The sequence below is a fragment of the Agathobaculum ammoniilyticum genome, from assembly GCF_025567315.1.
In the GTDB taxonomy this organism is placed as follows: Bacteria; Bacillota; Clostridia; order Oscillospirales; family Butyricicoccaceae; genus Agathobaculum; species Agathobaculum ammoniilyticum.
Genome location: NZ_JAOQJE010000003.1, coordinates 160437 through 218107, shown reverse-complemented (window position 1 = coordinate 218107; position 57671 = coordinate 160437). Strand labels below are relative to the sequence as shown.

Annotated in this window: 53 protein-coding genes and 1 pseudogene (1 of these 54 only partly in view); 47 read left to right on the top strand and 7 right to left on the bottom strand. The window is 58.0% G+C overall.

Annotated features, from left to right (window positions below):
- The 15 genes from OCV66_RS05105 to rnc all read left to right on the top strand — a co-directional run.
- Window positions 1-638, top strand: partial view of a PucR family transcriptional regulator gene (locus tag OCV66_RS05105; RefSeq protein ID WP_054326326.1) — the 3' portion only. It extends 454 nt beyond the left edge of the window; only the last 638 of its 1092 coding nucleotides appear in the window; its start codon lies off the left edge, out of view; the stop codon is at window positions 636-638.
- A 168-nt stretch (window positions 639-806) separates the two neighbouring features.
- Entirely contained in the window at window positions 807-1487 is a 681-nt protein-coding gene (gene ftsE, locus OCV66_RS05100) for a cell division ATP-binding protein FtsE (protein WP_054326105.1), read from the top strand.
- Window positions 1484-2368: a permease-like cell division protein FtsX gene (ftsX, locus tag OCV66_RS05095; protein ID WP_054326106.1), complete on the top strand. Its 885-nt coding sequence runs from the start codon at window positions 1484-1486 to the stop codon at window positions 2366-2368. The genes ftsE and ftsX overlap by 4 nt, the downstream gene beginning before the upstream one ends.
- A gap of 32 nt (window positions 2369-2400) precedes the next feature.
- Entirely contained in the window at window positions 2401-3579 is a 1179-nt protein-coding gene (locus OCV66_RS05090) for a murein hydrolase activator EnvC family protein (RefSeq protein WP_054326107.1), read from the top strand.
- A gap of 63 nt (window positions 3580-3642) precedes the next feature.
- A complete protein-coding gene (locus OCV66_RS05085) occupies window positions 3643-4809 on the top strand; it encodes a S41 family peptidase (protein ID WP_054326108.1) in 1167 nt (388 codons plus the stop codon).
- A gap of 132 nt (window positions 4810-4941) precedes the next feature.
- Complete coding sequence (gene greA, locus OCV66_RS05080) at window positions 4942-5415, top strand: transcription elongation factor GreA (protein ID WP_054326109.1); 474 nt, start codon at window positions 4942-4944, stop codon at window positions 5413-5415.
- Between the two features lie 40 nt (window positions 5416-5455).
- Entirely contained in the window at window positions 5456-6967 is a 1512-nt protein-coding gene (gene lysS, locus OCV66_RS05075; protein ID WP_054326327.1) for a lysine--tRNA ligase, read from the top strand.
- Between the two features lie 72 nt (window positions 6968-7039).
- Window positions 7040-8407, top strand: a complete 1368-nt coding sequence (locus OCV66_RS05070) for a TrkH family potassium uptake protein (RefSeq protein ID WP_243182395.1) — start codon at window positions 7040-7042, stop codon at window positions 8405-8407.
- A 71-nt stretch (window positions 8408-8478) separates the two neighbouring features.
- Entirely contained in the window at window positions 8479-9135 is a 657-nt protein-coding gene (locus OCV66_RS05065) for a potassium channel family protein (protein WP_054326110.1), read from the top strand.
- 2 nt (window positions 9136-9137) lie between these two features.
- A complete protein-coding gene (locus tag OCV66_RS05060) occupies window positions 9138-9899 on the top strand; it encodes a TrmH family RNA methyltransferase (RefSeq protein WP_054326111.1) in 762 nt (253 codons plus the stop codon).
- A gap of 13 nt (window positions 9900-9912) precedes the next feature.
- Window positions 9913-11130: a DNA-processing protein DprA gene (gene dprA, locus OCV66_RS05055; protein ID WP_107630716.1), complete on the top strand. Its 1218-nt coding sequence runs from the start codon at window positions 9913-9915 to the stop codon at window positions 11128-11130.
- Between the two features lie 126 nt (window positions 11131-11256).
- On the top strand, window positions 11257-13722 hold the full coding sequence (gene topA / locus OCV66_RS05050) for a type I DNA topoisomerase (protein WP_082396709.1): 2466 nt from the start codon (window positions 11257-11259) through the stop codon (window positions 13720-13722).
- Entirely contained in the window at window positions 13715-15019 is a 1305-nt protein-coding gene (trmFO, locus tag OCV66_RS05045) for a methylenetetrahydrofolate--tRNA-(uracil(54)-C(5))-methyltransferase (FADH(2)-oxidizing) TrmFO (RefSeq protein WP_107630715.1), read from the top strand. Before topA ends, trmFO begins: the two co-directional genes overlap by 8 nt.
- Window position 15020: 1 nt before the next feature.
- Complete coding sequence (gene plsX / locus OCV66_RS05040) at window positions 15021-16034, top strand: phosphate acyltransferase PlsX (RefSeq protein WP_054326114.1); 1014 nt, start codon at window positions 15021-15023, stop codon at window positions 16032-16034.
- 66 nt (window positions 16035-16100) lie between these two features.
- The gene (gene rnc / locus OCV66_RS05035; protein WP_054326115.1) at window positions 16101-16769 is read left to right on the top strand and encodes a ribonuclease III; all 669 of its coding nucleotides are present in this window, start codon (window positions 16101-16103) and stop codon (window positions 16767-16769) included.
- Between the two features lie 64 nt (window positions 16770-16833).
- Here the strand turns inward: rnc and OCV66_RS05030 are convergent, their stop codons facing one another.
- Entirely contained in the window at window positions 16834-16956 is a 123-nt protein-coding gene (locus OCV66_RS05030; protein WP_262563880.1) for a hypothetical protein, read from the bottom strand.
- Window positions 16957-17078: 122 nt separating this feature from the next.
- Between OCV66_RS05030 and OCV66_RS05025 the strand changes: the two genes are divergently transcribed.
- The gene (locus OCV66_RS05025) at window positions 17079-17405 is read left to right on the top strand and encodes a helix-turn-helix domain-containing protein (RefSeq protein WP_054326116.1); all 327 of its coding nucleotides are present in this window, start codon (window positions 17079-17081) and stop codon (window positions 17403-17405) included.
- Window positions 17406-17463: 58 nt separating this feature from the next.
- Here OCV66_RS05025 and OCV66_RS05020 read toward each other — a convergent pair whose 3' ends face one another.
- Window positions 17464-17883 carry a nuclear transport factor 2 family protein gene (locus OCV66_RS05020; protein ID WP_054326117.1) on the bottom strand — a complete coding sequence of 140 codons (420 nt, stop codon included), beginning with the start codon at window positions 17881-17883 and terminating at the stop codon, window positions 17464-17466.
- A 151-nt stretch (window positions 17884-18034) separates the two neighbouring features.
- Here OCV66_RS05020 and smc point away from each other — a divergent pair, with 151 nt between their 5' ends.
- The 12 genes from smc to rpsU all read left to right on the top strand — a co-directional run bounded on the left by smc (window position 18035) and on the right by rpsU (window position 30459).
- Entirely contained in the window at window positions 18035-21610 is a 3576-nt protein-coding gene (gene smc, locus OCV66_RS05015; protein ID WP_147573852.1) for a chromosome segregation protein SMC, read from the top strand.
- An 87-nt stretch (window positions 21611-21697) separates the two neighbouring features.
- The gene (locus OCV66_RS05010) at window positions 21698-21853 is read left to right on the top strand and encodes a hypothetical protein (protein ID WP_262563877.1); all 156 of its coding nucleotides are present in this window, start codon (window positions 21698-21700) and stop codon (window positions 21851-21853) included.
- Window positions 21854-21864: 11 nt separating this feature from the next.
- Window positions 21865-22791 carry a signal recognition particle-docking protein FtsY gene (gene ftsY / locus OCV66_RS05005; protein WP_054326121.1) on the top strand — a complete coding sequence of 309 codons (927 nt, stop codon included), beginning with the start codon at window positions 21865-21867 and terminating at the stop codon, window positions 22789-22791.
- Window positions 22791-23516, top strand: coding sequence for a ribonuclease PH (gene rph / locus OCV66_RS05000; RefSeq protein ID WP_054326122.1), 726 nt, complete (start codon window positions 22791-22793; stop codon window positions 23514-23516). The genes ftsY and rph overlap by 1 nt, the downstream gene beginning before the upstream one ends.
- Window positions 23516-24088, top strand: a complete 573-nt coding sequence (rdgB, locus tag OCV66_RS04995; RefSeq protein WP_107630713.1) for an RdgB/HAM1 family non-canonical purine NTP pyrophosphatase — start codon at window positions 23516-23518, stop codon at window positions 24086-24088. Before rph ends, rdgB begins: the two co-directional genes overlap by 1 nt.
- Before the next feature lie 24 nt (window positions 24089-24112).
- Entirely contained in the window at window positions 24113-24412 is a 300-nt protein-coding gene (locus OCV66_RS04990; RefSeq protein WP_054326123.1) for a YhbY family RNA-binding protein, read from the top strand.
- Entirely contained in the window at window positions 24409-25002 is a 594-nt protein-coding gene (gene nadD, locus OCV66_RS04985; RefSeq protein WP_107630712.1) for a nicotinate (nicotinamide) nucleotide adenylyltransferase, read from the top strand. The genes OCV66_RS04990 and nadD overlap by 4 nt, the downstream gene beginning before the upstream one ends.
- Before the next feature lie 44 nt (window positions 25003-25046).
- Window positions 25047-25625, top strand: coding sequence for a bis(5'-nucleosyl)-tetraphosphatase (symmetrical) YqeK (gene yqeK / locus OCV66_RS04980; protein WP_054326125.1), 579 nt, complete (start codon window positions 25047-25049; stop codon window positions 25623-25625).
- 27 nt (window positions 25626-25652) lie between these two features.
- Complete coding sequence (locus OCV66_RS04975) at window positions 25653-27272, top strand: LCP family protein (protein ID WP_054326126.1); 1620 nt, start codon at window positions 25653-25655, stop codon at window positions 27270-27272.
- A gap of 26 nt (window positions 27273-27298) precedes the next feature.
- Window positions 27299-27664: a ribosome silencing factor gene (rsfS, locus tag OCV66_RS04970; protein ID WP_054326127.1), complete on the top strand. Its 366-nt coding sequence runs from the start codon at window positions 27299-27301 to the stop codon at window positions 27662-27664.
- A gap of 82 nt (window positions 27665-27746) precedes the next feature.
- Window positions 27747-30155, top strand: coding sequence for a leucine--tRNA ligase (gene leuS / locus OCV66_RS04965; protein ID WP_054326128.1), 2409 nt, complete (start codon window positions 27747-27749; stop codon window positions 30153-30155).
- A 121-nt stretch (window positions 30156-30276) separates the two neighbouring features.
- Window positions 30277-30459 (top strand): 30S ribosomal protein S21, encoded by a 183-nt coding sequence (gene rpsU, locus OCV66_RS04960; RefSeq protein WP_031472056.1) that lies wholly within the window; start codon window positions 30277-30279, stop codon window positions 30457-30459.
- A gap of 367 nt (window positions 30460-30826) precedes the next feature.
- Here the strand turns inward: rpsU and OCV66_RS04955 are convergent.
- Window positions 30827-31460 (bottom strand): annotated as a pseudogene (locus OCV66_RS04955) (CatB-related O-acetyltransferase).
- Window positions 31461-31731: 271 nt separating this feature from the next.
- On the opposite strand from OCV66_RS04955, the gene OCV66_RS04950 reads away from it, so the two are divergent.
- From OCV66_RS04950 to OCV66_RS04900, 11 genes are all read left to right on the top strand, one after another.
- On the top strand, window positions 31732-33726 hold the full coding sequence (locus tag OCV66_RS04950) for a DNA gyrase/topoisomerase IV subunit B (RefSeq protein WP_107630709.1): 1995 nt from the start codon (window positions 31732-31734) through the stop codon (window positions 33724-33726).
- A gap of 24 nt (window positions 33727-33750) precedes the next feature.
- On the top strand, window positions 33751-33930 hold the full coding sequence (locus tag OCV66_RS04945) for a hypothetical protein (protein WP_054326129.1): 180 nt from the start codon (window positions 33751-33753) through the stop codon (window positions 33928-33930).
- Window position 33931: 1 nt separating this feature from the next.
- A complete protein-coding gene (locus tag OCV66_RS04940; RefSeq protein ID WP_147573851.1) occupies window positions 33932-34567 on the top strand; it encodes a hypothetical protein in 636 nt (211 codons plus the stop codon).
- Window positions 34551-36758, top strand: a complete 2208-nt coding sequence (locus tag OCV66_RS04935) for a DNA gyrase/topoisomerase IV subunit A (protein ID WP_107630707.1) — start codon at window positions 34551-34553, stop codon at window positions 36756-36758. The genes OCV66_RS04940 and OCV66_RS04935 overlap by 17 nt, the downstream gene beginning before the upstream one ends.
- A gap of 37 nt (window positions 36759-36795) precedes the next feature.
- On the top strand, window positions 36796-37383 hold the full coding sequence (locus tag OCV66_RS04930) for a sugar O-acetyltransferase (RefSeq protein WP_054326132.1): 588 nt from the start codon (window positions 36796-36798) through the stop codon (window positions 37381-37383).
- 66 nt (window positions 37384-37449) lie between these two features.
- Complete coding sequence (locus tag OCV66_RS04925) at window positions 37450-38640, top strand: pyridoxal phosphate-dependent aminotransferase (RefSeq protein ID WP_054326133.1); 1191 nt, start codon at window positions 37450-37452, stop codon at window positions 38638-38640.
- Between the two features lie 705 nt (window positions 38641-39345).
- Window positions 39346-40278: a DMT family transporter gene (locus tag OCV66_RS04920; protein ID WP_107630705.1), complete on the top strand. Its 933-nt coding sequence runs from the start codon at window positions 39346-39348 to the stop codon at window positions 40276-40278.
- A 21-nt stretch (window positions 40279-40299) separates the two neighbouring features.
- A complete protein-coding gene (locus OCV66_RS04915) occupies window positions 40300-41676 on the top strand; it encodes an MBOAT family O-acyltransferase (protein ID WP_107630704.1) in 1377 nt (458 codons plus the stop codon).
- Window positions 41677-41686: 10 nt separating this feature from the next.
- Window positions 41687-42766, top strand: coding sequence for an alginate O-acetyltransferase AlgX-related protein (locus OCV66_RS04910; protein ID WP_054326136.1), 1080 nt, complete (start codon window positions 41687-41689; stop codon window positions 42764-42766).
- Window positions 42767-42794: 28 nt separating this feature from the next.
- The gene (locus tag OCV66_RS04905) at window positions 42795-43370 is read left to right on the top strand and encodes a hypothetical protein (RefSeq protein WP_054326137.1); all 576 of its coding nucleotides are present in this window, start codon (window positions 42795-42797) and stop codon (window positions 43368-43370) included.
- Between the two features lie 121 nt (window positions 43371-43491).
- Window positions 43492-43989, top strand: a complete 498-nt coding sequence (locus OCV66_RS04900; protein ID WP_054326138.1) for a DUF6530 family protein — start codon at window positions 43492-43494, stop codon at window positions 43987-43989.
- A 26-nt stretch (window positions 43990-44015) separates the two neighbouring features.
- Here OCV66_RS04900 and OCV66_RS04895 read toward each other — a convergent pair whose 3' ends face one another.
- Window positions 44016-44582 (bottom strand): sugar O-acetyltransferase, encoded by a 567-nt coding sequence (locus tag OCV66_RS04895; protein ID WP_054326139.1) that lies wholly within the window; start codon window positions 44580-44582, stop codon window positions 44016-44018.
- Between the two features lie 25 nt (window positions 44583-44607).
- A complete protein-coding gene (locus OCV66_RS04890) occupies window positions 44608-44781 on the bottom strand; it encodes a DUF6472 family protein (protein ID WP_162838360.1) in 174 nt (57 codons plus the stop codon).
- Between the two features lie 127 nt (window positions 44782-44908).
- Here OCV66_RS04890 and OCV66_RS04885 point away from each other — a divergent pair, with 127 nt between their 5' ends.
- From OCV66_RS04885 to OCV66_RS04855, 7 genes are all read left to right on the top strand, one after another.
- Window positions 44909-45802, top strand: a complete 894-nt coding sequence (locus OCV66_RS04885; RefSeq protein ID WP_147573850.1) for a fumarylacetoacetate hydrolase family protein — start codon at window positions 44909-44911, stop codon at window positions 45800-45802.
- A 281-nt stretch (window positions 45803-46083) separates the two neighbouring features.
- Window positions 46084-47532: a tagaturonate epimerase family protein gene (locus OCV66_RS04880; protein WP_054326140.1), complete on the top strand. Its 1449-nt coding sequence runs from the start codon at window positions 46084-46086 to the stop codon at window positions 47530-47532.
- A gap of 4 nt (window positions 47533-47536) precedes the next feature.
- Window positions 47537-48559 carry a zinc-binding alcohol dehydrogenase family protein gene (locus OCV66_RS04875; protein WP_107630700.1) on the top strand — a complete coding sequence of 341 codons (1023 nt, stop codon included), beginning with the start codon at window positions 47537-47539 and terminating at the stop codon, window positions 48557-48559.
- A 38-nt stretch (window positions 48560-48597) separates the two neighbouring features.
- Entirely contained in the window at window positions 48598-49647 is a 1050-nt protein-coding gene (locus OCV66_RS04870) for a C4-dicarboxylate TRAP transporter substrate-binding protein (RefSeq protein ID WP_054326141.1), read from the top strand.
- A 55-nt stretch (window positions 49648-49702) separates the two neighbouring features.
- Complete coding sequence (locus OCV66_RS04865) at window positions 49703-50209, top strand: TRAP transporter small permease (protein WP_054326142.1); 507 nt, start codon at window positions 49703-49705, stop codon at window positions 50207-50209.
- Entirely contained in the window at window positions 50206-51501 is a 1296-nt protein-coding gene (locus tag OCV66_RS04860) for a TRAP transporter large permease (RefSeq protein ID WP_054326143.1), read from the top strand. Before OCV66_RS04865 ends, OCV66_RS04860 begins: the two co-directional genes overlap by 4 nt.
- Window positions 51502-51514: 13 nt before the next feature.
- Window positions 51515-52990: a tagaturonate reductase gene (locus tag OCV66_RS04855; protein ID WP_147573849.1), complete on the top strand. Its 1476-nt coding sequence runs from the start codon at window positions 51515-51517 to the stop codon at window positions 52988-52990.
- 71 nt (window positions 52991-53061) lie between these two features.
- Here the strand turns inward: OCV66_RS04855 and OCV66_RS04850 are convergent, their stop codons facing one another.
- Window positions 53062-54618, bottom strand: a complete 1557-nt coding sequence (locus tag OCV66_RS04850) for a response regulator (protein WP_107630698.1) — start codon at window positions 54616-54618, stop codon at window positions 53062-53064.
- Window positions 54619-54620: 2 nt separating this feature from the next.
- Window positions 54621-56372 (bottom strand): sensor histidine kinase, encoded by a 1752-nt coding sequence (locus tag OCV66_RS04845; RefSeq protein WP_159068047.1) that lies wholly within the window; start codon window positions 56370-56372, stop codon window positions 54621-54623.
- A 218-nt stretch (window positions 56373-56590) separates the two neighbouring features.
- Between OCV66_RS04845 and OCV66_RS04840 the strand changes: the two genes are divergently transcribed.
- Window positions 56591-57671, top strand: a 1081-nt coding sequence (locus OCV66_RS04840; RefSeq protein ID WP_262563859.1) for an ABC transporter substrate-binding protein, incomplete at its 3' end; no start/stop codon positions are given.

The following is a 57671-nucleotide window of genomic DNA, read 5'->3' as shown; positions in this document are numbered from 1 at the left end:
CCCCTGCGGATGTGGCGGCGATCGATGTCGTATCCGGCATGTTCCCGGATAAGCAGAAGGATTTTGTCCTGCATATATCTGAAAGCGATATCGTCGTCGTTAAGGAGGTCAAGTCGGGCAGCGAGGCCAGGGATCTGGCCAAGATCGCCGCAAGCATTGAGGAGACGCTCGCAAGCGAGCTTTCGGTCAAATGCCTGATCGGCATCGGCTCGGTTTCCTCGCAGATGAAGGACATTGCGAAATCCTTTAAGGAAGCCCAGACCGCGATCGAGGTCGGTGGCGTTTTTGATACGGAAAAGAGCATTATCAGCTTTGAAAATCTGGGGATTGGTCGCCTGATTTATCAGCTGCCGATCACGTTGTGCGAGATGTTCCTGTCCGAAGTGTTCAAAAAAGGATCGATCGACTCGCTCGACCAGGAAACGCTGTTTACCATCCAGAAGTTCTTTGAAAATAACCTCAATGTGTCGGAAACCTCCCGCAAGCTGTTTGTACACCGCAATACACTGGTGTACCGTCTGGAAAAGATCAAAAAGCTGACCGGACTCGATCTGCGGGAATTTGACCACGCGATTGTGTTCAAGGTTGCGCTGATGGTGCGCAAATATCTGGCAAGCCGTGAGGAAAACAGCCGCTGAAGGCAAAAGTTCACAAAAATTTCACGAAAAAAACCGGATCGTGTTCCGGATTGGCAGTTGTTGTCGTCTTGCGCGATCGGGGAATATCTGTTATAATAGGCAAAGGTGTATGAAGCGCATGCACCTTTGTCTTTTTTTGCAAATGCAAGGCTCCGGGGAGGACTGCCAGTGATACGGATGAACGATGTCACCATGGTGTACGATAACGGCACCCGTGCGGTGAACAAAGCAAACCTGCGCATCGACGAGGGCGAATTCGTCTTTTTGGTCGGCGCGTCCGGTTCCGGCAAAACGACGATGATCAAGCTCCTGACCGCGGAGGTGCGGCCGACCGAGGGGCGGGTGCTGGTCAATAACTACAATATCGGTGAAATGAAAAAACGCCAGATCCCATACCTGCGCCGCACGCTCGGCGTGGTGTTCCAGGATTTCCGGCTGATTAACAGCAAAACGGTGTATGAGAACGTCGCGTTCGCCATGCGCACAATCGGCGCAAAAGGGAAAGCAATCAAGGAACGCGTGCCGTATGTGCTTGATCTGGTTGGTTTGTCGGAAAAAGCGCATGAAAAACCCCTGAACCTTTCGGGCGGCGAGCAGCAGCGCGTCGCGATCGCGCGCGCGCTTGTCAATAACCCGCGGCTGATTATTGCGGACGAGCCGACCGGCAACCTCGATCCGGCGCGTTCGCTCGAGCTGATGACGCTGTTTGAAAAAATCAACGAATTGGGAACCACCGTCCTGATTGTCACCCATGAGAAGGGCTTGGTGGATGAATTTGAAAAGCGTGTCGTCGTCATTGATAAGGGCGAGGTCATCAGCGACCAGACAGGTGGGTACTATCAGTTATGAGAAGTTTTGGTTACTACTGGAAGGAAGGCTTCCGCAATATTTTCAAGCACGGGTTTATGTCGATCGCGGCCGTGATCATCATGATCGCCTGTCTGCTTTTGACAGGAACCGTCACGCTGATCGCATATAATATTAACCTGAGCATTATTGACCTGCAGCAGTCGAATGAGATCGTGGTATTCATCGACGATAGCCTGACCACGCGCGAAGCGAGGGCGCTCGCCACGGAATTCGAGCGGATCGACAATATTGCGACGGTCGATTTTGAGGACCGCGATGAGGCGCTGGAAATCTACCGCCAGCAGCTTGGCGAGGATGCCGATATCCTGGCGGACTTTGATTCCAGCAACAATCCGCTGCGCAACAGCTATATCTTTACCCTGAAAGATCCGACGCAGGCGGAGCAGACCATCGAGGAGATCCAGCAGGTCGAGGGGACCGACCGCATCCGTGCAGATGAGGAGGTTATCTCCAAGCTGATCCAGGTGCAGCGGGTGTTCAATATCATTTCGCTGGCCATGGTCGTGGCGCTGACGCTGATCTCTATTTTCATTATCGCCAATACGGTCAAGCTGGCCATGTTCGCGCGCAGGGAGGAAATATCCATCCAGAAAATGGTGGGCGCGACAAACTGGTTTATCCGCTGGCCGTTCGTGATTGAGGGCATGGTACTCGGCCTGCTGTCCGGCGGGCTGGCGTTTTTCGCCGAGTGGGGCCTGTATAACGAAATGGCGCGGGTCGTCGGTGATGTGATCCCCTATTTCCAGGTTGCTGCGTTTGACAGCGTCCGCATGCTGGTGCTGGGGATATATCTTGGCGCGGGCGTGCTGTTCGGCATCGGTGGCTCGGTAACGAGCATCCGCAAGTTTATGAATGTGTAACCCCTGGTAAACAGCAAAGGAGCAGAAACATTATGATGAAGAAAAGGACCGTGCGGATCATTTCATGCGTAATCGCCGGTATCCTGGTGGTTGCGATGCTGGTTTCCATGCTGGCCTCCAGCCTGACGTTCGCAGCCGCGGCGGAGGATGCGGATTCTCTTCGGGATAAGCTGTCGACCTTGGAGGATGAAAAGGCGGCGGTGAAAGAGCGGATCGCCGAACTGACCCGCGAGGCGAACGATGTGCAGGCTACGCGGGACGCGCTGCAGAGCGAGATCGACTTGACAAAGGAAGAGATCACCACCGTGGAGGCGTATATCGACCGCCTGCAGGAGCAGATCGATGTCAAGACCTCAGAGCTGGAAGTGGCGGAGGATGCGCTTTCCGAAAAGGAAGCGCAGTTTGCCAAGAGCGTGCGCACGACCTATGAGCTGGGCGACACGAGCTATCTGGAGGTGCTGCTCAATTCCTCCAGCTTTTCCGATATGCTCACGCGCATTGAAATGATCACCGACGTGATGGACTACAATAAAAAGGTGGTCGCGGAGTATACGGCGGCGAAGGAGGATATCGAGCAGAAGCGTGACGACCTGCAGAATACGCAGGATTCTCAGAAGGAATACCAGAAGAACCTGAGCTATAAGGTGGACGAGTTGGCGGCGAGCGAAGCCGAACAGGCCGCCCTGCAGGAGAGCCTGGAGGCCTACAAGGCAGAGAGCGAAGAGGAATACGACCGCATTGCAAGCGAGATGCAGGATGTCAGCAATCAGATCGCCGAGTTGTCCCGCCAGTCCGCTGCAAACGGCTCGGTTCCGATGGGCGACGGCACGCTGATCTGGCCGACCCCGAGCTGCACCACGACCAATTCCGCTTACGGCTACCGTGTCCATCCGATCTATGGAACGGTCAAGTTCCACGCGGGCGAGGATATCCCCGCGGGCTACGGCGCACAGATCCTGGCCGCGGCGTCCGGCACGGTCGTCACCGCGGGCTGGGTTTCCGGTTACGGTAACTATACGGTTATCGACCACGGCGGCGGACTGATGACCGCCTATGGACACCAGAGCTCGTTCGCGGTGTCGGTGGGCGATGTGGTCACACAGGGCCAGGTGATCGGCTATGTCGGTTCGACCGGTAACTCGACCGGTCCGCACCTGCATTTTGAGGTTTATGTCAACGGTTCTACCGTCGACCCGAAGAGCTACTTTTAACAGTCATACATAAGGGGAGAGGGCGGCGCGTCCTCTCCCTTTTTTGGAGGGAAGCTGCGGAATATGAAAAAACTGCGGGAAACACAGATCACATTGGGAACGGCGCTGGCGCTCTGCCTGATGGCTTGCGCCGCGGGTATCGCGTGCTGCTATGCGGCGTTCGGCTGGCGTACGCAGGCGGTGCAGAACAAGCTGCGCGAGATCGACGCGATCGCCGCTGAGCACTATGTCGGCGCGTTTGACGCGGAGACAGTCGCGGACTATGCGGCGGTGGGCTACATCACCGGCCTGGGTGATCAGTGGTCGGGCTACATTCCGGCCGACCAGTATGAAAGCTACCAGATGAATACGGAGGGCAAGGGCTGCGGCATCGGCGTGTCCGTGGTGACGTCGGGGCAGGGCATCCGCATCAGCCTGGTATATGATGCGTCGCCCGCGCAGCAGGTCGGCATCCGCAAAGGCGATTGGATCGTTGGCGCGGAGGGACTGACCGTCAAGGCGGATGGCGCGGATGCCGTGATCGGAGCGATCCAGGGCGAGGAGGGGACCGAGGTCACCGTGACCGTGCGGTCGGGCGAAGACGGACGGACGCGCGACGAAACCATGACCCGTGCGGTCGTGGTGCAGAAAATGGCGTGGGGAGAGATGCTTGCGGACCGGATCGGCTATATCCGCATCGAGAATTTCCATGTCGGCGCGGCGGAGCAGTTCCAAAACGCGCTGGACGAGTTGATCGCGGACGGGGCGCGTGCGCTGGTGCTGGATGTGCGCCACAACGGGGGCGGCCGCGTCAAGGAAATGAGCGAAATGCTCGATCCGCTGCTGCCGGAGGGTACAATCATGACGCTACGGACCAAGGATGGACATGAAACCGTATACTCATCAGACGCGGAGATGACCGACCTGCCGGTCGCGGTGCTGGTGGATGAGCAGTCGATCTCGGCGGCGGAATTTTTCGCGGCGGCGTTGCAGGAATACGGGCGCGGCCCGCTGGTCGGCGCGCACACGACCGGAAAGGGGCGGGCGCAGCAGACGTTCCGCCTATCCGACGGCTCGGCTGTCAATCTGTCGGTCGAGCAGTATTATACGCCGGAAGGCAACAGCTTGGCCGGCGTGGGGGTCGCGCCGGACGTTTCGGTGGGCCTGAAGGAGGCGCAGCAGGCGGACTTCTATTTTTTGATACCGGAAAATGACCCGCAGCTTCAAAAAGCCTGTGAACTGCTTACATAAAGCGGTGCGGATGCGAGAAAAATAGGCAAAAATCTTCGGGCTCGCTTGACAGCGCGCCCATCCTTACCTATAATAAGGAGTACTGTACGGCCGCTTCGCGCCGATTATCAAGATTAAGAAGGGTTTGCAAACATGGCAAAAGAAATCAAGCTGACACAGGAAAGTCTGGATTCTTATAAAGAAGAGCTGGAATATCTGAAAACGACCCGCGCCGACGAGGTGGCGGAGCAATTGAAAGAAGCGCGTTCTTTTGGCGACCTCTCGGAGAACGCGGAGTATGATGAGGCGAAGAACGAGCAGGGCAAGCTCTATTCGCGCATCGCCGAGCTGGAAGAGATCATCAAAATGGCGGTCGTCGTTTCCGGCGACACCTACGCGGCGGACGAGGTATCGCCCGGTTGCCGCTTTGTGGTGAAAGACCTCGAACTGGACGAGGAGGAGGAATACCACTTTGTCGGCTCGCAGGAGGCCGACCCGATGGAGGGCAAGATATCGGATGAATCCCCGTTCGGCAAGGCCATGCTGGGTAAAAAGGTCGGCGCAGTGGTCGAGGTTGAAGCGCCGATCGGCATGGTAAAATATCAGATCATGGATATTAAGAAGTGATCCGGCAGGATCAAAATAGAAAAGTAAGGTGAAAAAAGACATGGCAGAACAGCATCAGGCACAGGAGCAGCACGAGCAGACTGCAGAGGAGCTGCATGAGCTGAAGCGCATCCGCCGCGAAAAGCTGGCGGAGCTGCAGGCCGCGGACGCGGACCCGTATCAGCAGGTGCGCTTTGAACGCGACCATCATACCAATGAGATCCACGCGCGTTTCGAGGAGCTGGAGGGCAAAACCGTGCGCCTTGCCGGCCGCATGATGAGCAAGCGCATCATGGGCAAGGCATCGTTCTCCGACCTGTCCGACCGGTATGGCCGCCTGCAGCTCTACATCAAGCGGGATAACGTGGGCGATGAGGTCTACAAGGGCTATAAAAAGTTCGATATCGGCGATATCATCGGCGTGGAGGGCGAGGTGTTCCGCACCCAGAAGGGCGAGATTTCGGTTGCTGTGCATGAGCTGACGCTGCTCTCCAAAAACTTGGCGCCGCTGCCTGAAAAGTGGCACGGCCTCAAGGATACCGATATGCGCTACCGCCAGCGCTATGTTGACCTGATCGTCAATCCGGAGGTGCGCGATACCTTTGAAAAGCGCTCGGCTATTGTGCGCGAGATCCGCAATTTTATGGACTCCCGCGGCTTTATGGAGGTCGAGACGCCCTGCCTGAACACCATCCCGGGCGGTGCGGCGGCGCGTCCGTTCGTCACGCACCATAATGCGCTCGATATCGATATGTATATGCGCATCGCGACGGAGTTGCACCTCAAGCGCCTGATTGTGGGCGGCTTTGAGCAGGTATACGAGATCGGCCGCATCTTCCGCAACGAGGGGATGGACACCAAGCACAATCCGGAGTTCACCACCATCGAACTGTATCAGGCGTTTACCGATTACCACGGAATGATGGACATTACCGAGGATATGGTTGTCCATGTGTGCGAAAAGGTGCTGGGTACGACCAAGGTCACTTATCAGGGGACGGAGATCGATTTCGCTAAAGGCTGGAAACGCATGACCATGGCCGACGCGGTCAAGGAATACGCCGGCTTGGACTTTATGGCGATGGACGCGGAAGAAGCCCTTGCCGCGGTCAAGGCTAAGGGCGTGGAGACAGAAAAGGGCAAGGAAAGCTGGGGCGACCTGCTTGCGCTGTGCTACGACGAATTTGTCGAAGCCAACCTCACCCAGCCGACCTTTATTATGGATTACCCAGTCGAGGTTTCGCCGCTGGCCAAGAGGAAGGCCGCCGACCCGCGCCTGACCGAGCGCTTCGAGTGCTTTGTCGTCGGCAGGGAGCTGTGCAACGCGTTCTCCGAGCTGAACGACCCGATCGACCAGCGCGAGCGCTTCGAGCGCCAGGCCGCGCTGCGCGCCGCGGGCGACGACGAGGCCAATATGATGGATGATGATTTCGTCAATGCTTTGGAATACGGCATGCCTCCGACGGGCGGCATGGGCATGGGCATCGACCGCTTGGTTATGCTGCTCACCGACTCCGCTTCCATCCGCGACGTGCTTCTGTTCCCCACGATGAAGCCCATCGGCATGGAGTAAAAAAACGCTTTGCAAAGCCTGGACGGAACCGTTCAGGCTTTCGGTATATTGGTATCTAAAGGGGATTCGGGAATGAACCGCCTGCATTTGCATAACCGCCGTATGCGCCGCATGCGACCGACAACGGTCATGGCGCTGGGCTTTCTTGCCATTATCCTGACGGGGGCCGTGCTGCTCGCCCTGCCGGTCTCGGCTCGCAGCGGGGAGGCCACGCCGTTTTTGGACGCACTGTTCACGGCCACCTCCGCCACTTGCGTGACCGGCCTGATACGGGTCGGCACAGCGACGCATTGGTCCAGCTTTGGTCAGGCGGTCATCCTGCTGCTGATCCAGATCGGCGGCCTGGGATTTATGACGCTGGCCTCCATCGCGTCGTTTCTGACGCACCGCACCATTACGCTGCGCGAGCGCATGGTGATGAGCGCGGGCCTGAACCTGACGGACAACGCAGGCATCGTCCGGCTGACGCGGCGCGTGCTGTACGGGACCTTTGCGTTTGAGGCGGCGGGCGCTGTCATTCTGTCCTGCCGCTTTATTCCCCAGTTCGGCTTTTTTAAAGGGATTTCGATGGGCGTTTTCCATTCGGTGTCCGCGTTCTGCAACGCTGGCTTTGACCTGCTGGGAACGCCGGACGCGCCGTTTTTATCGCTGGTCGATTATGTGGGGGATCCGCTGGTCAACCTGACGATTATGGCGCTGATCGTGATCGGCGGCCTGGGTTTTTTTGTCTGGGGCGATATCTGGGATAAGCGCAGCTTCCGGCATTTCCGCCTGCATACCAAGCTGGTGCTGGTGACAACGGCGGCGCTGCTGCTGCTGGGCTTCGGGCTGACGCTGCTGTTTGAATGGAACAACCCGCGGACGCTGGGCGCGCTTTCCGGACCGGAAAAGGTGCTCGCCGCGGCGTTCCAATCGGTCACGCTGCGCACGGCGGGGTATAATACGATCGACCAGGCCGCGCTCGGCGGGCCGGCACAGGCGGTTTCCTGCCTGCTCATGCTGATCGGCGGTTCGCCGGGCTCCACAGCGGGCGGCATTAAGACGGTCGCAGCGGCAGTGCTGCTGCTTTCCGCAGCTTCCGCGCTGCGCGGGCGGATCACGGTGTCGGCGTTCGGGCGCACGATTACACCGCGTAGCATTATGAACGCGGTCACCATGCTGATTGTCGGCGTGGTAGTCAGTCTGAGCGGCGCCTGTGCGATCGCCTATATCGAAGACGCGCCGCTGCATCAGTGCTTGTTTGAGGCGGTGTCCGCGTTTGGTACGGTCGGCCTGACCATGGGGCTGACGCCGTCGCTGCACACGCCCTCCTGCCTGATTTTGATTGTGCTGATGTATTTGGGACGCGTAGGTGTGCTTACGCTCGGTGTGAGTGTGCTGATGCGGCACAGGGAGCCGCCCAAGCTGCAGTATCCGGAGGGCAATGTGATGGTGGGATAAAGCCAGGGCTTTATGGAATTGACGCCGCGCAGTGCGCGGTGGGAAGATAACGATGGATAAGGGGCTTTGTGATGAAATCTTTTTTGGTAATTGGGCTTGGCCGCTTTGGCGCGTCGGTCGCGCAGGAATTGTCAGCACTCGGGCAGGAGGTGCTTGCACTTGATATTGACGCGGAAAACGTCCAGTATATTTCGGATCAGGTCACGCAGGCCATACAGGGTGATGCACAGGACGAAGCGGTGTTGCGCTCGGTGGGAGCGCGCAATTTTGACTGCTGCGTGGTCGCCGTGGGCGCGGATATGGAAGCCAGCATTCTGATCACGGTGATGCTCAAGGAACTGGGTGCGCAGTATATCGTCGCCAAGGCGATAGCGCCTATCCATGCGCGCGTACTTGAGCGCGTCGGCGCGGACCGCGTGGTGCTGCCCGAGATCGAAATGGGGCAGAGGCTGGCGCAGCGCCTCGCGCGCACCAATGTTGTGGACTATATCGGCGTCTCGGATGATTTCTCCATTTTGGAGATACACACCCCCAAAAGCTGGATCGGGCATTCGCTCGGCGAGTTGAATGTGCGGGCGCGGTATCTGATTAACGTGCTGGCGATCCGGCACGGCGAGGGTGGCAGTGTGAACGTATCGCCTGCGGCCGGTCAGATCATAGGGCCGGACGATGTCCTGATCGTGATTGGAACGAATGACAATGTCAACAAGGTGGTGGAAATGAATTGACCGTGATTCAGAGCCGCCAGAACGCCGCGCTCCGCCATCTGGCGCGGCTGGGACGGGAAAAGAAGTACCGCAGGAGCACGGGGGAAATGCTGTGCGAAGGAGAGAAAATGCTTCGGGAAGCACTGGCCTCCGGCACGCGGGTGAAAACCCTTCTGGCGCGGGAGGGCTGGCAGGACGCCCTGCTTGACCATGCGGCGGAACAGGGGGCCGTGCTGTACTGCGCGGCGGACGCCCTGTTCGGGCTGGCAAGCGATGTGGAAACGCCGCAGAACGTGGTGTTTTCATGCCGCCAACCGCAGTGGGAGGCGCGCGACCTACAGGGGAAGCGGCAGGTGCTGCTGCTGGACGGGCTGCAGGACCCGGGCAACCTTGGCACGATCTTACGAACCGCCGAAGCGTTCGCGCTCGGCGCCGTCGTGTTGTGCGAGGGCTGTGCCGATCCCTTTTCCCCCAAGGTCGTGCGCTCGACGATGGGCGCGGTGTTCCGCCTGCCGTGCGTGCAGCTGCCGCTCGCGGATGCGGTGGAGCAGCTGAGGGAAGCGGGGCTTGCAGTCTATGCGACTGCGCTGCATGCGGACAGCATGCCGCTGGACACCGTGCCGCTGGAACGGGCGGCGGTCATCATCGGCAGCGAGGGCAGGGGCGTTTCGCAGAGCGCGCTTAACCTGTCCGACAAACGGGTGATTATTCCGATGGCGGGCCGCGCCGAGTCGCTCAATGCGGGCGTGGCGGCGGCTATCGTGATTTATGAAATGACAAAATGAGGAGGCGTGCAGTATGCCGTCACGTCTGAGTTATGTATGGCTTTCCTTGCGGCGAGGACTGGGTTCGCGCGCAGCTGCGGAAGCCCTGCGTGCGTTCGGGTCGCCGGACGCGCTGTATGCCGCGGATCGGAAAATGCTGGCAACCGCGCCCTGCGGGCTGTGCAAGGCGCAGGTCGACGCATTATGCGATAAGGACACCGCGGAAGCGGAACGGATCATCGGGGAATGCGCGGAACGGGGGATCCAGATTATCACGGCCGGCGACAGCGCCTATCCTGACCGGCTGCGCGCGATCGCGGACCCGCCCATGGTGCTGTATGTGCGTGGCAGATGGCCGGATTTTGACGTTACGCCCGGCATCGCCGTGGTCGGCACGCGGGAAGCGACCGCGTATGGCTTGCAGACTGCGGAAAGCATCGGCACGGCGCTGGCGCGCGCAGGATTTATCACGGTCAGTGGGATGGCGCTGGGAAACGATGGAGCGGCGCACCGCGGCGCGCTCCGCGCAGGCGGGCTGACGGTCGCTGTGTTGGCGGGCGGCGTGGATGTGTGTTACCCGCCCCGACACAGGGGGCTGATGGGGGATATCCTGTTGTCCGGCGCGGTCGTCAGCGAATATCCGCCCGGCACCGAGCCGAAAGGCGCGCATTACCATGACCGCAACCGCATCATCAGCGGCCTTTCGGTCGCGTCGGTGATCGTGGAGGCGGCGGATTACCGCTCGGGCGCACTGATTACGGCACGGCACGCGCTCGATCAGGGGCGCGACGTATACGCGGTACCCGGCGCTTTGGACGCGCCGCAGTCCAAGGCGTGTAATGAGCTGATCGAGAAAGGCGAAGCCGCATTGCTGCGCAGCCCGCAGGCGCTGGTCCGCGCCTATAACGGACTGCTGCGCGTACCTCCGGCGGCACGCCGTGCCGAGCAGACGCCCCGGCGGCAGGCCGACATGCGTCCAGCGGCGCCAGGGCGGGAGGCTGGATCGGGCGGCAATAAACAGGAGCCGCCGGCAAAGACCGGTCAGAAGCAGGCGCCGACAGCCCTGCCGGAAACGCTGCGCGGCGAAGAGCGCCGCATCGCGGAGCTGGTGCAGCAGGGTGTATCAACGCCGGAGGAGCTGATCGAACGCTGCGGCCTGCCTGCGCCGCGCGTGATGGCGCTGGTCACCATGCTGGAGGTGGACGGCGTTCTGCGCCGCGAAAAGGGCAGGCTGGTAATGGGCGGCAGGTGAAAGCCGCCGTATTGCCCAAGGATCGCATCAAACGCGCCGTCAGGCGCGCAGAAATAGCCGCCTTGCGAGCGGCCTTGGAAAACCGGATGCCGGCCGGCTTTCCAAAACCATGCTTTGGAGGTTTTTATGTCAAAATTAGTCATCGTGGAGTCCCCAGCCAAGGCCAAGACCATTGGCAAATACCTCGGTTCGGATTATGTGGTCAAGGCGTCGATGGGGCATCTGCGCGATTTGCCGAAAAAGAAAATGAGTGTCGATTTTGAGCACGATTTCAAGCCGGAATATGTGCCGATCGAGGGAAAGGATAAAATTATCAAGGAAATCCGCAGCGAGATCCGCAAAAGCGATTTCGTGTACCTTGCGACTGACCCGGACCGCGAGGGCGAGGCGATTTCCTGGCATATCAAGGAGCTGTTCAAGCTTAAGGAGAAGGATTCCAAGCGCGTGACCTTCAATGAGATCACCAAGCCTGCGGTCAAGTATGGGATCGAGCACCCGCGCGATATCGACATCGACCTGGTCAACGCCCAGCAGGCACGCCGCATCCTGGATCGCATCGTGGGCTACGAGCTGTCGCCCTTCCTGTGGCGCAAGGTCAAGCGCGGCCTGTCCGCAGGGCGCGTGCAGAGCGTGGCCACCCGTCTGGTGGTAGACCGCGAGAATGAGATCCGCGCGTTCGTACCCGAGGAATACTGGACTATCGAGGCGCTGCTGCAGACCGCGGACGGCGGCCGCTTCACCGCGCGTTACTACGGCGACCAGACCGGCAAGGCCGAGCTGAAAAACGAGTCCGAAGCGCAGGCGGTCGTGGACGCGGTATCCGGCAAGCCCTTTACTGTGAGCGAGATCAAGCGCGGCAAGAAAAAGCGTACGCCCGCGCCGCCGTTCATCACTTCCACCTTACAGCAGGAGGCCAGCCGCAAGCTCAACATGACCCCGCGCCGCACCATGAGCATCGCACAGGAACTGTACGAGGGTATCGAACTGGGCGAGTTCGGACTGACCGGTTTGATCACTTATATGCGTACTGACTCGCTGCGCTTAGCCGACGAGGCCACCGCTGCCGCCGCCGGCTTTATCCGCGGCCGCTATGGGGACGAGTACTACCCCGGCAAGCCGCGCGTGTTCAAGACCAAGGGGAACGCGCAGGATGCGCACGAAGCCATCCGCCCGTCCGACGTCAAGCTCCTGCCGGACGAGATTCGCCAGTACCTCTCGCCCGACCAGTATAAGCTGTACAAGCTCATCTGGTCGCGTTTTGTCGCTTGCCAGATGGCGGACGCGATTTTGGACACGGTTTCAGCGGATATTGTGTGCGAGGGTCAGGTGTTCCGCGCCTCCGGCCACACGGTAGCCTTCCCCGGCTTTACCGCGGTTTACGAAGAGGGCACGGACGACGAGAAGAAGGGCGAGGCGGGCAAGCCCCTGCCGCGCTTTGCGGAGGGCGATACCCTCTCGGTCGAAAAACTCGACCCGTCGCAGCACTTCACCCAGCCGCCCGCACGCTATACCGAGGCCTCGCTCATCCGTGCGATGGAGGAGCGAGGCATCGGCCGCCCGTCCACCTATGCGCCGACTATCTCCACCATCCTCGACCGCGACTATGTGACCAAGGAGAACAAGGCGCTGCGCCCTACGCCGCTCGGCGAGGGCGTAACCGGCCTGTTGGTGGACGAGTTCAAGTCGGTCGCGGATTATGAGTTTACCGCCAATATGGAGGAGCAGCTCGACGAAGTAGAGGCGGGAAAGCTCAACTATATCCAGCTCCTGCACAATTTCTATGACGACTTTGAAAAGGCGCTGGGGCAGGCCGAGATCGATCTGGAGGGCCAACGCATCAAGATCAAGGACGAGGTCACGGATGTGATCTGCGAAAAGTGCGGCCGCAATATGGTTATCAAGTCCGGCCGTTTCGGCAAGTTCCTGGCCTGCCCGGGCTTCCCAGAGTGTACCAATACCAAGCCCATCACCGAGGACACCGGCGCGGCCTGCCCGGTGTGCGGGGCCAAGGTGGTCAAAAAGAAATCCGCGCGCGGCTATGTGTATTACAGTTGCGAAAAATATCCGGAGTGCCAGTTCATGACCTGGGATAAGCCGCTGGGAAGCAAATGCCCGAACTGCGACTCCTCGCTGTTCCGCCACACCGACCGCGACTCCAAGGAGGTCACGGACGTGTGTCTGCGCGAGGGCTGCGGTTATACCGAGCTGGTTAAGGAGGGCCTGCCGCCCGAGGAGGCGGAAAAGAACCGCCAGCGCCGCGAAGCGCGCGCCGCGAAAGCAGCCGAACGCGCGGCGGCCAAGGCAGCGGCGGAAGCCGCGGGCGAGGGCGGAGAGACATCGAAAAAAGCCGCGCCAGCCCAAAAGCCCGCCGCGGCGAAAAAGCCTGCGGCAAAAAAGCAGGTGCCGTGGATGACCAAGACCACGAACCGCTTCAAAAAGCTGAAGGACGAGGATGTGCAGGCGCTGACCAAGGCCCAGCAGGCGCAGTACGCCAAGGCACTGGAGAAATACGAGGCAGAAAAAGCCGCAGAGAAAGCGGCAAAGGCAAAGGCCCGTAAGTCTATCAAGGCAAAGGAGGCCGCCGGTGAGTGAGTTTGTAACGGTGATCGGCGCGGGGCTGGCGGGTTGCGAAGCGGCCTGGCAGCTTGCGCAGCGCGGCGTTAACGTGCGCCTGCATGAGATGAAGCCAGAAAAACGCTCGGAGGCGCATCACGCGGACGATTTCGCCGAGCTGGTTTGCTCGAATTCGCTGCGGTCAGACGAACTGACCAACGCCGCAGGCCTGCTCAAGGAGGAGCTGCGGCGGCTGGACAGCCTGATCCTCGCCTGCGCGGACGCGCACCGCGTGGAAGCGGGCGGCGCGCTCGCAGTTGACCGCGAGGCGTTCGCCCGCGCGGTGACCGGGAAGATCAAGTCCCATCCGAACATTGCGATTATATCCGGCGAAGTGACCGAGATACCGGAGGGCAGAGTAATCGTCGCCTCCGGCCCGCTGACCTCGGACGCGCTGTTTGAGGCCATCCACCGCAAGGTGGGCGGGGACTTCCTGCACTTTTTCGACGCGGCCGCGCCCATTGTGACCGCGGAGAGCATCGACATGGATTCCGCTTACGCGGCCTCGCGCTACGGCAAGGGTACGGCGGACTATATCAACTGCCCGCTGAACCGCGAGGAGTACGACGCGTTCTGGAACGCACTGACCACGGCCGAGGAAGCGCCGGTTCACGGGTTTGAGGATTCCAAGGTGTTCGAGGGCTGTATGCCCATCGAGGTCAACGCCCGCCGCGGGTATGATACGCTGCGCTTCGGCATCCTGAAGCCCATCGGCCTGCCCGACCCCAGGACGGGCAGGGATCCGTATGCGGTGCTTCAGCTTCGGCGCGACAACGCGCAGGGTACGCTGTACAACCTGGTCGGCTGCCAGACCCACCTCAAATGGGGCGAGCAAAAGCGCGTGTTCTCCATGATCCCAGCGCTCCAAAACGCCGAATTCATGCGCTACGGCGTGATGCACCGCAACACGTTCCTGGATTCGCCGCGCCTGCTGGACGCGACCTACGCGCTGAGGGCAGATCCGCGCATCCGCTTTGCCGGGCAGATGACCGGCGTGGAGGGCTATATCGAGTCCACTGCCTCGGGATGGGCGGCGGGGGTGGCCGCCGCATGCGAAACACAGGGCAGGCCCATGCCTGCGCTGGACCGGCAGACTGCGGTCGGTGCGCTGGCATGCTACATCTCGGATCATACGGTAACAAAATTCCAGCCCATGAACATCAATTTCGGCATCATTGAGCCGCTGGGTTATAAAATCAAGGGCAAGCGGGAAAAAAACCTGAAGATTTCCGAGCGGGCGCTTGCAAAAATCGACAGTCTGAAAGGGGAGCTTTGACATGAAAATCATCGTGGATGCAATGGGCGGCGACAACGCGCCGGAGTCCGCCGTTTGGGGCGGTGCGCTGGCTGCGCGGGAATATGGCGAGGAAGTGCTGCTGGTCGGCCGGTCGGAAACGGTCGAGGCGGTCCTGAAGGAGAAGGGGCTGCAGGATACGCAGGGCGTGACCATCATGCCTGCCTCCGACTTGGTGGATATGCACGACGATCCGGCGACTGTGCTGCGCAAAAAGCCGGATTCCTCGATGGCGGTGGCGTTCAAGCTGCTCAAAGCGGGTGAGGGCGACGCGCTTGTTTCCGCGGGCAACACGGGAGCCCTGCTCACGGGTGCGACCCTGTTCGGCGGCCGGATCAAGGGCATCCGGCGCGGCGCGCTCGCGCCCGTCATGCCCTGCAAGGGAGGCCAGGTCATGCTGTGCGACGCGGGCGCGAACACCGAATGCACGGCTGAGATGCTGCTGCAGTTCGCGTTTCTCGGCTCGCTGTATGCGGAGAAGATAGGTGGGGTCAACCGCCCGCGCGTCGGCCTAGTGAACAACGGCACGGAGGACACCAAGGGCGATCCGCTGCGTAAGGAGGCGTACACCCTGCTCAAAAAGGCGGGCGACGAGGGCCGGCTCAACTTTGTCGGCAACGTGGAGGGAAGCATGGTGCCGCTCGGCGCGTGCGACGTGGCGGTGTGCGACGGGTATTCGGGCAACGTGATGCTTAAGACCATCGAGGGCGTGGCCAAGTTTATGGCGGGCGAGATCAAAACCGTGTTCATGCGCAATTTGGCGACCAAGCTGGGCTATTTGGCCTGTAAAAAGGGTATGGACGATTTCCGCGAGCTGTTCAATCAGGACAAGGTCGGCGGCGCGCCGTTCCTGGGGATCGCCAAGCCGGTTATCAAGGCGCACGGCTCCTCCAATGAGATCGCGGTGATGAACGCCGTTCGGCAGGCGATCGCCTATACAAAATCGGGTATGATCGACGCGGTTTCGGAAAACATAGCATATATGACCGTCGAATGAGCGGCTGTACGCTGCCTGCCGGCTTGCCGGCCGGAGGGGACGGTTTGGAAAGCGAGGTGAAAGAAATTGGAGCTGAATTATAAGTTTAAGGATGTAACGCTGTTCCAAACAGCGATGACACATACCTCCTATGCGAACGAGCATAGGGGCAGTCATCTCCACCATAACGAGCGGCTGGAGTTTCTTGGCGATTCCGTACTGGGCTTCGTTACAGCGGACTACCTGTTCACGCATTATCCGGATCTGCCGGAGGGTGAACTGACCAAGCTGCGCGCGGCGGTCGTATGCGAGGGCGCCTTGTGCGAGATCGCGAGGGAACTCGGTATTCCGGAACAGATCAGGCTGGGTCATGGGGAAGAAACGGGCGGCGGCCGCGGGCGGCCGTCCATTCTGGCGGATGCGACCGAGGCGCTGCTGGGCGCCATTTTCCTGGATGGCGGTATCGAGCCCGCGCGCGCGTTCGTGCTGCGCTTTATCCCGAAAAAGGTGGAGCTCGCGCTGGCAGGTGGCGCGTTCAAGGATTATAAGACCATCCTGCAGGAGATCGTGCAGAAGAACAAGCAGGAAACGCTGGAATACCGCTTGGCCGGTCAGTCCGGACCGGATCACGATAAGCGCTTTACGATGGAACTGCTGCTCAATTCCAATGTGTTCGCGTCCGGCACTGGACGGAGCAAAAAGGAGGCCGAGCAGATGGCGGCTAAAAAAGCCCTGGAAATGATGGGGGAAGCGTGACGGCCGCCGATGCAAGGGAATAGAGAATAAAAGCGCTCCGATTACTCGGGGCGCTTTTGCGGTTTTATTCCGGCTTTTTTCTCGTTCCGCTGATCAGACGGGTCACGGCCGCTATTACCGCCGCGAGCGCGCGGAGGTCCTGTTCGGCGGTTCCAGCCCGGGGTTTTTCTGCGCTGCTGTCTTTCATGGGGCATCTCCTTGCACAGAGGCAATTCAAAGAAAAATAGATAACATAAAAAGATATCTTATAGCATATTCTAACATAAAGGCATCTGTTTTACAATAACAAAAAAGAGGTGCTGAAAAATAATGCAGAAACAGCAGTTGATCGACATGGGCCACCGCCTGCGCCAGCGCAGGACCGAGCTGGGGCTGACGAGGGAGAAAATGGCGGAGTTGGCGGATATTGGGATGGGCTATTACGGCCAACTTGAGGTTGGCACGTCGCAAATGTCACTGGATACGCTGATTAAGCTGTCGCGCGCTATGCACCTGCCGATGGAGTACATCGTGCTGGGTGAGGGCGAGCCGCGTGGGGATGCGTCGGCGGTGCAGGATATGCTTGACCGCTGCTCCGCGCGCGAGCTTAGGCTGGCGGAAGAGGTGCTCAAGCTTTTTTTAATGAAACAAAACTGATCTCGGAAAGGGCAGATGCCTTGTTCCGAGATCAGTTTTTTGCTTGGACAGAATGGGGTTAAAACCAGCGCGCGCCTTCCTGCCGGAAGCGAGGCGCAGGGCCGTTCGCATATGGGTCATAGGTGTGTATATTGCAGCCAAACTCCTTGAGCGAAGCGATTTTGCCGTCCGCGGTCCAGCGGATGAGCGAAAAACCGTCGAATTCTTCCACCCGTCCGTCCAGCATCTGGTTTTTGAAGCGCCATTCGACTGCGGTATGGTTTTCCGCATGGAAAAACCGGAGGATATCCCAGACCAGCACCCGACCCCGCGTGTTCCATTCCTCGAACCAGTGCTTGACCTGTGCCGCGCTGTGATACTCCGGCCCCCAGCTTTCAGTGTATATGCAGTCCGGCGCAAAAATAGACGTAATGCCGCGATCTTCTGCCTGCAGCCACATATCAAACCACAGGCGGACCGTTTGCTCTCTTTCATTCATGTGCTTCGCCTCCTGCCTACCAGCATAGCATGGTGGAACGCGTCTGTCCAGTGTGGGCGATTTATGGCCAAGCTGTAAATTATCGCGCTGCGCATTGAAAAAAAAGCCGTGCGGTGGTAAAATAATACCATATATATCTTTGAGGTGCTACATGGTTCTGAAGAGCCTGGTTTTACAGGGCTTTAAGTCTTTTCCGGACAAAACCGAGATCAATTTTCTCGGCGGCGTAACGGCGATCGTCGGACCGAACGGTTCGGGGAAATCAAATATTTCGGATGCGATCCGCTGGGTGCTGGGCGAGCAGTCCTCACGTTCCCTGCGCGGCGCCAAGATGGAGGACGTTATTTTCGGCGGAACGGCTAGGCGCGGACCGGTCGGCTTTGCCGAGGTTTCGCTCATTCTGGATAATTCCGAGGGCGTGTTCCGGTCAGAATTCACCGAGATCATGGTCACCCGACGCTACTACCGTTCGGGGGAAAGCGAATATTTTCTGAACAAAAAGCACTGCCGCCTGCGCGATATCCATGAGTTGTTTATGGATACCGGACTGGGACGGGATGGTTATTCCATCATCGGGCAGGGCCGCATCGACGAGATCCTGTCGCTCAAGAGCGAGGATCGGCGCGAGATATTTGAGGAAGCTGCGGGCATCACCAAATTTCGCTACCGCAAGGAGGAGGCCGAGCGCAAGCTCTCCGCTACGGAGGATAACCTGACCCGTATCCGCGACCTGTACGACGAATTGGAGCGCCAGGTCGGACCGCTGGAAAAACAGGCGGAAAAGGCAAGGCAGTATTTACTGCTGCGTGACGAGCTGCGTGTGCTGGAGATTTCGCTCTGGCTGCTGTCGCTCGACCGCATCAAGGGGGATACCGCAAAGCTTGCGCAGGACGCAGAGGCTTGCGCTGCGCAGCTTGCGGAGGAAAAAAAAGAACAGGAAGCACTTTACACACGGTCAGAACGGCTTTCTGAGGAAATGCGCGGCATCGACCGCGCTTCCGACCGCCTGCGCCAGCAGCTCCGCGAGGCGGAGCAGCGCGCCGCCGAGCAGGCGAGCCGCGCGGCGGTGCTCAAAGCGAACATCCAGAACAATCGGGATAACATCGACCGCGCCGAGCGGGAGAGCGCCCAGCGTGCCGAGCAGGCCGCAGGGCTTGGCGCGCAGCTTGCCGAACGGCGCGCGCGTATCGAGCTGCTGGATGCCCAGCGGGAGGGTCTGGCCGCGCGTCTGGATGATTTGAAGCGGCAGGGAGACGAGCAGGCCGCCCAGCGGGAGCAGGCTGAACGCGCGCTGCACCGCGCGGAACAGGAGCGTGCGGCGCGGCAGGACGTGTTGCATGCGCTGGAGATCGACCGCACGGCGGCGGAAACTGGTCTAGCCGGCATGGACGGACGGCGCGGGACGATCGTGTCCGACATTGAAGCCGCGGGCAGGCGTCTGGAAGCGGAACAGGACGCGCATAACGAGCTGGAAGAGCGCATGCGTGGCTGCCTGGATACCCTTGCGGGGGCGAAAAATAAGGTGCAGGGCGTGGCGCTGAAAGCGGAAAGCCGCCGCAGAAAGGTGGAGGCCCTGAGGGAAACGCTGGAAAAGGCGGCGGCGGCGTTGACCGAGACGCAGGGCCGCGTGAAGATGCTGTCCGATATGCGGCGCGATTACGAAGGTTTTTCGCGCTCCGTCAAGGCGATCATGCAGCAGGTGGAGCGCGGCGCGATGCGCGGAGTGCATGGGCCGGTTTCCGCGCTGCTTTCGGCGGAGGAACAGTTCGTCACCGCGATCGATACGGCGCTTGGTTCGTCCGCGTCCTCCATTGTGGTGGATACGGCATCGGATGGCAAGCGGTGCATCGAATATCTGAAGCGAACGGACGGCGGGCGCGCAACCTTTCTGCCGCTTGACACGATCCGACCAAATTTGTTGCGGGAAAGCGGCTTGGAGGCGCAGAAAGGCTGCTTTGGAACCGCTGATCGTTTGGTTGTTTTTGATGAGTGCTATGCAGCCATTGCACAAAACCTGCTTGCGCGCACGGTGGTGTGCGAAAATATGGATACTGCTTTGGCGCTCGCCAGGACGTATGGCCACCGCTTCCGTATCGTGACACTGGACGGCCAGGTGATCCAGGCCGGCGGCGCGATGACGGGCGGCTCGGCCTCCCGCGGTACGGGCGCGCTTGCGCGCGCGAGCAGGCTGCGCGCCGCGCAGGAGCAGGCAAAGGCACTCGAAAAACAGAAGCAGGAGGCGGAACGCGCGTTCCATGCGGCAAAGGAAGAACTGGCGGCGCTGGATTACGACCTGAAGGCGATCGAGGCGGAGCGCGCCCGCGCCGCGCAGGAGGAAGCGGGGCTGCGCGCGTCGGTTTCCCAGCACGGGGCGTTGCTGGAAAGCCTGCAGACACAGTACGACGGGCTGGTGCTCGAACGGGATAACCTTGCCGCGGCAAGGCAGCGATATCAGGAAACGATTGCTCAATGTGGACAGAAGCAGGACGAGGCGCGGCAGGCGCTCGCGGACGCGGAGGAGGCGGTGGAGCAATGCCACGCCGCACAGGAAGCGCTGGACACGCAGGCGGCCAGCCATACGGCGCAGGCCGCGTCGGTGCAGACCGAGTTGGCGGAGAACCGCTCGGAGGCCGCAAGCGAAGCGCGCGCGCTGGCTGACTTGGAGCGGCTTAAGGCCGGGTTGGACGCAGGGGTTTCGGGCTCCGCGGAAACCATCGCCGGCTTTGAGGAGGAAATCGCCCGCCTGACCGAAGCGCTGTCCCGCGCGCAGGACGCGGAAGAGGAGAACCGTGCGGCGGCCACACAGCTGAACGGGCAGATCGCCGCGCAGATGCAGCAGCGCGAACGGGTCGAGGGCGAACGCGCGCAGGTCGACCGCGAGGCGCAGGGGAAAAATGAAGAAATACTGGGCCTTGAGCGGGAATCCGCGCGGTTGGAGAACCGTTCGGTGCAGCTGAAAAACGAGGAAGCGCAGATTTTGGATAAAATGTGGGAAAGCTATGAGCTGACGCCTACGCCCGCGCGGGAGGCTGCGCGCCCGCTGGAGGACGTACCCGCGGCGAAAGAGCAGGTGCAGTCCCTGCGGGGTAGGATGCGCGCGCTCGGCAATGTCAATCTGGACGCGGTGGAGGAATACCGGCAGGCGCTTGAGCGGTATACTTTTATGGGCGGGCAAAAGGACGACCTGGAAAAAGCGCAGAAAGAGCTTTACAAGGTCATTGAACAACTAACCGTCAATATGAAAGAAATTTTCGCTTCGGAATTCGCCAAGCTCAACGCTTATTTCGGGCAGACGTTCCGCGAGATATTCGGCGGCGGCCATGCGGAACTGCAGCTTGCGGATACCTCGGATATCCTGAACTGCGGGATCGATATCCGGGTTTCCCCGCCGGGCAAGGCGGTCAAGACGCTGACGCTGCTTTCGGGCGGCGAAAAAGCGTTCGTTGCGATCGCGCTGTATTTCGCGATCCTCAAGCTGCGCCCCACTCCGTTCTGCGTGCTGGACGAGATCGAGGCCGCGCTGGACGATGTGAACGTCGCGCGGTTCGCGCAGTATATCCGTCGACTGGCCGGCGCGACGCAGTTCATCGTGATTACGCACCGCCGAGGCACCATGGAAGAGGCTGATATGCTGTACGGCGTCACCATGCAGGAGCAGGGGGTTTCCAAGATGCTGATGCTCAACCTGGCGGAGGCGGAAAAGCATTTGGGCAAGACGCTGCAATGAGAGGGGATAGGATATATACTATACGATCTTTATCCACTTTTTGTGAAATAGGAGAATTTTTTATGGTTCGTATGGCCGTTTGCGTTCGTGTTCGGGCTGGGCAGCATCGTCTGGTACGCGCATCCTCAGCCGGAGGAAAGCGAGGCAGACAGCGAACGGCGGCGCAGCCGGTTTATTGCGGCAGAGATCGCGGCGGGCTTTGCGCTGCTGATGATGTTCTGTGTAGTGGAAAGTAACATTTAGGAGCTGAAGCAATGGGATTATTCGATAAAATCAAAAAAGGGCTGCAGAAGACGAGCGATGCGGTCAGCCGCTCGCTCGACGCGGTGTTCGCGGGGTTTGTCACGATAGATGACGACCTGCTGGAAGAACTGGAGGAAGCGCTCATCCTGTCCGACGTAGGCGCGGCAAACGCCGCCAAAATCGTGATGGAGGTAGAAAGGCGTGCGCAGAGGCAGAACGTCACCTCCGCGCTTGAACTGCGCTATGTCCTCAAGGACACGCTGCTCGATATGATGCTGGATAATCAGCCGCTGGACGTTTCAGGCAAGCCTGCGGTTGTGCTGGTGATCGGCGTCAACGGCGTGGGCAAGACCACGTCGATCGGCAAGCTGGCCGCCCGCTATGTGGGCGAGGGCAAAAAGGTCATGCTGGCCGCCGCGGATACGTTCCGCGCTGCCGCCGCCGACCAGCTTGAGATTTGGGCGAAGCGCGCGGGCGCGGACATCGTGCGCCACGGCGAGGGCGCGGATCCGGCCGCGGTCGTATTCGATTCGATCTCTGCGGCCAAGGCGCGCGGCAGCGATGTAATCATCATCGACACTGCGGGACGCCTGCACAACAAGGCTAACCTGATGAATGAGCTGGCCAAGATCGACCGTGTGATTGCGCGCGAGCTGCCGGACGCTTCGCGCGAAACACTGCTCGTGCTGGACGCGACTACCGGACAGAACGCCGTACATCAGGCGGAGGAATTCAATAAGGTTGCAGCGCTTACCGGCATTGTACTGACCAAGCTGGACGGGACGGCGAAGGGTGGCATCGTTATCGCGATCTCGGCCGGACTCGGCGTGCCGGTCAAGCTGGTCGGCGTGGGCGAAGGCTTGGACGATCTGGTCGATTTCGACCGTTCCGCATTTTTGGAGGCGGTCCTGCCGCCGCTTGAAGGAGGGATTTCCTGATGCAGAGACCGGACGGAAGAACAGCCGGCGCGTTGCGGCCGGTAAAGCTCATCACGGATTTCACCATGTACGCCGAAGGCTCGGTGCTGGTCGAGATGGGCAACACCCGCGTGATCTGCACCGCCTCGGTGGAGGATAAGGTGCCGCCGTTTCTGGAGGGCAAGGGCCTCGGCTGGGTAACGGCCGAATACGCCATGCTGCCGCGCGCAACCAACACGCGCAAGAAGCGCGATATCAAAAGCCTGAAGCTGGACGGGCGCTCAAGCGAGATCCAGCGGCTGATCGGCCGCTCGCTGCGCGCGGTGGTCGACCGCGAAGCGCTGGGCGAGCGCCAGATCACGATCGACTGCGACGTGATCCAGGCGGACGGCGGCACGCGCTGCGCGTCCATCACGGGCGGCTTTGTGGCGCTGTGGCTGGCCTGTAAGCGCCTGCTGGACGAGGGCGTGATCGATAAGATGCCGCTTACCGCGCAGGTCGCGGCGGTTTCGGTCGGCATTTTTGAGGATGAGGCCGTGCTGGACCTGAATTACGCGGAGGACAGCCACGCAATCGTGGACTGCAACGTCGTGATGACCTCGAAAGGCGAGTTTATCGAGGTGCAGGGTACGGGCGAGGGGCGCCCGTTCACGGACAGGGAGCTGAAAAAGCTGCTCGGTCTTGGAAAACGCGGCTGCGCGCGCCTGTGCCGGACGCAGAGCAAGGTCATGGGGGAGAGCCTGTGATGAAATTCGTGCTTGCATCCCACAACAAAAAGAAAATAGCGGAAATGGCGGCGATTCTGGGGGAGCTGGGCGTCGAGGTCGTCCCGCTGCCCGAGGATGCGCCCGAGCCGGCGGAGGATGGCGCCACGTTTGAGGAAAACGCGCGCATCAAGGCAGTGAGCGCGGCGGGCTTCACTGGTCTGCCTGCCATTGCGGACGACTCCGGCCTTTGCGTGGACGCGCTGGGCGGCGCGCCGGGCATCTACTCCGCGCGCTACTGCGAGGGGGCCGATCGGGCGCGCAACGACCTGCTGCTGCGCAATATGGAGGATCAGGATGACCGCTCCTGCCGTTTCGTGTGCGCGATCGCGTGCATCCTGCCGGATGGGGAAACGCTGACCGTGCGCGGCGAGTGCGAGGGGGAGCTGCTCCGTGAAAGCCATGGCGCGGGCGGATTTGGATATGACCCGCTGTTCTATGTGCCGGCCTGCGGCTGCACGTTCGGCGAACTGCCGCCGGAAACCAAAAATGAGATATCCCACCGCGGCCGCGCTCTGAGAAAGTTGAAAGAGGCGCTGCAAGGCCGCCTTTAACCGATCAAGACAGGAGAATCATCTATGCTGACTACCAAACAGCGCGCACAGCTGCGCGCGCTTGCCAATCCGCTTGCCGATACGTTAATCATCGGTAAGGAGGGTGTGACCGATGCGGTCGAGCGCCAGCTCGACCAACTGCTCGAAGCGCACGAGCTGGTCAAGGGTAAGGTGCTGGAAAGCGCCATGCTCACCCCGCGCACGGTGTCCGAAGCGCTGTGCGAGGCGGCCGGCGCCGAACCGGTGCAGTGCATCGGCTCGAAATTTATCCTCTACCGCCAGGCGCGGGACAAGGATAAGCGGAAGATCGTGTTGGTCAAATGAGAACGGGCATACTCGGCGGGACGTTCAACCCGCCGCACCTGGGGCATCTGCACGCCGCGCGCCTTGCCAGGGAAGCGCTGGGGCTGGATAAGGTGCTGTTCATCCCGACCAATATCCCGCCGCACAAAGCGCTGCCGGAGGACACCGCGACCGTGGCCGACCGCTGTGAAATGGTGCGCCTGCTGCTGGCGGATACCCCTTGGGCACGGTTGGACACGCTGGAGGTGGCGCGCGGCGGCGCGAGCTATACGGTCGATACGCTGCGCGCGCTGCATGCGCGGGGCGAGCGTGCGCTTTACTTGATTGTCGGCACGGATATGCTGCTGTCGTTCGACCGGATCTGGCGCGCGCCGGAGGAGATCGTACGCCTGTCCACGCTTGCCGTGTGCGCGCGGGACGGGGACGACTGGGACGCGCTGGCCGACAAGGCGGCGCGCCTGCGCCAAACCATGAACGCCAAAATCGAGATGGTCCGAGGGGAAAGCCTGACCATCTCTTCGACCGAACTGCGGCAGGGCGGCGCGCTGCGCCGCTATACCCCGCCCGCAGTCGCGGATTATATCGAGCGAAATCACCTGTATGGGTATTGACAAGATAGAAAAATCGATATAAAAAAGAAAGGCGGGTAAAAGTTATGTTGTGTAACGACGAAATGCGGAAGGGGATCCTGTCGAGGCTGCACGGATACCGGTATGAGCATACGCTCGGCTGCGAGCGGGCGGCCAGGCTGCTGGCGGAGCGCTTCGGCGGGGACGTGGAAAAAGCGGGTTTCGCAGCCATACTGCATGACATAACAAAACATCTTTCTCCGCAAGAACAGTTGAATTTATGTGCGAAATACGGTATAATACCCTGTAACGTCGAAAAAAGCGAGCCGAAAATGCTGCACGGGAAAACCGCTGCGGCGATCGCGCGCGTGGAATACGGCGCGCCGGAGGATGTGTGCGAGGCCATCGCCTGCCACACCACCGGAAAACACGGCATGACGCTGCTGGATAAAATCCTTTATCTGGCGGATTACATTGAGGAAACCCGCGATTTTCCCGGGGTCGAAAAAGCAAGGGAGCTTGCCAGGCTCAGCCTGGACCGCGCGCTGCTTTACTGCTACGACCAAACGCTGACCGAGCTGATCGCGCGGGGCAAGCTGATCCACAGCGATACCATCGGCGCCTACAACGATATGATCTACCATGGTATCCGCTGGCGGGAGTGACAGGAGTAAACTGGAGGCAGGAATCGTTTGAAACTTTTTGGAGGAAGCGGCGGCCACAGCGGTAAACCTAGCCGCGCGAAAAAGAAAAAGACGGCGCAGTATGCGGCGCCTATCGCGGACGAAAAGCCGCAGGCCGCCAAAACCGCGCCCAAACCGACGGGCAAAAAAGGCGGCAGGACAAAAAAGCCGCTCACCAAAGGGCAGAAGCGGAAGCGGGTCATCGTCACGGTGGCGGTGGTGCTTGCGCTGCTGGCCAGCGTGGCCGCGGCCGCAGCGATCCTTGTCCGTCCGCCGAAGGGCAATGACCCTACGATCAAGGACAAGGAGAACGGCGATAAGATCGACGTCAACAGCCTGCTCAATTCGGGCACGCGCATTGACGATGTGGTCACTTTTGTGGTCGGCGCGGTGGACGAGGACGAAACACGGACCGACGCGCTCATGGTCGTCACCATGGATACCAATAAAAAGACAATTAACGTCATGAATATCCCGCGCGACACCATGTGCAACAACAGTGCCACAGGCGCGAGCCGCAAGATCAACGCGGCCTATGCCATCGGCGGCATCGAGCAGACCAAGAAAGAGATCGAACGGCTGCTGGGCTTCCGGCCGGACTATTATGTGATTGTCAACTTTGACGGCATCGCGGCTATTGTGGACGCGATCGGCGGCGTTGAGTATGAGGTGCCGTTCCGCATGGAGTACGACGACCCCTCGCAAGACCTCCACATTGACCTGTATGCGGGCAACCAGACGCTGAACGGTGATCAGGTCGTGCAGTTCCTGCGCTGGCGCCATAATAACGACTACTCCGTACAATACCCCAACGGCGACGAGGGCCGTGTGGAAAACCAGCAGAAATTCCTCAAGGAGCTGGCCAACCAGGTCTTCCAGCTGAAAAATATCACCAAGATTCCGAGTATCGCGGATGCGGTGTTCCAGAACGTCAAAACTGACCTGACCGCGGGCAACCTGCTCTGGATGGGCATGCAGGCGCTCAAGATCAAAAACGACAGCATCCAGTTCTTCACCCTGCCCGGCTATGGGCAGATGAGTACGGCGGGAAGCTCGACCGCGTATTCGTTCTTTTTCCCGTATTATCAGGAGACGCTCGATCTGGTCAACCAGTATTTCAACCCATATGAAGAGGATATCACGGCGCTCGACATGGTAAGCGGTCCGGAAAGCTATTCGGGCGGCGGCTATGACGATACGGATCCGTATGAAAATTACGTCTGGGGCGACACCGCCTCCAGCGATGAGCCAAGCGACGATGCCTCCGGCGGCGATGTGTCGGCCGATCCTGAGGTCGGCGGCACGGAGGGAGACAACAGCGACGCCGGCGGCGGCACGACCACGGGACCGGATACCGGCGGCACAACGACTGACCCGAACGCTGGCGGTACCGGCGGCAGCACGACCGATCCGAACGGCGGCACGACGACCGACCCGAACACTGGCGGCTCCGGTGGCGGAAGCGGCGGCACAACCACTGATCCGAACGGCGGTACCGGCGACGGTACGACGACTAGCCCGAGCGGCGGTGCAAGCGGCGGCGGTACGACCGACCCGGGCGGCTCCTCCGGCGGGGGAGAATCCTCGGGCGGCGAAACGACGCCTCTGCCAGGCGATCCTGAGGCATAATTTATTGAGTAAAAGGAGTTTGCAAATTGACTGCACAACAGACGGTAAAGGCGATCTGCGAAGCCCTGATCGAGAAAAAAGGGCAGGATATCCAGGTGCTCCAGGTCGAGCGCCTGACCGAGCTGACCGAGTACTTTGTCATTTGCTCGGCAAGCTCTACCACACAGGTCAAGGCCTTGGCGGACAACGTGGAGTGGCACCTGAAATACGACCACGAGACCCTGGTCCACCATACGGAAGGCTATGAATCCGCGCAGTGGATGCTGCTGGATTACGGCTGCGTGGTCCTGCATGTGTTCATGCCGGAGGCGCGCAAGTTCTATAATCTGGAGAACCTGTGGAAGGACGGAACGCCGGTGCCGCTGGGCGACCTTGGCGTGGAAGAAAAGTAAAAACGGGATGCGGCGGGTGAAGAACGGTGTCCGCCGCGTTGCCGCGTCTAAAATAAACCATTCACTTTAGGGGGAGAATCCGTTGAAGTACGATCATAAACAAGTCGAAAAAAAGTGGCAGGACATCTGGGACGAGGCGCACTGCTTCGAGGCTGAGAACGGCAGCGACAAGGAGAAGTTTTACGCGCTCGTCGAGTTTCCGTACCCGTCGGGACAGGGGCTGCATGTAGGCCATCCGCGTTCCTATACCGCGCTGGATATCGTCGCGCGCAAAAAGCGCATGCAGGGATACAACGTCCTTTACCCGATGGGATGGGATGCGTTCGGCCTGCCGACCGAGAATTACGCGATCAAAAACCACGTTCATCCGGCTGAGGTGACCAAAAACAACATCGCCCGCTTTAAGGGACAGCTCAGGGCGCTCGGCTTGTCGTTCGACTGGTCGCGCGAGATTAATACCACCGACCCGAATTACTACAAGTGGACCCAGTGGATCTTTCTGCAGCTTTTCAAGAAGGGCCTAGCGTACAAGAAGGAAATGAGCGTCAACTGGTGTACCTCCTGCAAGTGCGTGCTGGCAAACGAGGAGGTCGTCAACGGCGTGTGCGAGCGCTGCGGCAGCGAGGTCGTCCACAAGACCAAGAGCCAGTGGATGCTTGCCATCACCAAGTATGCGCAGCGCCTGATCGACGATTTGGACGACGTGGACTTCATCGATCGCGTCAAGGTGCAGCAGAAAAACTGGATCGGCCGTTCGACCGGCGCGGAGGTCGATTTCAAGACCACCGAGGGTGATACGCTGACCGTTTACACCACCCGTCCGGACACCCTGTTCGGAGCGACCTATATGGTTATCTCGCCCGAGCATCCGGCGGTCGAAAAGTGGGCGGGCAAGCTGGCCAATATCGACGAGATCCATGCCTACCGCGAGGAGGCTGCCCGCAAGTCGGACTTCGAGCGAACCGAGCTGAACAAGGACAAGACCGGCGTTAAGCTCGACGGCGTGGCGGCGGTCAATCCGGTGAATGGCCGCGAGATCCCGATCTTCGTGTCGGATTACGTTCTGATGGGCTACGGCACGGGCGCGATCATGGCTGTGCCGGCGCATGACGACCGCGACTGGGAATTTGCCAAAAAGTTCGGCTGTGAGATCATCGAGGTGGTTTCCGGCGGCGAGAATGTGCAGAAGGCTGCTTTTACCGCCAAGGACGAAACCGGTATCCTGGTCAATTCGGAGTTCCTCAACGGAAAGACGGTCAAGGACGCCATTCCGGCGATGATCGCTTGGCTGGAGGAAAAGGGTATCGGCCGCGCCAAGGTGCAGTATAAGCTGCGCGACTGGGTGTTCTCCCGCCAGCGCTACTGGGGCGAGCCTATCCCGCTGGTACACTGTGACAAGTGCGGATGGGTGGCGATCCCGGAGGAGCAGCTGCCGCTTGAGCTGCCCAACGTACACACCTACGAGCCGACCGACAACGGCGAGTCCCCGCTCGCGCACATGACCGACTGGGTCAACACCACCTGCCCGTGCTGCGGCGGCCCCGCTAAGCGCGAGACCGACACCATGCCCCAGTGGGCGGGTTCGTCCTGGTACTTCCTGCGCTATATGGACCCGCACAACGACAAGGCGCTCGCGTCTAAGGAAGCGCTCGAATACTGGTCCCCAGTGGACTGGTACAACGGCGGCATGGAGCACACCACGCTCCACCTGTTGTACAGCCGCTTCTGGCACAAGTTCCTCTATGACATCGGTGTGGTGCCAACCAAGGAGCCATATGCCAAGCGTACCAGCCATGGCATGATCCTGGGCGAAAACGGCGAGAAGATGTCCAAGAGCCGCGGCAACGTCGTTAATCCGGACGAAATTGTAGAGACCTACGGCGCGGACACCATGCGCCTGTACGAAATGTTTATCGGCGACTTTGAGAAGGCCGCGCCGTGGAGCCCTAAGTCGATCAAGGGCTGCCGCCGTTTCCTCGAGCGCGTATGGGCGCTGGTGGAAAAGGTGCAGGAGGGCGATGCCTACTCCAAGCAGCACGAGGTACTCATGCACCGCACGATCAACAAGGTCGGTGACGACGCGGACAACCTCAAGGCCAATACCGCGATCGCGGCGCTGATGACCATGCTCAACGAATTCTACGACAAAGGCGTCAATAAGGCGGAGTATATGACGTTCCTGACCCTGCTCAACCCCTTTGCGCCGCATATCACCGAGGAATTGTGGCAGCAGATGGGCGGAAAGGGCCTGCTCTCCATTGCGCCGTGGCCGCAGTACGACGAGGCCAAGACGGTCGAGGACACGGTCGAGATGGCGGTGCAGGTCAACGGCAAGCTCAAGTGTACCATCAAACTGCCGGTCGACTGCGACAAGCAGGCGGCGATCGACGCCGCGCTGGCCGAGGAAAAGGTGCAGCACGCGGTCGAGGGTAAGCAGATGGTCAAGCAGATCGTCGTGCCGGGTAAAATCGTCAATCTGGTTGTCCGCTGAACTTTGCTGTTGACACGGACGGTAAAAACAGATATAATATTCTTACGGTTTTTTGTGCTCTGGCGCAGGAGACCGTGCAAAGTGTCCCTCCATAGGGGGACGCGCGGAGGGAGGGAAAACTGTGTCGGAGATCCGCATTAAGGAAAACGAGTCTATTGACAGCGCGCTGCGCCGTTTTAAGCGTTCGTGCGCCAAAGCGGGTACGCTTTCCGAGCTCCGCAAGCGTGAGCATTATGAAAGCCCGAGCGTCAAGCGCCGCAAGAAGTCTGAGGCCGCGCGCGCGAAGAAGAAAAAGTTCAGATAAGATCGGTTAAAGCGCGTTTTCGATCGAACAAAACGTTCCTGAGGGCTTCGGCTGAGGGACGTTCGCAGAAAGATGCCGCAGGAGGTATAACCTCCTGCGGCATCTTTCTGTCTGTAGCCGATGGGCGAAGTTTACAGTTCTTTCAAAGATTCTACAAACTTTAGACATATCGATCGGGTATTCTATTATCAGAGCAAGGGACCCCCCTTTTGACATATACTTCTTCATGGGAAGATAATAAAAATCTGTTCGGCCCTGTGGGACGGAATACCGCGCAGGCTCCCGGACAGTCCACAAACAAGAGGCGGTACCGCCCATTATTATAAAAACGCGCTTTGCAGAGGCAAAGCGCGTTTTTGGTGTGTGCTTATGATAGCGGCGGTTCAAGCCGCCCAGACTGTATAGCAGCGATATTGCGTGCTATGCAATCGCGCGGCCAGTCCCACCAACGGAGCGAAAACAGGGCAGACACCGTGCCGTCATCGAACCTTTGTCGAATGACCCTGGCGGGGACGCCTCCGACAATGGAATACGGGGGCACATCCCTTGTGACTACAGCGCGTGTACCGATTACCGCGCCGTCTCCAATCATAACGCCAGAGAGGAGTACCGTCTCATAGCCAATCCACACGTCGTTTCCGACAATGATACCACCCCCGGTTGTACCAAGCATCGGCTACATTGGACTTGTCCAGACCCCATTCCTCAAAAAACAGCGGGAAGGGATAGGTTGCGAGTGAGCGCATCGTATGGTTGGTGCTGGCGAGCAGAAAACGGGTTCCGCAGGAAATGGAGCAGTATTTGCCGATTATCAAACGGTCGTGGTTGATGGGATACTGGTACAGCACGTTGTTCCGCCTGAACAGGCGGGGGGCGTTTACAAAATCGTTATATATGGTATAGTCGCCGGCTATAATGCCAGGGCGGGTGGAGACGTTTTTTAGATAGACTATTTGATTGTCACCCGTGCGGGGATAAATGCGGGGTTCCGGAATAGTCACAAAATATCCTCCTGTTAAATGCGATTGAGCAGACTATTCCGGACAGGGCATTCCCGCGCAGTCTGATAGGAGATGGCCGCTGCTTTCGAAAAAACAAGACAGTGCAGGTATATGATTCGCGGGCGGGTTGTCGAAACAAACGGATTTTGTGTCTGATGCAGGCGGTGTGCATGGGTAGATGCAGAAAAGTGATTGAAAAAATCCTGAAAACAGCGTATACTATATTAGTTATGGAATTTAATGAGCCTTAATACAGGAGTTAGGAACGTATATGAGCAAAGCAAAACCGTCTTACGGTAATGAAAGCATTTCCTCGCTCAAGGGCGCGGACCGCGTCCGTAAGCGCCCAGGCGTGATTTTCGGGTCGGATGGTCTGGAGGGCTGTGAGCACGCGGTGTTCGAGATCCTCTCCAACTCGATTGACGAAGCGCGCGAGGGCTATGGCAGCGAGATCGTCACCACCCGATACGCGGATGGCTCGATCGAGGTCGCGGACCACGGCCGCGGCATTCCAGTGGAGTGGAATGAAAGCGAGCAACGGTATAACTGGGAGCTGGTGTTCTGCGAGCTGTACGCGGGCGGCAAATACAAGAACGACACTGGGGAGAACTACGAGTTTTCGCTCGGCCTTAACGGCCTGGGTACCTGCGCGACCCAGTACTCTTCGGAATATATGGATGTGACGGTCGTCCGCGACGGGTTCGAGTACACCCTGCATTTTGAAAAGGGCGAAAACAAAACCGGCACCAGAGAGGGCTTTGTCAAATCGCCCACGACCAGCAAAAAGACTGGCACCACCATCCGCTGGAAGCCCGACCTCGAGGTGTTCACGGATATCAACATTCCGGTGGAGTATTATCTGGATACGCTCAAGCGGCAGGCGGTGGTCAACAGCCATGTGAAATTTGTGCTGAAAAACCAGTCCGGCGGCAAGTTCGAAACCACCGAGTTTTTGTACCAGAACGGCATTGTGGATTATGTGACCGAGCTTGCGGGCGAGAACCCGCTGACCTCAGTGCAGTTCCTCGAAAGCGAGCGCCGCGGCCGTGACCGCGCGGACAAACCGGAATACAAGGTCAAGCTGTCGTGTGCGTTCTGCTTCTCGTCCGCGGTGTCGCAGATCGAGTATTACCACAACTCGTCCTGGCTGGAGCACGGCGGCGCGCCGGACAAGGCGGTACGCTCGGCGTTTGTCTCCGCAATCGATGCCTACCTTAAGCAGAACGGCAAATATAACAAATCCGAAAGCAAGGTCACGTTCCAGGACGTGATGGACAGCCTGGTGCTGGTGACCAACTGCTTTTCCACCCAGACCTCGTACGAGAACCAGACCAAAAAGGCCATTACCAACAAGTTCATCCAGGAGGCGATGACCGATTTCCTCAAGCAGGGGCTGGAAATCTACTTCATCGAGAACAAGGCCGAGGCGGACAAGATCGCCGAGCAGATTCTGATTAACAAGCGCAGCCGTGAGCAGGCGGAAAAGGCGCGCCTGAACATCAAAAAGAAGCTGTCCGGCAATATCGATCTCGCTAACCGCGTGCAGAAATTCGTGGACTGCCGCACCAAGGACGTGACGCGCCGCGAGCTGTACATCGTGGAGGGCGACTCTGCGCTCGGTTCGGTCAAGCAGGGGCGGGACAGTGAGTTCCAGGCCATCATGCCCGTGCGCGGCAAAATCTTAAACTGCCTGAAGGCGGATTACGACAAGATCTTCAAAAACGATATCATCACTGACCTTTTGAAGGTACTCGGCTGCGGCGTGGAGGTGCGCGGCAAGGCCAGCCGCGACCTGTCCGCGTTCGATCTGGACGCGCTGCGCTGGCGGCGCATCATCATCTGCACGGATGCGGATGTGGACGGCTTCCAGATCCGCACGCTGATCCTGACCATGCTGTACCGGCTGGTGCCGACGCTGATCGAGCAGGGGTATGTATATATTGCGGAGTCCCCGCTGTATGAGATCACGCACAGGGACAAGAGCTATTTCGCGTTCGACGAGAGCGAAAAGGCCGCGATCCTAAAAAAACTGGAGGGCAAAAAGGTGCTTATCCAGCGCTCCAAGGGTCTGGGCGAGAACGAGGCCGACATGATGTGGGAGACCACCATGAATCCCGAGACCCGCCGCCTGATCCGCATTACGCCGGACGAAGCACAGGCGACCAGCGAGATGTTCGACCTGCTGCTGGGCGATAACCTGTCTGGCCGCAAGGAGTATATCGCGGAGAACGGGGCGCAGTATTTGGAGCTGGCGGATATTTCGTAACAAAAGGGGAGCAGGGGGGTAGTGATGGGACGTTTTCCGCAGATGGATGGGCTGCGCGCGGCCGTGGCCATGGCTGTTGTAATGCTCCATACAACGGCGGGGGCGGCCGGATGGCCGGAGGTTTGCTGCAATCAGCTTGCGCGGTTTTCCGTGCCGCTTTTTCTGATGCTTTCCGGCCTCGAATATGCAAAAGTGTACGCGTAAGGTGGGCGAATGTATACGGGGAAGGGTACACTCGGCTTGGAAACGGCTGAAGCGGGTTCTGCCCGCGTACCTCGTCTGGTCGGCGGCTTATCTGCTGCTTGAAGCGGTTGCCGGCGTTTCCTATCTCGCCGACAGTATGATTCCTCCCGTGGACGGTGTTCTATGTGGGCGGGGCGCTGTTCCGGCGGCAGGTGGAGAGGGGGATGCCGCGGCTTTCCCTTTGTGTATGGCTGGGACGGCGAGCGCTGCCGCCGTACTGGGGACGGCAAAGCTGCAGCCCGTTGTGCGTGCGCTTTCGCTCCGGCCGGATATTACGGCATATGCCTTTACCTCTTTTCTGCTGCTGTGGGCGCTGTGCAGCCTGCCGCGGGATGTTCCGCGGCACGCCCGCGCAGTTAGCCGGTTATCCTTTGGACTTTATCTGTCGCATCTGCTGGTACTGCGCCTGTGGATAGAATGGACGACGCGTCGGCCAAAGGTGATGTACCTGCGGTTTGGGCAGCTTTGGCTGCTGGTGTTCGCCGGCGGGCTGCTGATTGCATCCGTGCTGGCCATTCTGCCGCACGGTAGTCTGCTGGGCGGCGCGCCGTGTAAAAATACGAAACAAACGGAGGGCCAGAATGGCGAAAAAACCTGAGATAAAACAATATAAGGAGCATCCCTCGGTGGACCAGCGCATCACGGACACGCTGCGCGAAAACTACATGCCGTACGCAATGAGTGTTATCGTCTCGCGAGCGATACCGGAAATCGACGGCTTCAAGCCCTCGCACCGCAAGCTGCTGTACACCATGTACAAGATGGGGCTGCTGAACGGCAACCGTACCAAGTCGGCCAATATCGTCGGCTCGACCATGAAGCTCAACCCGCACGGCGATGCGGCGATCTACGAGACCATGGTGCGCCTGACGCGCGGCAACGAGGCGCTGCTGACCCCGTTCGTGGACAGCAAGGGCAACTTCGGCAAGGTGTATTCGCGCGATATGGCCTACGCCGCGCCGCGTTATACCGAGGCTAAGCTGGATGCGTTCTGCGCTGAGCTGTTCCGCGATATTGATACGGACGCGGTCGATTTCATGGACAACTATGACGGCACGATGCAGGAGCCGACGCTGCTGCCGACCACCTTCCCCAATATCCTGGTATCGGCCAATACGGGCATCGCGGTCGGTATGGCTTCGAATTTCTGCGGTTTTAACTTGGGCGAGGTGTGCCGCACCACGATCGCGTATATCAAGGATCCCGCGCACGACCTGCTCTCCACCCTGCCCGCTCCCGATTTTTCGACCGGCGGCGAACTGATTTACGATGAAGCCGAGATGCGTGCGATTTACGAGACCGGCCGCGGCTCGTTCAAGGTGCGCGCCAGGTGGGCGCATAACAAAAAGGAGAACCTGATCGAGATCACCGAGATCCCCTATACGACGACCATTGAGGCGATTATCGACAAGATTGCCGAGCTGGTCAAGTCCGGCAAGGTGCGCGAGATTGCGGACGTGCGCGATGAGACCGACCTTTCCGGCTTAAAGATCGCCATTGACCTCAAGCGCGGCGCCGATCCGGACAAACTGATGGTGCGGCTGATGAAAATGACCCCGCTGATGGACAGCTTTTCCTGTAACTTTAATGTGCTGATCGGCGGCATGCCTCGCGTGCTGGGTGTGCGCGAACTGCTGGACGAGTGGACGGCCTGGCGTACCGAATGCGTTCGCCGCCGCGTGTTCTTCGACCTGAACAAGAAAAAGGACAAGCTGCACCTGCTGCACGGCCTGCAGAGGATCCTGCTCGACATCGACAAGGCGATCCAGATCATCCGCGAGACCGAGGAGGACGCCGAGGTTATTCCCAATCTGATGATCGGCTTCGGCATCGATCAGCTCCAGGCCGAGTTCATTGCAGATATCCGCCTGCGCAACATCAACAAGGAATATATCCTCAAACGAACGCAGGAGACCGAGGCGCTCGAAAAAGAAATCGCCAGGCTCGAGGAGATCGTAGGTTCCAATGCCAAGATCCGGAATATTATCGTCAAGGAACTGGAGCAGGTTATCAAGAAATATCCATCCGAGAGGAAGACCAGCCTTGTGACCGCAGGGGCGGTGCAGGAGTTCGATGCGGAGGACCATATCGAGGACTACCCCGTGCTACTGTTCCTGACGCGCGAAGGGTATTTCAAGAAGATCACGCCGCAGTCCTGGCGCATGTCGCAGGAGCATAAGCTCAAGGAGGGCGACGAGGTGGCCTGGCAGGCCGAGGCGACCAACAAAGCGGAGATTATCTTCTTCACCAATTTGCAGCAGGCGTATAAGGCGCGGCTGTATGACTTTGACGACTGCAAGGCCTCCGTGCTGGGCGATTATCTGGCCGCCAAGCTGGACATGGAGGACGGTGAAGCACCGGTGTATGCCCTGTTGCCGGGCGACTACAAGGGCAGCATGGTCGTCGTTTTCCAGAACGGCAAGGCCGCGCGCTTCTCGCTCGAGTCGTTCGAGACCAAGACCAACCGCCGCCGCCTGACAGGTGCGTATTCGGGCAAGTCACCCGCAGTGGCGTTCTTCCATCCGGTCGACGAGGAAACCGAAATCACCATGTTTTCCACCGCGAACCGTGCGCTGACGTTCCGCGCGGGCATGCTGGATATCAAGACCAGCCGCTCGACGCAGGGCGTGCAGGCGATGGTGCTGCGCGGCAAGCACACCATTACGCGCGCTTGTCGCATGGAGGATGCGGGCCTGACCGACAACGGCCGCTACCGCTGCCGCAGCATCCCGTCCATTGGCGCGCTGCTGACCGACGAGGATTTGCCGGAGCAGCAACTTAAGCTGTAAGTCTTTATCGTCCGAAAAACCGGACAGAGGGAGAGTTATGAATATTTTAGACGTGATGACCGCGAACGAAGGCTACTGCGCGCGGCATACCGATACGCCGCTTGCGCTGCAGGACCGCGCCAAGCTGCTGTGCTGGCAGTACAACCAGACTCGGCCGGACGAGGGGGAGCGCCGTGCGGCGCTGCTGCGCGAGCTGTTCGGAGACTGCCATCCGCTGACGTTTATCGAACCGTCGTTCCGCTGCGATTATGGCTTTAATATCCATACCCACGGTTTGACCGTCATCAACTATAATTGTGTTATTTTAGACACCTCGCCCGTACACATCGGCGAAAATGCGTTTATTGCCCCCGGGGTCTGCATCGCCTGCGCGGGGCATGCAGTGGACGCGGCGCAGCGTGCGGCCGGTATCGGCACCTCGCGCCCCATCACGATCGGGCCGGACGTGTGGATTGGCGCGAACGCCACGATCTGCGGTGGTGTGACGATTGGCGCGGGCAGCGTGATCGGCGCGGGCAGCGTAGTGACGCGCGATGTGCCGGCGGGCGTGATTGCGGCGGGCAGTCCATGCCGTGTGCTGCGGCCGGTCACCGAGGCGGATCGGGTGGAACCGCTTCGACTGTGAGCGACGCTTGCGTTTTGCTTTCGCACTGTGCTATAATAAACTTCACAAGAAAGGGGAGGTTTCCTGATGATCAATCAGAGCATGGCCGCGCTGGGAAACAACCGTTCGACCATCCGCGAGCTTTTTGAATATGGAAACAGCCGCGCCGCAGTCGTGGGGCGGGAAAACGTATTTGATTTTTCAATTGGCAACCCAAATGTACCCGCGCCCGACGCGGTGCGCCGGGCGATTCTGGAAGAGACGGCGGGTGATCCGGTCGCCTTGCATGGGTATACCTCCGCGCAGGGCGCGGCGGATGTGCGCAGGACGTTGGCCGACGACTTGAACCGCCGGTTTGGAACCGACTATACGGGTGACTGCCTGTATCTGACTGCGGGGGCGGCGGCGGCGCTGTCATGCGCGTTCCAGGCGATCGCTTGCCCAGGGGATGAGTTTATCGTGCTGGCGCCGTATTTTCCGGAATATAAAATGTTTATTGAAAGCGGTGCGGGGGCGAAATGTGTGGTCGTCCCGCCGGCTGTTCAGGATTTCCAGATCGATTTTGCCGCGCTTGCGCAGGCGTTGAATGCGCGTACCAAAGCGATCGTGATCAACTCGCCCAATAATCCGTCAGGCGCGGTGTATTCCGAGCAGACCATTCGGCGGCTGGCCGGCCTGCTGGCTGAAAAGGAGGAGCAATACGGACATCCGATCTATCTGGTGTCGGATGAGCCCTATCGGGAGATTATTTACGATGGGATCGAAGCGCCGTTCGTCCCACAGTACTATGAGAATACGATCGTCTGCTATTCCTACTCCAAGTCGCTCTCCCTGCCGGGCGAGCGCATCGGCTATGTGCTGGTTCCGCCGCAGGCGGCGGACAGCGCCGACCTGTATGCTGCTGTATGCGGCGCGGGACGCGCGCTGGGCTATGTGTGCGCGCCCAGTCTGTTCCAGCGTGTAGCGGCGCGCTGTGCGGGCCAGACAAGCGATATTACGGTCTACCAAACCAACCGCGATCTGCTTTATAACGGCCTTACGGAAATGGGCTACCGCTGTGTCAAGCCGCAGGGAGCGTTTTACCTGTTCCCGCAGACTCTGGAGCCGGATGACCGTGCGTTCTGTGAGCGGGCGAAGAAATATGATTTGCTGGTTGTGCCGGGGACGGATTTCGGCGCGCCGGGGCATATGCGTATCTCTTACTGCGTGCAGACCGAGACGATCCGCCGCGCGCTTCCGCTGTTCAAAAAACTGGCGGAAGAGTATGGGTGCAAATGAATTATGTAAATTCTACAATAAAGAATTATTTACATTGTGCAAAATGCGAATATAGATTGTGGAGTTCATACAAAAATATTGTTTGCATATTGTATAATATTCATAAAAACTGACGCTTGTTTTTTGTTGCTACTCCCTGTATGATAATAGCGGAGGCCGGAAGAGGGCCGCCGATATTGACAGGAGAGGAGTGATCCGCAGGATGAAATGCTTTTTTAACAATCTGGTAGCAGTCCGCACGATGGAACTGGATACCAACCGGATGAAGCCGGCTGCCCGTCAAGCGCGCCGCACTGCCAAGTAATCGCAATGAAAAATGGCAGCGCGACTGCCGGGGAGCTTGGAAATGAAAAGGAAAGACAGCAGGTAAAAGGCCTTCCGCATGGTTGACGGAAGGCCTTTTTTGCGCCGCTATCCGGAGCGTTTGCCGACAGGAAGAAACTCTGTGCGGAGACGGAAAAATTCCGTGCGTTCGCCGCGCGTTGCCGGTCGGATTTGCTTTTTGCCGCAGTCAGGGCAGGCGGCTTCCCGTTGACTGCCGTAGAACAGATAGTGGCAGTACTTGGTTTGACAGGCATAAATCATAGCACTCACCTCTCCTTGTGTATAGGATAGCAGCAAAGCTGTCCCATAAAACTCCCTTGCTTGCGGGAGCTTGAAAAAAATGCTATACTGTGCTTACGACAATGAGGAGGAAAGACAGAAATGACGGAACAAAAAGGTTCGCTGGTGCGTCAATTATACATGCCTGCGGTATTGTGTACCGCACTCTGGGGCAGCGCGGCGCCATGTATCAAGGCCGGCTATGGATTGTTCGGCATCCAGGCCGGTCAGTCGTTTTCCCAGCTCGTGTTTGCCGGCTGGCGGTTTGCGCTGGCGGGCCTGCTGGTCCTGCTGGTTGCAAAGTGCAAAAAGCACAGGATCATCCCACGCAGGGAGGAATGGCGGCCGATCCTGTGGATCAGCCTGTTCCAGAGCATGATCCAATACATATGCTACTATATCGGCCTGTCGATGACGACCGGACTGAAAGGTTCGGTGTTATCCGGTACGCAGACTTTTTTTGCGCTCATTTTCGCGCATCTGTTCCTGCGGAACGATAAGCTGAACCGGCAGAAGTCAATCGGCTGCCTGTGTGGTCTGGCGGGGGTGCTGGTGCTCGGCATGGGAGGCTTGAACGGCTTTAACCTGTCGGGGGACGGGCTGGTGCTGCTGTCCGCGGTTTCGTCGGGCGCGGGCGCGCTGGTGTCCCGCATTTTCACGCCCGGCCGCGACCCCATGCTGCTGACCGGCTGGCAGTTGTTCCTCGGCGGATTGGTGCTTTACGGTATCGGCGCTGCCGGCGGCGGCCGGCTGGGAACGGTCAGCCTGCCGGGCGTTTTGCTGCTGGGATATATGGTGGTGCTGTCCGCAGCCGCGTTTACGATCTGGACCGCCTTGCTGGGCAAATTCCCCATCGGCAAGGTCAGTCTGTTCGGGTTCCTGATTCCGGTGTTTGGCGCGCTGTTTTCGGCGGTTGTGCTGGCGGAGGATGTGTTTACACTGCGCAATCTCACGGCGCTGGCGCTGGTCAGCGGAGGCATTGCGATCGCAAACTATGTGCGGACGGATAAAACGGGTGCGGGGCAGGCAGAATAAAGAGAAAAAGGGATTTTCAACATGATTTTTAGCTCGGCGGTCTTTTTGTTCATCTTTCTGCCCGTTGTATTTTTGCTCGACCGTCTGTTCCGCGGCACAAAAGCGAAAAACGCGCTTCTGCTGGCCTCAAGCCTGATTTTCTATGCGTTCGGACAACTGAGATATCTGCCGCTGTTGCTGTTGTCGGTTGCGCTCAATTACGGCTGCGGCCTGCTCGCTGCGGGAAAACGGCCGCGGTTGGGCGTGTGGCTCGCGGCCGCCGGCGGGATCGGCATGCTGGCGGTGTTCAAGTACGCGGACTTTTTGATAGGGACCGGTAACCGCCTGCTGGGGCTGTCCCTCCCGCTGACGGGGATTGCGCTGCCGGTCGGAATTTCGTTTTTTACCTTCCAGGGGCTTTCTTATGTGATCGATGTGTATCGTGACCGGACTGCCGTCTCCCGATCCTTTGTGAAGGTGCTGCTCTATATTTCGTTTTTTCCGCAGCTGATCGCCGGTCCGATCGTCAAGTATCACGACATTGAAAAAGAGATCGACGAGCGCCGCACAACGACGGAAGAGGCCGCGCTCGGCATCCGGCGTTTTATTTGCGGTCTGGCCAAAAAGCTGCTGGTCGCCAACACTATGGGACGGATGGCGGACGCGGTGTTTGCCCTGCCGGCGGGGGAGATCGGCATGCTTGCTGCCTGGATGGGCGCGCTTTGTTATACGCTGCAGATTTATTTTGATTTTTCCGGCTACAGCGATATGGCGATTGGCATGGGCCGGATGTTCGGCTTTCACTTTCAGGAAAATTTTCAGTATCCATATGCCGCTACCACGGTCAAGGAATTCTGGCGCCGGTGGCACATCTCGTTGTCCACCTGGTTCCGCGACTATCTGTATATCCCGCTGGGCGGGAATCGGAAAGGGCGGGGACGCACTTGGGCCAACCGTTTCATCGTTTTTTTCGCGACAGGGCTGTGGCATGGCGCGAGCTGGAATTTCGTATTGTGGGGGCTGTGGCACGGCTGCTTTTCCGTGCTGGAGGACAGCGGTGCGCTGCCGGTCGGCCGGCTACGCGGCAGGTTCCTCGGGCGAGTGTATACCCTGCTGGTCGTGGTGCTGGGCTTTACTCTGTTCCGCGCGGATACATTGGGGCAGGCGGGCGCGATGCTTGCGGCCATGTTTACAGGAGCCGGACTGAACTGGACTGGGACCGCGACTGTATGCTCATTATTGGATCCGGCGTTTCTGTTGACCTTGGTTGTGGCGCTGTTCCTGTCGTTTCCGGCAGCAAAATGTATCAAAATGAAATGGGAAGCGCCGGCCTTTGTCGGGGCGATTGTATTGCTGGTGCTGTGCATGTTTGACCTTTCGGCGGGTACGTTCAACCCGTTCATCTATTTCCGTTTTTAAGGAGGCTGGCATGAAATACCGGATTTTTACAGCGGCGTTCGTGCTGCTCTGTCTGCTCCCAGCGGCCGGCATGCTGTTTTTGCCGCCGACCCAGGCGGCGGGGAATGAAAGGCTGGCGCCAGCGCCGCACCTGAAACAGGAGGATGGGAGCTGGAACACGGAGTTTCTGGGCGACGTGACCGATTATGTGGCCGATCACTTTGCCCTGCGTCAGGAGCTGGTGACCGCGAACGCGTTGCTGCGTACTAAACTACTGGCCAGCTCGCCGGCGGAGGATGTCATTTATGGCAGCGACGGCTGGCTGTATTATGCACAGACGCTGGACGATTACCAGAACCATGCGACGCTGAACGCGCAGGAGCTTGAGCAGATCGCGCGGACCGTTGCGGAGATGCAGGCGTTTTGTCAGGCGCGCGGCGCGCGGTTTTTGTTTACCATTGCGCCCAATAAGAATTCACTGTATCCTGCGCATATGCCTTCGCGCTATTTGGTGAGCGATTCCCAGGGAAATTATGAGCGGCTCCGGCCGCTTCTGGAAGAATACGGCGTACAGTACGCCGATTTGTTTACGTTTTTTGCAAAACAGGAGGAGGTCCTGTATTTGCGGACGGATTCCCACTGGAGCAATCGCGGCGCAGCGCTTGCGCATGATTTTTTGATGCAGTCGCTTGGCCTGCCATATACCTGCTTTGGACAGGCGGCGTACCGCATGGCAAACACCCATCGCGGCGACTTATATGATATGCTGTATCCCAAGGGGACAGCCCTGGAAGAGCAACAGCAGTATCAAACGACGTTTTCCTATGTCAATGAGCCGCGCACAGCGGAGGATATTTTGATACAGACGACGAGCGGGAACGCACAAAACGGGCGTCTGCTGCTGTGCCGCGATTCGTTTGGCAACGCGTTGCACCCATTCCTGGCCGAGGATTTTTCCGAAGCGGTCATCACGCGGCAGATGCCGTACCCGTTGACGCAAGTGCAGGCGGGCGACACGGTGATTGTGGAGATTGTGGAGCGCAATTTACCCAACCTGCTCAAATACCCGCCTGATTTGGGGAACAACCAGGCAGCGGATTCCGTCGAATGAAATAAAGAAACCGTAGGAGGACCCTTACATGAAACAGAGAATAACAGCGATGCTTCTGGCGCTCGCCCTGTGCGGCAGCTTGGCAGCCTGTGGCAATGCGGAAGATACCGGCCGCGCAGAACAGCAGGAAGAGAACCAGACAGTGGATACCATGAAGCCGGACGCCCAGCCGGAGACGGAGCAGCAGGAGGACGAGGACAAGCCCTCTACGGATGCGCCGCAGACAGAGGAAGTGCCGGAAAAGCAGCCGGCTGCGCCCGGTGGCGCTTCCTCTGGCGGCGGAAGCAATACGTCTAATCCGCCGGCGGCCAGCGGAAGCACGGGCGGAAGCACGCCGGCCACACCGCCGGCCTCGACCCCGTCCCCTGCGCCGCAACCCGAGCCGGAACCGGCGCCCGAACCCTCCAAACCGACCGCCGCGCAAGCATCGGGCTATGTAGGCTCGTCCGCTTCCGCAATGGAAAGCGCCCTCGGCTCGCCCAGTTCCAAGACCTATTCGCCGAGCTGCATGGGTGAGGGTGAAGACGGTATTTGGACCTATGACGGGTTCACGGTCTATACCTACCGCGAAAACGGTTCGGAAACCGTCGAGGCGGTACAGTAAAAGAGCAAGCCCCGTTCCGTGGTATCCCACGGAACGGGGCTTTTGTAAAATGGTTGACACGATGGAGCGTGTGGATTATAATATAGATACTAAATTACTGATTTACTAAAGAGGATGCGATATGAAAATACCAACGACACTGAAGCATAAGCCGGTCGTTACCGTGGAGAATTATGAAAATGTAGATGGGCGTGCGGCCTATCACAGCGACGCAAAAGGGCTGTCCCTTGGGCTGGCGCAGTGGAACGACCGCGGCCGTGTGGATATTTCGGCAAAGGTTTGGCGTTATACCGGGGAAAAATGGTCGCGCCAGTCCGAGGAACTCCCGTTGCACCGCGTACTCGATCTGGCCATCCTGATCTGCCGCGCGCGCGGCTATTTTGCGGATGCCTACCGCTTTCCCAAGCTGTATGATGAAGCCGCGCCGCAGATTGATCGGATTGGTGTGCAGGGCGATGCGATGACCGTTTCGGTCTGCACGGAAAATCCTATGATAGACGAGGATATCAGGCTGTTCTCAGAAGCCCTTTCGCGTGATGATGAAATGCTTGCGGAGCGGCTCCATCTTCTGAGCAATTTGCTGCAGGAAATGGGATATGGGCGGCGCAGTCGGGAATAAAAAGAGGGGAATGAAAGCGATGGCTTTCATTCCCCTCTTTCCTGCAGGCTGCGCACCGGACGGCAGGGGTTGCCAACGGCCAACACACCGGCAGGGATATCTCGATTAACGACGCTGCCCGCGCCGATCACCGTGTTATCGCCGACCGTCACGCCGGGGAGGACGCAGACGTTCCCTCCGATCCAGACGTTACTGCCGACTCGGATGGGCTTGGCATATTCAAGCTCCGCATTGCGCTGGGCAACATCAAAAGGATGCGCCGCGGTATAAAAGCCGCAGTTGGGGGCGATAAAGACATGCTCGCCAAAAACGACGGGCGCGGCGTCCAGGATCACAAGGTTGTGGTTGGCATAGAAGTGTTCCCCCACATGGATATGAAAGCCGTAATCACAGAAAAAGGATGGCTCGATCAGGACGTGCGTGCCGCAGGAGCCGAGCAAACCACGCAGCAGCGCGTCGCGTTGGTCGGCCGCAGAGGGCGGCAGGGAATTGTACTGGACGCATTGCTCCTTGGCAGCGTTCCGCGCGGCAAGAAGCGCTGCCTCGCTGGGGTCATACAAAGCGCCGGAAATCATTTTTTCCCGCTCAGTCATAGGGGGTTCCTCCTGTTTTTATAGGCTAATTCTGGTGGCGTACCAGTTCGTAGTCGTCTCCGGAACGGTAATAGGGACAGGCGCGCCCTTCGCGCATGACATGGTAGAATTCATCCTCGTCCAGATACGCTTCACAGACATATTCCTCCAGTTCATCGTCATACAGGTTGTACGCGCAGTCGTCGCAGCGTCCGGTCATAGCAGATCACCTCTTTTTTCTGTTAACAGAATATCATAAATGGGATAAAAGTTCAAATGGGTGCTTTTTATTTTGGGGACGATATGCTATGATGGAACAGGAAAACTATTTGGGAGCGTGAATCTCTATGAAGCTGTATACCTATCAAAAAGACAATGACGGCGTCGACCGCATCGGCGTGGGCTGCACCGGCTGGCCGGGGCTGCTTTGGCCGGTCGAAGCGTTCGGCCTGTCGTTTGCAGATATGAACGACCTGATCCGGCGCGCAACACCGGCGCAGCTTTCCCGCATGGCGGATGCGGAACAGGCGACCGAGGGGGCGGCGGTGCGGCTGGACAGCGTGCGGCTGCGCGCGCCGATACCGCATCCGGAGCAGGATGTACTGTGCTTGGGCATCAATTACGCGGACCACGCGGTCGAATCGGCGCGGTTCCATGAGGATGCTTTTCTGGTCAACCGCAAAAAAGCGGTCTATTTCAGCAAGCGCACTTATGAGGCGACCGGCTGCGGCGACCCAATCCCCTCCTATGAGGGATTGGTGGACAGTCTGGACTATGAGGCCGAGCTGGGCGTCATCATCGGCAGGGACTGCAAAAACGTTAGCGAGGCGGAGGCCGCACAGTATATCTTCGGCTATACGGTAGTGAACGACGTATCCGCGCGCAACCTACAGACCGCGCATAACCAGTGGTATTTCGGCAAGTCGCTGGATGGCTTCACACCGATGGGGCCGTGCATCCTGACCGCAGACGAGGTGGCGTTCCCGCCCGCGCTGGCGATCTCCTCGACCGTCAACGGTGAGAAGCGGCAGAACAGCAATACGGACCATCTGATCCACTCGGTCGCGGAGATCATCGCTGAGCTGACGCGCGGCATCACGCTGCGCGCGGGTACGATCATTGCCACCGGCACGCCGGCCGGCGTGGGTATGGGCTTCACGCCGCCGCAGTTTTTGAAGAAAGGCGACGTCGTCACCTGTGAGATCGAGGGCATCGGCGCGCTCACCAATACGGTGGAATAAAAACGGACATATACAAAGGGACCTTCCAAAGCGGGAAGGTCCCTTTTGCTTTGCGCCAAACGCCGGAAACCGCGGGGGAAATTTTGTGGAATGCGGACAGGCAATAGAAAAAGCGGAGTTTTTTAGCGGTTATGGCAAAGGAGAAACTGCTAAAAAAGCAAAATATTTTGCTAAGCCGAAACGGATAAGAACAAATTGATAGAAATACCGACAATACCCTGTGGTGAAAAGGCAGGGGTTACGGTTCAATATAGACAGAACAAAAAAGGAGGCGGATGCGAATGCATCGAATAGCGACCTTTGTCGAAAAGCTACCGGCGCACCCCAACGCGGAATATTATAAAGTCTACCCGCGTTCCGTGCGGCAATACCCGGGCGGTACGGCGTTCATGGCGGCGGACGAGCAGGGCTGTGATAAGCTGTATTCCTGCGGGGAAAAGGCTCCGTTCGAGGGGCTTCGGCGGGAAGCCGGAGGGACCGTTTTTTATGAATGTGAACTGAGCGCCCATAATGCCGCGGTGCTACGGGAGCTGTTCCCGTTCTGCGGGCCACAGAAAGTGCTTTCCCGAAAATGCACTTTCGGCACCGGCGACCGGCTGGGGCTGGCGACGCCCGGCCATATCGCGGCTGTCAGAAAATATGATGCCACGCCTGTTCTGGCACAGCAGTCCATGCGGGAGCTGTCGCTGACCGGCCGCACCTTCCGCGATGTAATCGATGATGTGACGTTTTATGTATTCCGAGAGGGCTATACCGGCGGCTACGGCGCGGACGGGGACCATCTGAAAACGATGGAAGAGATCGAAGCGGCGATCGGGAGCGGCTGCACGATGATTACCCTGGACCTGAGCGAGCATATACATCGTCCGGAGGAAAACCGCGGAGACGTGGATGACGCGGTAAAGGCGTACTATTTGGACCGTGCCTTTCCACTGGAGGGCGGTTATGAAATCCGCTTCAGCGAGCGGGAGCTGCGGGATGCAGTAACGATCTACGGGGAAGCGCTTGCCTTTGCGTCACAGGCCGCGCAGCGCTTTTTTAATCAGGAGGATGCGCCGGCGGAGCTTGAGATTTCGATCGATGAAACCATATTGCCGACAACACCGCAGCAGCATTTTTTCGTCGCTAATGAGCTTGTGAGAAAAGGCGTTCGTTTTGCCACCATCGCACCGCGCTTCACAGGGGAATTCCAAAAGGGAATCGACTATATGGGGGATCTGGCGCGGTTTGAAGAGGAGCTGAAGATCCATGTGGCGATCGCAAAAACCTACGGGTATAAGCTGTCTGTACATTCCGGAAGTGATAAATTCTCCATTTTCCCCTATGTGGGGCGCTGGACAGAGGGGAATTTCCATATCAAAACATCCGGCACCAGTTGGCTTGAGGCGATGAAGCTGACCGCGATGCAGGCGCCAGCGCTGTACCGCCAGATACATAAATATGCGCTGACGGTTTTTGAAAAAGCGCGCGCCTATTATCACGTCAGTGCGGACCCTGCGGCGCTGCCGGAGGTGGATCTTGTTCCGGAGGAACTGCTGCCCAAGCTGTTTGAGGAGGATAATTGTCGGCAGCTCATTCATATCACCTATGGCTATATCCTGCGGCATCCGGTATTTGGAAGCCTGCTTCGGCAGCTGTGGAAAAAGGAAACAGGCCGCTACACGGCCCTGATTGAACAGCATATGACACGCCATTTGGAATATCTGTCCGTGCCGTATACAGGGGAGTGATACCATGACAAATCAAAGCGTTCTGATGACCGCGCCGGGAGAAATCCAAATCGTTGAGGCGCCCATGCCGGTCAGGAAAGAAGGGGAAGCGCTGCTCGAGCTGCTCTACGGCGGCCTGTGCGGCAGCGATCTGGGCGCGTATCGGGGAACCTATGCCTATGCCAAATATCCAAACGTGCCAGGGCATGAGTTTTCCGCGAAGGTCGTGGAGATCGGAGAAAATGAGGCGGGGCTGCGGTCAGGCGATATCGTAACCGCAAATCCGTATTTCAACTGCGGGACGTGTTATTCCTGCAGGCGGGGACTGGTGAACTGCTGTGTGGATAATCAGACGATGGGCGTACAGCGCGCCGGCGCTTATTCGCGCTTTATCACGATGCCGGTCGAGCGGCTCTATCCGGTGGGGAAACTGGAGCCCAAGCTCGCAGCACTGGTGGAACCGTTTGCGATCGGATACCACGGCGTGCAGCAGGCGATGATACAGCCGGATGACCGCGTGCTGGTGGTAGGCGCCGGAACGATCGGCATTTTTACCATGCTGGCGGCAAAGCAGAAAGGCGCCAGGGTATACATCACCGATGTGGCTGAGGAAAAGCTGCGGATCGCGCAAAAAATGGGCGCGGATGGCGTTCTCCTGAACGACTCGCCGGAGCATTTTGCAGAGCAGGCGGCGCAGATCACACAGGGGGATGGTTTTGACGGCGCGCTCGAGGCGGTCGGCATGCCTGAAACGCTACAGCTCTGTCTGGACCATGCCGCGCACGGCGGGCATGTTGTGGTGATCGGTATTTCCAAACGGCACCTTGACCTGGATTCTAATATCATTCAGAAAAAAGAACTGATGATCCGCGGCTCGCGCAATGCACAAAAGCAGGATTTCCTGGATTTGATCGCATGGGTCACCGAGAATCAGCAGGCAGTCGCCCCCATGATTACCGACCTGTATCCGTTTACACAGGCGGCGGACGCGTTCCGCGAATTTGCGGCAGGGGCCGCCACCAAGCTCAAGGTAATGCTTCAGTTTTAATTTGTGGCAACACAAGAAAATAAAAAGGAGATGTAAGAATGAGGTACAAGAGAATTCTATCAATGGGTCTGGCAGCGGCGATGGCGGCGGGAATGCTGACAGGCTGCAGCAGCTCCGCGCAGGAAAACACCGGAAATGCGGCTTCCGGCGCGGGCGATAGCGCGGCGGAGCAGGTTGTGATCCAGTTGGGCTATGAGAACAATCCGGGCGAAGCGATCGACTTGGGGTGTAACGAATGGGCGCGGCTGGTAGAGGAGAAGAGTGGAGGCACCATGAAAATCGAGGTGTTCCCGTCCAGCCAGCTTGGCGCAAAGGTCGATTTGATCGACCAGATGCTGGCCGGAGCTCCGGTCATTACCCTGGCGGATGGTGCGTTCTATGCCGACCGCGGCGTGCCGGATTTCGGCATCCTTTTTGGGCCATATCTGTTCAGCGATTGGGAGGAGTGCTGGACGCTGACGGAGAGCGATCTCTATGCAGATCTGTGCAGTGACCTGGAGGAGCAGGGGCTAAAAATCCTTACCTCGAACTGGATTTACGGCGACCGTCACATTCTGTCCAAAAAGCCGATCCGCTCTCTGGCGGACCTGAAGGGCATGAAGATCCGTGTGCCGAGTAACGATATCCAGGTGGAGGGCATGCAGGTGCTGGGTGCGAACCCGACTCCCATGGCGCTGGGCGATGTGTATACCGCGCTGCAGCAGGGTACGATCGATGGCTTTGAACAGCCGATCACGGTTATCTATGCAGGCAAATATTACGAGGCCGCGAAGTATCTGACGCTGACCGAGCATGTGAAAAACAATACCACCTGGATTTGCGGCACGGACTTCTTCAATAGCCTGACCGCAGAGCAGCAGCAGATCCTGATCGAATGCGGAGAAGAGGCGGGCATTTACAACAATGAGCAGTATTTCCAGCAGGAGGAAGAAGCGCTGAATGCGCTGAAGGAAGCTGGCGTGGAGGTTATCGAGATAGATAAAGATGAGTTCCGCGAGGCAGCGCAATCGTTCTATCAGCTGGATAAGTTTACGTCCGTATGGTCGGACGGCCTGTATGACAGGGTTAAGGAGGCTATGGGAGCTTAACTTTTGCGGGGCCTAAGAATTCTTAGGCCCCTTCAATCTGAAAGGAGGAAAACAGATGAAAAACAAAGGCAGGCTGCTGGAGCGTCTTTTGAATCTGGATTTTGTCTTGAGCGGCGCGGCGTTTATCCTGCTGGTGCTGGTGACATTTGTCGGCGTTATCATGCGCTATCTGTTCAACAACCCGTTGACCTGGCAGGAGGAGATGCAGCTCAGCCTGATTATTTGGGTCGTGTTTTTCGGCGCCAGCGCGGCATTTCGTACAGGCGGCCATGTTGCTATCGAAATTATTGTGGACGCCATGCCCAAGCGGCTGCGGTTCGTCATTGAGGTACTGGGCTACCTTGTGACCTGTGTGGTTTTGATTTATCTGCTCAGGAGCAGCATTGATCTGGTCATGCAGATGGTGACAACCGGCCGCACCACCAACATACTGCGTATCCCGCAGCAATTTGTTTACGGCGCGTTTCCGGCGGGCTGTGTCCTGATGATTATCAACTATACCTATAGTATGTACCACTCCCACCTAAAGCGTAAGGATGCGGAAAAGGAGGAAGAAGTATGAGTATCAATCCTGTGGCAGCGGCCTCTATCATCATGCTGGTGCTGCTGTTCCTCAAGGTACCGGTATTCGCCTCGGTATTCGCCGCCGCGGCCGCTTATTTCTTTCTGATGCCGGATCTGCCGCAACAGATTGTTGTGCAGCGTATGCTAGCCGGTGCGGAGAGCATCCCGATGCTTGCGATCCCGTTTTTTGTGTGCGCGGGTACGTTTATGAACTATTCCGGCGTTACAGCGCGCGTCATGCAGTTCTGTGAGGTGCTGACGGGGCGGATGACGGGCGGCTTGGCGCAGGTAAACGTATTGCTGTCCACTCTGATGGGGGGGCTTTCGGGCTCCAACCTGGCGGACGCGGCGATGGAGGCCAAGATGTTGGTGCCGGAAATGGAAAAGCGCGGCTTTTCCAAGGAATTCTCGTCGGTCGTAACCGCGTGCTCGGCCATGATTACGCCGCTGATCCCGCCCGGCATTGCGATGATCGTTTACGGCTCGATCGCGAACGTTTCAATCGGCAACTTGTTTATCGCCGGTATCGGCCCCGGGCTGCTGCTGTGTGTGACGATGATGCTTCTGGTATCCATCATTTCCCACAAGCGAAACTACAAGCCGCTCCGCACAGAGCGGATGAAAGCGTCGGACTTCATGCGCGCGCTCAAAGAGGCGGCGCTGCCGCTCTGCTTGCCGATCATTATTATCGGCGGTATCCGCCTGGGTATTTTTACACCTACCGAGGCAGGCACCGTTGCGATCGTTTACTCGCTGCTGCTCGGCGTGATTTATCATGAGCTGACGATGGACAGCTTCATAAAAGGTATGAAAGAAACGATCATCACGACCTCCGGCATCATGCTGATCATCTGTGCGGCAAACGCATTTGCGTGGGTACTGACCCGAGAGCGTATTCCGCAGATGATTACGGAACTGATCGTCGGCCTGATCGACAACAAATACATCTTCCTGATCGCGGTAAATATTTTCCTGCTGATCGTCGGCATGTTTATCGAGGGAACCGCGGCGATGATCGTACTGGTCCCGCTGCTGGCGCCGATTGCGGCGGCCTACGGCATCCATGAGATCCAGTTCGCCATGACGGTTATCTTCAATATGGCAGTCGGCTGCATTACCCCGCCGATGGGTACGCTGATGTTCGTTACCTGCGGCATTACAAAATGCAAGATTAAAAATTTTATCATAGAGGCAAGACCATTTTATGTTCTGCTGCTGGTGTGCCTGATGCTGCTGACATTCGTCCCGATTTTCTCGGTCGGCGTCCTGCAGTTATTCGGACTGGCATAAGGGGGAATCGGTTTTGGAAACGCTATGCTATCAAACCCTGCCGGACCAGAACGCATTCATACTGCGGACTGGAACGGAACGCTTTTTACAGTTTGGCGAAGGGAATTTCCTGCGCGGCTTTGTAGATTATTTTATCGACTGCGCTAATGAGCGCATGGGGTTGGACAACAAGGTGATTGTTGTCCAACCGATCAAGAGCGGGCTGGCGGACGTGATCAACCGACAGGACGGCCTGTACCACCTTTATCTGCGGGGCGGCGAGCCGTCGGCGCCCCAAGTGCAGAGCCGGCTGGTCAGTTCAATCAGCCGGGCGATCGACCCCTACCGTGATTTTGAAGCGTTCCTTGCCTGCGCGGAGCAGCCGGAACTGCGTTTTATTGTTTCCAACACGACCGAAGCGGGGATATCCTGCCGTACGGAGGACCGGCTGGAGGACTGCCCGGCAGCTTCCTTCCCCGGCAAGCTGACGCAATTGCTGTGGAAGCGGTATCAATGCTTTGGCCAACAAAAGGGCAAGGGGTTCATTGTTCTTTCCTGCGAGCTGATCGACCACAACGGACAGGAACTGAAAAAATGCGTGCAAACTTATGCGGGGCGCTGGGGACTGCCGGAAGACTTCCTCAACTGGCTGGAGGAGGAAAATGTGTTCTGCGATACGCTGGTCGACCGCATCATAACCGGCTATCCGAAGGAGGATGCGGAGCGCCTGAATCAGGAAAACGGTGTGGAGGACCGCCTGCTGGATACCGGCGAGCCTTTCGCGTTCTGGGCGATCCAGGGTCCGGAATGGATGAAGCAGGAGCTTCCGTTTGAACAGGCCGGACTGCCGGTGGTGATCGTCCCCGATTCATCGTATTATAAAAAGCGCAAGGTGCGCATCCTGAACGGCGCGCAGACCGGCATCTCATTGGCGGCATACCTAATGGGCAGCGACATCAGCCTGGACTATATGGCCTGCCCGCTGTGCGTCCGCTTTGTCCGCCGGATGATATACGACGAAATCATCCCATATTTGCAGTTGGACGACGCGGATATGCGCGCCTTTGCCGATCAGGTGATGGTGCGCCTGAATAACCCCTTTATCCAGCATAGCCTGCTGGCAATCTCACTCAATTCGGTTTCCAAGTGGAAGGCAAGGGTTTGGCCGAGCCTGCTGGCCTATTGGGAGCAGAATGGGGAGCTGCCGGTCTGCACGGTGTTCTCTCTGGCCGCGCTGCTCGAATTTTACCATCTGCACTCCAAAAACGCACAGGGCTACTACGGCGCGCGCGAGGGGATCCCCTATCCGGTCAGAGATGACCAGGATGTTCTGGAATTTTTCTGGGAACACCGAGAGGATACGCCGGAAAAGCTGGTGCGGTTCTGCGGGGAAACGGTGTTTCCAGAAATCGGCGGCATACCGAAACTGGCGGAACAACTGGCAGGGCTGCTTGCGGATATACGGCAGCAGGGGATCCGCACGGTATTTGACACGCTGATGGATGAATAATTTTGCTGACCTCTTTTTCTTTTCTTCACTTTTCAAAACGCCGCAGGGGTGACCCTGCGGCGTTTTGGCCGTTATGCCTGCGGCTGTCCGGCCGTCTGGTTATTTTTGTATTGACGGGGCGTTTGACCGGTTATTTTTTTGAAGATTTTGGTGAAATAGTTCTGGTCGGAAAAACCTGTCATTTCCGCAATTTTTGCCATGGAATAATGGCTGGTCTGGATATATTCGCAGGCGTGTATAATGCGCTGCCGGTTGAGGAAATCGTTAAAGGAGATGCCCATTTCCCGCTTGAACAATTCGCTCAGATAGGTGCGGTTGAGGAAAACGTGGGCGGCAAGCTGATCGAGCGACAGCTTTTCCATATAATGCGCATCAATATACTGCAGGCAGCTCAGTACGGAGGGGGACAGCTTTTTGCGGTTGGATACCGCCAGCTTCAGGAAATAGCTGATGAATGCAGCGGCGGCCTGGGTGAACTCCTCCTTGGTTGGAAGATGAAGGCAGGCGGATAAAAGGCGGTCCAGCCGGTCGAAAACCGTCGTATCGGATTCTACGGACGGACAGGCGGCGATCAGACGGTAGCCGACAACAGTAAAATATTTTTCAATTTCCTTCGGCGCGCAGAAAAGCTGATGGCTTTCTTCAATATACTGGGTAAGCGCGTCGCAGGCCTCCTGAAACTGCTGGTGGGAGAGAGCGTCGGAGATGTCCTTCAGCAATTTCATGGAAAGGAATTGCTTAGGCTCGGAGTCCGAAAGCTGGGCGCTGTCCACAACATTCAGGGAGTAATACTGCTTGAAGTGAAGTGAATCAAGCGCTTTGTTCAGGTTGTCCTGCAACTGGGTGGCCTGCCGGATGTACATTGCGGTCCATGCGGCGACTCTGCAGCCGGCCTGCCGCTCGATGCCGGCGGAAAGCGAGCCGAAATATGAGGAGGAATCGTAAGAATGACTGTATTGCTGCAGGTTGTTGCAAAACACAACGATGATTTCCCGTGTGTAAGCCAGGCATACGGCGTGAAGCCCCTGTTCATTCAATGTCAGGCTGATCATCTGCAGTATATCGGAAATACCGGCCGACGAGGGAAAGGACAGCTTGAGCAGAAAAATTGAAAGGTTCTGCGGGGAAAGCTGTGGGTCGAGTGAGAAAAGGAACGTCTGTGTGCTGGCGTTCGGCTGCGCGAGGAATTCCTGCAGGAGCAGCGACTTGTCCATCAGTTGGCTTCCTTGGGAGGGCATGTTGGACAGTGTGTGCTGAATTTTGAACTGCTGCGCTTTCTGGAGCGCGTTGGCGATATCTTCGGCATTCATTTCCGCTTTCAGGATATAGTCCGTGGCCCCTAGCCGGAGCGCCTGCTTGACATAAGAAAAGTCGTCATACGAACTGAGAATGACAATACATACCGATGGATATAGGCGCTTGACACATTCGCAAAGCTCCAGACCGTTCATAAGCGGCATTTTGATATCGGTAATAATCAGATCCAGGTCAGGGTTTTCCTGAACAAGAGACAAGGCGTCAGCGCCGTTTTCGGCCTGTAGAATTTCGAGCGTTTTTGCGGACTGCTCCAGCAAAAGCGTCATCCATTTGCGGATCAATGTGTCATCGTCCACAACCAAGATCTTCATGGTTAAATCAGTTCCTCCTGACAAGAAATAGCAGGGATATGGACAAGCACGGTGGTGCCGCCCCCCTTTTTGCTGTAAAAGGTGATGCCGTAGGGATGGCCGAAATGCAGCACGATCCGGCTGTGGATATTGATCAGTCCGACGCTGGACCGGAAATCGGACTGTGCCTCATAGAAAGAGAGGACCTTATCCGTTCCGATCCCGTTGTCCGAAATTGCGATCATGATATCCTGCTGGTAGCGCTGGACACGGATGTACAGCTTCCGGTCGCCCTTCTTGGATTTCAGGCCGTGCATCACGGCGTTTTCAACGAGCGGCTGAAGCGTAAGCTTGAGTATTTTGCAATCCAGAAGGCTTGAGTCGACATCCCAGCAAACCTCGAACGGCTTGTCAAAGGAGATTTGCTGGATATCGATATAGCATTGCAGCATCCGCAGTTCGGTCCGGATCGAGCAGAACTCCTCGCTACTGGAGATGGAGTGCCTGAGCAGGGTGATAAAGGAGCAGAGCGTATGGTCAACGGTCTGCTTTTGCTCGGTATAAACGAGAAAGCGGATAGCAGTCAGGGTATTATAGATAAAATGAGGATTGATCTGCGCGTACAGGGATTGCAGTTCAGCCTTACGCTTGCGCCGCTGCTCCTCAATGATGCTCTGCATCAGCGACTCGATTTGATTGAGCATTTCGTTGAATTCACAGGCAAGCAGGCCGATTTCATCCGAGGAGGTGACGCTGACACGCTGGGAGAACGACGACTGCCTGATGCGGTGGATCTCCTGGGTCAAAAGGTTAATAGGGGAGACGAAATGACGTGAAATAATCCAAGTGAAAGCAAAAAGCGCCAGCAAAAATAGGGAGATGACTACAAGATATAAGATACGGAAACTGATATATTCACCGAAAAGATAGCTGGTGGGCAAAAAGGTGACGACCTTCCATTGTGGCTGCGATACGGTGTTATAGGTGATATGATATTTTACATTATCGATCGAGGTTATGTATGAGCCTGCATATTGGGCCCGCGCCTGTGTGGAAATCGGAAAAACATTAAGATTGTTATAGGATACGGAAGAAATGATATTGTTGTATTGATCGAATATCGCGACCGCGCTGTGGGAGGAAAGGCTGGAGCCATACAGCTTGATCAGGTCGCTTTCCAGAAAGCTCATGATCAAAATGCCGTGATTCTCCCAAGTGTCAAAGTTTTTCAAAGCGCGAATGCTGTAAATATAATTGGTCTGCGCGTTACTGTGGATGCGGTTCAGATACTCGTCCCGCACCCACAGCGTTTGCCAGGAGTTCCGCTGCAGGTCCTGATACCACCACCTCTGCTTAATTTCCGTAATGGGAACGGTATGGTCATAAACGCCGTTCCCATATATCCGTCCGTCGTTAGCAACAATGGTGAGGTGCAGGTCTACGTCAGGGATGGAGGTGTTGTACTTCTGTTGGAGCGCAATGATGTCTCTCTGTGCTGCATTGTAACCAAGCTGGTCATAAATAATGCCGTTTTGGAGCGTGTCCTCGATCATAGGATCAAGGAAGTACAAGTTAGAGATGGAATTTATCTGGTTGAAGATCCTGTCCAGTTGTACTGAGGTCTGGTTGGACTGCTCCAGACACATACGGTCGATGGACTTTTGTATGGCATAGCTCTGATAAAGCGTCAGCGGCGGCAGGAAGATCAGCAGGGGGATAATCGTTGTCAGAGTAAGCCAGTAGAAAAGCTTTTGCCGCAGAGACAGATTCCTCATAGACAAGTGGTTTCTCATAATAAAGCTCCAAAGATGGACAAGGGGTTTTCTTCATTATAGCAATTTTGTGGAATAAGTTTTGGAATATCAAAAAGAACCAGAATATTTTACTAAAAGAGCGAAATATTATAATAAAATAATCGGGATTGCGCCAATATGATATAAATTGACAGACAGTTTTCAAAAACGCGGTTTAGGCGGCCGAATGGGGGATGGAAATGCGTCGGTTACGGTTTGGCAGGCTTGCGGCGGCAGTCCTGATGGTTGCGGCGTCTTTGCTGCCGACAGTATATTTGGATAAAAAATACGAGCTGGGCGCGCAGACAATTCGGGTAAAGCCATACGAAAAACGGGATGATACGCCATATATCAAGATCGGCGTATATGCATCGCTGACAGGATATGCCTCGCTGCTTGGCCGCATGGGGCAACAGGGGATCCGGCTGGCGGTCGAGGACATCAACGGAAGCGGTGGGGTTGACGGAAAAGAGATCCGCCTGATCGAATATGACGACCAGTCCGATAGCGAGGCCGCGGTCACGGCGGTTCGGAAGATGATAGAGGAAGATCGCGTGGATGCCATTATTGGTTCCCATACGAGCGGGAATATCCTGCAAACCACCGAGCTGACCGAACAGGCTCATGTGGTGCAGATCGGGTTGGGGACAAGCTTTGTCTGGACCGGAGTGGGAAACAAATACCTGTTCCGCTCCACAGCAAGCTCGAAGTATTTTGATGAGTTGCTGTTAAGCGCGATGGAGCGTCAGGGAGCGAAGCGGATCGGTATTTTATATTCAGAGACCGATTATGCGGAGAGCGGCGCCAAGCATATGGAAGCGCTGATTGAAGATTGCCCGCAAATGGAGCTGGTATGGCTGAAAAAGCATAAGATTGACGAAAACGATTATTCTACAATGTTTATGCGGCTGAATCATATGAATATCGATTCGCTCATCCTGTACACAAGCAGCGAAACCGCCAGCCTTCAGATCCGCCAGCTGCGCCAGGCCGGTTTCCAGGGCGCGGTGTATGCGCCGGAGAGCTTTGCAAACAGTGAAGTGCGCCGTTCGGCGGGAGATGCGGCGGAGGGCGTGGTATACGCCTGCGGGTACTCCATTCCGGATTCGCCTATTGAAGCGGTTACGCCGGAGGAGAGGACCTTTTTGGAAAAATTTATCCAACGCTACGGTACAATGCCGGTGGCGGAAGCGGCCTACCGCGGCTACGACGCGATGATGCTGTTAGCGGAGGCGATGCGGCGCGCGGACACGCTGGAAAGCGAGGATATTCGGGACGCGC

Excerpts from the sequence above, each read along its gene's own strand:
- plsX (WP_054326114.1), top strand. The coding sequence starts at position 15,021 with ATGAAAATCATCGTGGATGCAATGGGCGGCGACAACGCGCCGGAGTCC.
- OCV66_RS04920 (WP_107630705.1), top strand. The coding sequence starts at position 39,346 with ATGACGGAACAAAAAGGTTCGCTGGTGCGTCAATTATACATGCCTGCG.
- yqeK (WP_054326125.1), top strand. The coding sequence starts at position 25,047 with ATGTTGTGTAACGACGAAATGCGGAAGGGGATCCTGTCGAGGCTGCAC.
- OCV66_RS04990 (WP_054326123.1), top strand. The coding sequence starts at position 24,113 with ATGCTGACTACCAAACAGCGCGCACAGCTGCGCGCGCTTGCCAATCCG.
- OCV66_RS04885 (WP_147573850.1), top strand. The coding sequence starts at position 44,909 with ATGAAGCTGTATACCTATCAAAAAGACAATGACGGCGTCGACCGCATC.
- OCV66_RS04875 (WP_107630700.1), top strand. The coding sequence starts at position 47,537 with ATGACAAATCAAAGCGTTCTGATGACCGCGCCGGGAGAAATCCAAATC.
- OCV66_RS05085 (WP_054326108.1), top strand. The coding sequence starts at position 3,643 with ATGAAAAAACTGCGGGAAACACAGATCACATTGGGAACGGCGCTGGCG.
- topA (WP_082396709.1), top strand. The coding sequence starts at position 11,257 with ATGTCAAAATTAGTCATCGTGGAGTCCCCAGCCAAGGCCAAGACCATT.
- OCV66_RS05020 (WP_054326117.1), bottom strand. The coding sequence starts at position 17,883 with ATGAATGAAAGAGAGCAAACGGTCCGCCTGTGGTTTGATATGTGGCTG.
- OCV66_RS04905 (WP_054326137.1), top strand. The coding sequence starts at position 42,795 with ATGAAACAGAGAATAACAGCGATGCTTCTGGCGCTCGCCCTGTGCGGC.
- OCV66_RS04850 (WP_107630698.1), bottom strand. The coding sequence starts at position 54,618 with ATGAAGATCTTGGTTGTGGACGATGACACATTGATCCGCAAATGGATG.
- OCV66_RS05070 (WP_243182395.1), top strand. The coding sequence starts at position 7,040 with ATGAACCGCCTGCATTTGCATAACCGCCGTATGCGCCGCATGCGACCG.
- OCV66_RS05090 (WP_054326107.1), top strand. The coding sequence starts at position 2,401 with ATGATGAAGAAAAGGACCGTGCGGATCATTTCATGCGTAATCGCCGGT.
- rph (WP_054326122.1), top strand. The coding sequence starts at position 22,791 with ATGCAGAGACCGGACGGAAGAACAGCCGGCGCGTTGCGGCCGGTAAAG.
- OCV66_RS04890 (WP_162838360.1), bottom strand. The coding sequence starts at position 44,781 with ATGACCGGACGCTGCGACGACTGCGCGTACAACCTGTATGACGATGAA.
- dprA (WP_107630716.1), top strand. The coding sequence starts at position 9,913 with ATGCCGTCACGTCTGAGTTATGTATGGCTTTCCTTGCGGCGAGGACTG.
- OCV66_RS04930 (WP_054326132.1), top strand. The coding sequence starts at position 36,796 with ATGAATATTTTAGACGTGATGACCGCGAACGAAGGCTACTGCGCGCGG.
- OCV66_RS04845 (WP_159068047.1), bottom strand. The coding sequence starts at position 56,372 with ATGAGGAATCTGTCTCTGCGGCAAAAGCTTTTCTACTGGCTTACTCTG.
- ftsY (WP_054326121.1), top strand. The coding sequence starts at position 21,865 with ATGGGATTATTCGATAAAATCAAAAAAGGGCTGCAGAAGACGAGCGAT.
- OCV66_RS04915 (WP_107630704.1), top strand. The coding sequence starts at position 40,300 with ATGATTTTTAGCTCGGCGGTCTTTTTGTTCATCTTTCTGCCCGTTGTA.
- smc (WP_147573852.1), top strand. The coding sequence starts at position 18,035 with ATGGTTCTGAAGAGCCTGGTTTTACAGGGCTTTAAGTCTTTTCCGGAC.
- greA (WP_054326109.1), top strand. The coding sequence starts at position 4,942 with ATGGCAAAAGAAATCAAGCTGACACAGGAAAGTCTGGATTCTTATAAA.
- OCV66_RS04860 (WP_054326143.1), top strand. The coding sequence starts at position 50,206 with ATGAGTATCAATCCTGTGGCAGCGGCCTCTATCATCATGCTGGTGCTG.
- ftsX (WP_054326106.1), top strand. The coding sequence starts at position 1,484 with ATGAGAAGTTTTGGTTACTACTGGAAGGAAGGCTTCCGCAATATTTTC.
- nadD (WP_107630712.1), top strand. The coding sequence starts at position 24,409 with ATGAGAACGGGCATACTCGGCGGGACGTTCAACCCGCCGCACCTGGGG.
- OCV66_RS04925 (WP_054326133.1), top strand. The coding sequence starts at position 37,450 with ATGATCAATCAGAGCATGGCCGCGCTGGGAAACAACCGTTCGACCATC.
- OCV66_RS04880 (WP_054326140.1), top strand. The coding sequence starts at position 46,084 with ATGCATCGAATAGCGACCTTTGTCGAAAAGCTACCGGCGCACCCCAAC.
- OCV66_RS04865 (WP_054326142.1), top strand. The coding sequence starts at position 49,703 with ATGAAAAACAAAGGCAGGCTGCTGGAGCGTCTTTTGAATCTGGATTTT.
- OCV66_RS04910 (WP_054326136.1), top strand. The coding sequence starts at position 41,687 with ATGAAATACCGGATTTTTACAGCGGCGTTCGTGCTGCTCTGTCTGCTC.
- OCV66_RS05030 (WP_262563880.1), bottom strand. The coding sequence starts at position 16,956 with ATGAAAGACAGCAGCGCAGAAAAACCCCGGGCTGGAACCGCCGAACAG.
- OCV66_RS05065 (WP_054326110.1), top strand. The coding sequence starts at position 8,479 with ATGAAATCTTTTTTGGTAATTGGGCTTGGCCGCTTTGGCGCGTCGGTC.
- rdgB (WP_107630713.1), top strand. The coding sequence starts at position 23,516 with ATGAAATTCGTGCTTGCATCCCACAACAAAAAGAAAATAGCGGAAATG.
- OCV66_RS04945 (WP_054326129.1), top strand. The coding sequence starts at position 33,751 with ATGGGACGTTTTCCGCAGATGGATGGGCTGCGCGCGGCCGTGGCCATG.
- OCV66_RS04935 (WP_107630707.1), top strand. The coding sequence starts at position 34,551 with ATGGCGAAAAAACCTGAGATAAAACAATATAAGGAGCATCCCTCGGTG.
- OCV66_RS04895 (WP_054326139.1), bottom strand. The coding sequence starts at position 44,582 with ATGACTGAGCGGGAAAAAATGATTTCCGGCGCTTTGTATGACCCCAGC.
- OCV66_RS04950 (WP_107630709.1), top strand. The coding sequence starts at position 31,732 with ATGAGCAAAGCAAAACCGTCTTACGGTAATGAAAGCATTTCCTCGCTC.
- OCV66_RS05025 (WP_054326116.1), top strand. The coding sequence starts at position 17,079 with ATGCAGAAACAGCAGTTGATCGACATGGGCCACCGCCTGCGCCAGCGC.
- lysS (WP_054326327.1), top strand. The coding sequence starts at position 5,456 with ATGGCAGAACAGCATCAGGCACAGGAGCAGCACGAGCAGACTGCAGAG.
- OCV66_RS04870 (WP_054326141.1), top strand. The coding sequence starts at position 48,598 with ATGAGGTACAAGAGAATTCTATCAATGGGTCTGGCAGCGGCGATGGCG.
- OCV66_RS04900 (WP_054326138.1), top strand. The coding sequence starts at position 43,492 with ATGAAAATACCAACGACACTGAAGCATAAGCCGGTCGTTACCGTGGAG.